At 64.6% G+C, this 53,926-nt stretch carries 62 protein-coding genes (2 of these 62 running past the window's edge); 39 read left to right on the plus strand and 23 right to left on the minus strand.

Annotated elements, in window-relative coordinates; genetic code table 11:
• The 10 genes from LDO54_RS04700 to LDO54_RS04745 all read left to right on the plus strand — a co-directional run.
• Positions 1–96: the final stretch of a phage tail tube protein gene (locus LDO54_RS04700; RefSeq protein ID WP_224007134.1), read on the plus strand. The gene continues 252 nt to the left of window position 1, outside the view; only the last 96 of its 348 coding nucleotides appear in the window; its start codon lies beyond the left edge, outside the window; its stop codon occupies positions 94–96.
• Positions 93–392, plus strand: a complete 300-nt coding sequence (locus LDO54_RS04705; RefSeq protein ID WP_224007137.1) for a phage tail assembly protein — start codon at positions 93–95, stop codon at positions 390–392. Before LDO54_RS04700 ends, LDO54_RS04705 begins: the two co-directional genes overlap by 4 nt.
• A 123-nt stretch (positions 393–515) precedes the next feature.
• Positions 516–2,348: a phage tail tape measure protein gene (locus tag LDO54_RS04710; RefSeq protein WP_224007140.1), complete on the plus strand. Its 1,833-nt coding sequence runs from the start codon at positions 516–518 to the stop codon at positions 2,346–2,348.
• The gene (locus LDO54_RS04715) at positions 2,348–3,634 is read left to right on the plus strand and encodes a DNA circularization protein (protein WP_224007143.1); all 1,287 of its coding nucleotides are present in this window, start codon (positions 2,348–2,350) and stop codon (positions 3,632–3,634) included. Before LDO54_RS04710 ends, LDO54_RS04715 begins: the two co-directional genes overlap by 1 nt.
• 3 nt (positions 3,635–3,637) lie before the next feature.
• Complete coding sequence (locus LDO54_RS04720; RefSeq protein ID WP_224007146.1) at positions 3,638–4,750, plus strand: phage baseplate assembly protein; 1,113 nt, start codon at positions 3,638–3,640, stop codon at positions 4,748–4,750.
• Positions 4,750–5,301 (plus strand): phage baseplate assembly protein V, encoded by a 552-nt coding sequence (locus tag LDO54_RS04725; RefSeq protein ID WP_224007149.1) that lies wholly within the window; start codon positions 4,750–4,752, stop codon positions 5,299–5,301. The genes LDO54_RS04720 and LDO54_RS04725 overlap by 1 nt, the downstream gene beginning before the upstream one ends.
• Positions 5,298–5,702 (plus strand): phage GP46 family protein, encoded by a 405-nt coding sequence (locus LDO54_RS04730; protein ID WP_224007152.1) that lies wholly within the window; start codon positions 5,298–5,300, stop codon positions 5,700–5,702. The genes LDO54_RS04725 and LDO54_RS04730 overlap by 4 nt, the downstream gene beginning before the upstream one ends.
• Positions 5,692–6,741: a baseplate J/gp47 family protein gene (locus LDO54_RS04735; RefSeq protein WP_224007155.1), complete on the plus strand. Its 1,050-nt coding sequence runs from the start codon at positions 5,692–5,694 to the stop codon at positions 6,739–6,741. Before LDO54_RS04730 ends, LDO54_RS04735 begins: the two co-directional genes overlap by 11 nt.
• Entirely contained in the window at positions 6,732–7,328 is a 597-nt protein-coding gene (locus tag LDO54_RS04740; protein ID WP_224007158.1) for a YmfQ family protein, read from the plus strand. The genes LDO54_RS04735 and LDO54_RS04740 overlap by 10 nt, the downstream gene beginning before the upstream one ends.
• Before the next feature lie 60 nt (positions 7,329–7,388).
• The gene (locus LDO54_RS04745) at positions 7,389–8,372 is read left to right on the plus strand and encodes a hypothetical protein (protein WP_224007161.1); all 984 of its coding nucleotides are present in this window, start codon (positions 7,389–7,391) and stop codon (positions 8,370–8,372) included.
• Positions 8,373–8,560: 188 nt separating this feature from the next.
• On the opposite strand, the gene LDO54_RS04750 is transcribed toward LDO54_RS04745, so the two are convergent.
• Positions 8,561–9,613: an acyltransferase family protein gene (locus tag LDO54_RS04750; protein ID WP_224007164.1), complete on the minus strand. Its 1,053-nt coding sequence runs from the start codon at positions 9,611–9,613 to the stop codon at positions 8,561–8,563.
• Between the two features lie 183 nt (positions 9,614–9,796).
• Between LDO54_RS04750 and LDO54_RS04755 the strand changes: the two genes are divergently transcribed.
• The 6 genes from LDO54_RS04755 to LDO54_RS04780 are packed head-to-tail and all read left to right on the plus strand — an operon-like array spanning position 9,797 to position 12,655.
• Positions 9,797–10,093, plus strand: coding sequence for a phage holin family protein (locus tag LDO54_RS04755; RefSeq protein WP_183038824.1), 297 nt, complete (start codon positions 9,797–9,799; stop codon positions 10,091–10,093).
• A gap of 3 nt (positions 10,094–10,096) precedes the next feature.
• The gene (locus tag LDO54_RS04760) at positions 10,097–10,615 is read left to right on the plus strand and encodes a glycoside hydrolase family 24 protein (RefSeq protein ID WP_224007171.1); all 519 of its coding nucleotides are present in this window, start codon (positions 10,097–10,099) and stop codon (positions 10,613–10,615) included.
• Positions 10,616–10,673: 58 nt separating this feature from the next.
• Positions 10,674–11,012, plus strand: a complete 339-nt coding sequence (locus LDO54_RS04765; protein WP_436975502.1) for a hypothetical protein — start codon at positions 10,674–10,676, stop codon at positions 11,010–11,012.
• On the plus strand, positions 11,009–11,335 hold the full coding sequence (locus tag LDO54_RS04770; RefSeq protein WP_224007177.1) for a hypothetical protein: 327 nt from the start codon (positions 11,009–11,011) through the stop codon (positions 11,333–11,335). Before LDO54_RS04765 ends, LDO54_RS04770 begins: the two co-directional genes overlap by 4 nt.
• A gap of 10 nt (positions 11,336–11,345) precedes the next feature.
• Positions 11,346–11,816, plus strand: a complete 471-nt coding sequence (locus tag LDO54_RS04775) for a hypothetical protein (protein ID WP_224007180.1) — start codon at positions 11,346–11,348, stop codon at positions 11,814–11,816.
• Positions 11,813–12,655 (plus strand): patatin-like phospholipase family protein, encoded by an 843-nt coding sequence (locus LDO54_RS04780; protein WP_224007617.1) that lies wholly within the window; start codon positions 11,813–11,815, stop codon positions 12,653–12,655. The genes LDO54_RS04775 and LDO54_RS04780 overlap by 4 nt, the downstream gene beginning before the upstream one ends.
• Here LDO54_RS04780 and LDO54_RS04785 read toward each other — a convergent pair.
• Positions 12,645–12,941 (minus strand): hypothetical protein, encoded by a 297-nt coding sequence (locus LDO54_RS04785; RefSeq protein WP_224007183.1) that lies wholly within the window; start codon positions 12,939–12,941, stop codon positions 12,645–12,647. The two genes, LDO54_RS04780 and LDO54_RS04785, sit on opposite strands and share 11 nt — an antisense overlap.
• Positions 12,942–13,162: 221 nt before the next feature.
• Between LDO54_RS04785 and LDO54_RS04790 the strand changes: the two genes are divergently transcribed.
• On the plus strand, positions 13,163–13,954 hold the full coding sequence (locus LDO54_RS04790; protein WP_224007186.1) for a DNA adenine methylase: 792 nt from the start codon (positions 13,163–13,165) through the stop codon (positions 13,952–13,954).
• Here LDO54_RS04790 and LDO54_RS04795 read toward each other — a convergent pair.
• Entirely contained in the window at positions 13,951–14,322 is a 372-nt protein-coding gene (locus LDO54_RS04795) for a hypothetical protein (RefSeq protein ID WP_224007187.1), read from the minus strand. The two genes, LDO54_RS04790 and LDO54_RS04795, sit on opposite strands and share 4 nt — an antisense overlap.
• Before the next feature lie 337 nt (positions 14,323–14,659).
• The gene (locus LDO54_RS04800) at positions 14,660–15,190 is read right to left on the minus strand and encodes a hypothetical protein (RefSeq protein ID WP_224007189.1); all 531 of its coding nucleotides are present in this window, start codon (positions 15,188–15,190) and stop codon (positions 14,660–14,662) included.
• A gap of 683 nt (positions 15,191–15,873) precedes the next feature.
• On the opposite strand from LDO54_RS04800, the gene LDO54_RS04805 reads away from it, so the two are divergent.
• Positions 15,874–16,131 (plus strand): hypothetical protein, encoded by a 258-nt coding sequence (locus tag LDO54_RS04805; protein WP_224007192.1) that lies wholly within the window; start codon positions 15,874–15,876, stop codon positions 16,129–16,131.
• Between the two features lie 182 nt (positions 16,132–16,313).
• Here the strand turns inward: LDO54_RS04805 and LDO54_RS04810 are convergent, their stop codons facing one another.
• Positions 16,314–16,556 (minus strand): hypothetical protein, encoded by a 243-nt coding sequence (locus LDO54_RS04810; protein ID WP_224007195.1) that lies wholly within the window; start codon positions 16,554–16,556, stop codon positions 16,314–16,316.
• 235 nt (positions 16,557–16,791) lie between these two features.
• Between LDO54_RS04810 and LDO54_RS04815 the strand changes: the two genes are divergently transcribed.
• The 4 genes from LDO54_RS04815 (at position 16,792) to LDO54_RS04830 (ending at position 20,383) form a co-directional block, all read left to right on the plus strand.
• A complete protein-coding gene (locus LDO54_RS04815; protein WP_224007198.1) occupies positions 16,792–17,127 on the plus strand; it encodes an RcnB family protein in 336 nt (111 codons plus the stop codon).
• A 163-nt stretch (positions 17,128–17,290) separates the two neighbouring features.
• On the plus strand, positions 17,291–18,343 hold the full coding sequence (locus tag LDO54_RS04820) for an NADP(H)-dependent aldo-keto reductase (protein ID WP_224007201.1): 1,053 nt from the start codon (positions 17,291–17,293) through the stop codon (positions 18,341–18,343).
• 279 nt (positions 18,344–18,622) lie between these two features.
• Positions 18,623–19,711 carry a permease gene (locus tag LDO54_RS04825; protein WP_224007204.1) on the plus strand — a complete coding sequence of 363 codons (1,089 nt, stop codon included), beginning with the start codon at positions 18,623–18,625 and terminating at the stop codon, positions 19,709–19,711.
• A 249-nt stretch (positions 19,712–19,960) separates the two neighbouring features.
• Entirely contained in the window at positions 19,961–20,383 is a 423-nt protein-coding gene (locus LDO54_RS04830; RefSeq protein ID WP_224007207.1) for a hypothetical protein, read from the plus strand.
• Positions 20,384–20,451: 68 nt separating this feature from the next.
• Here the strand turns inward: LDO54_RS04830 and LDO54_RS04835 are convergent, their stop codons facing one another.
• Entirely contained in the window at positions 20,452–21,288 is an 837-nt protein-coding gene (locus tag LDO54_RS04835; protein WP_224007210.1) for an ABC transporter permease, read from the minus strand.
• Positions 21,289–21,307: 19 nt separating this feature from the next.
• Positions 21,308–22,216: a nodulation factor ABC transporter ATP-binding protein NodI gene (gene nodI / locus LDO54_RS04840; RefSeq protein ID WP_253074375.1), complete on the minus strand. Its 909-nt coding sequence runs from the start codon at positions 22,214–22,216 to the stop codon at positions 21,308–21,310.
• A gap of 407 nt (positions 22,217–22,623) precedes the next feature.
• Between nodI and LDO54_RS04845 the strand changes: the two genes are divergently transcribed.
• Positions 22,624–23,094, plus strand: a complete 471-nt coding sequence (locus LDO54_RS04845) for a universal stress protein (RefSeq protein WP_224007213.1) — start codon at positions 22,624–22,626, stop codon at positions 23,092–23,094.
• A gap of 163 nt (positions 23,095–23,257) precedes the next feature.
• Here the strand turns inward: LDO54_RS04845 and LDO54_RS04850 are convergent, their stop codons facing one another.
• The 3 genes from LDO54_RS04850 to lexA all read right to left on the minus strand — a co-directional run bounded on the left by LDO54_RS04850 (position 23,258) and on the right by lexA (position 25,207).
• On the minus strand, positions 23,258–23,986 hold the full coding sequence (locus tag LDO54_RS04850) for a DUF2939 domain-containing protein (protein WP_224007216.1): 729 nt from the start codon (positions 23,984–23,986) through the stop codon (positions 23,258–23,260).
• 142 nt (positions 23,987–24,128) lie between these two features.
• Positions 24,129–24,491: a hypothetical protein gene (locus LDO54_RS04855; RefSeq protein WP_224007219.1), complete on the minus strand. Its 363-nt coding sequence runs from the start codon at positions 24,489–24,491 to the stop codon at positions 24,129–24,131.
• A 65-nt stretch (positions 24,492–24,556) separates the two neighbouring features.
• Positions 24,557–25,207, minus strand: a complete 651-nt coding sequence (gene lexA / locus LDO54_RS04860; protein ID WP_224007222.1) for a transcriptional repressor LexA — start codon at positions 25,205–25,207, stop codon at positions 24,557–24,559.
• A gap of 268 nt (positions 25,208–25,475) precedes the next feature.
• Here lexA and LDO54_RS04865 point away from each other — a divergent pair, with 268 nt between their 5' ends.
• The 6 genes from LDO54_RS04865 (at position 25,476) to LDO54_RS04890 (ending at position 31,792) form a co-directional block, all read left to right on the plus strand.
• Positions 25,476–26,522 carry a sulfate ABC transporter substrate-binding protein gene (locus tag LDO54_RS04865; protein WP_224007225.1) on the plus strand — a complete coding sequence of 349 codons (1,047 nt, stop codon included), beginning with the start codon at positions 25,476–25,478 and terminating at the stop codon, positions 26,520–26,522.
• Between the two features lie 114 nt (positions 26,523–26,636).
• Positions 26,637–27,557, plus strand: coding sequence for a sulfate ABC transporter permease subunit CysT (cysT, locus tag LDO54_RS04870; RefSeq protein ID WP_224007228.1), 921 nt, complete (start codon positions 26,637–26,639; stop codon positions 27,555–27,557).
• A complete protein-coding gene (gene cysW, locus LDO54_RS04875) occupies positions 27,554–28,525 on the plus strand; it encodes a sulfate ABC transporter permease subunit CysW (RefSeq protein ID WP_224007231.1) in 972 nt (323 codons plus the stop codon). Before cysT ends, cysW begins: the two co-directional genes overlap by 4 nt.
• Positions 28,526–28,527: 2 nt before the next feature.
• A complete protein-coding gene (locus LDO54_RS04880) occupies positions 28,528–29,586 on the plus strand; it encodes a sulfate/molybdate ABC transporter ATP-binding protein (protein ID WP_224007234.1) in 1,059 nt (352 codons plus the stop codon).
• 108 nt (positions 29,587–29,694) lie between these two features.
• Positions 29,695–30,621 (plus strand): CysB family HTH-type transcriptional regulator, encoded by a 927-nt coding sequence (locus LDO54_RS04885; RefSeq protein ID WP_224007237.1) that lies wholly within the window; start codon positions 29,695–29,697, stop codon positions 30,619–30,621.
• Positions 30,622–30,748: 127 nt separating this feature from the next.
• Entirely contained in the window at positions 30,749–31,792 is a 1,044-nt protein-coding gene (locus LDO54_RS04890) for an asparaginase (RefSeq protein ID WP_253074376.1), read from the plus strand.
• 96 nt (positions 31,793–31,888) lie between these two features.
• Here LDO54_RS04890 and lysM read toward each other — a convergent pair whose 3' ends face one another.
• The 4 genes from lysM to gcl form a co-directional block, all read right to left on the minus strand.
• Positions 31,889–32,389 (minus strand): peptidoglycan-binding protein LysM, encoded by a 501-nt coding sequence (gene lysM / locus LDO54_RS04895; protein WP_224007243.1) that lies wholly within the window; start codon positions 32,387–32,389, stop codon positions 31,889–31,891.
• A gap of 605 nt (positions 32,390–32,994) precedes the next feature.
• On the minus strand, positions 32,995–33,918 hold the full coding sequence (locus LDO54_RS04900; protein WP_356788760.1) for a 2-hydroxy-3-oxopropionate reductase: 924 nt from the start codon (positions 33,916–33,918) through the stop codon (positions 32,995–32,997).
• 66 nt (positions 33,919–33,984) lie between these two features.
• Complete coding sequence (gene hyi / locus LDO54_RS04905) at positions 33,985–34,782, minus strand: hydroxypyruvate isomerase (protein ID WP_224007245.1); 798 nt, start codon at positions 34,780–34,782, stop codon at positions 33,985–33,987.
• Positions 34,783–34,896: 114 nt separating this feature from the next.
• On the minus strand, positions 34,897–36,672 hold the full coding sequence (gcl, locus tag LDO54_RS04910) for a glyoxylate carboligase (RefSeq protein WP_224007246.1): 1,776 nt from the start codon (positions 36,670–36,672) through the stop codon (positions 34,897–34,899).
• 178 nt (positions 36,673–36,850) lie between these two features.
• Between gcl and LDO54_RS04915 the strand changes: the two genes are divergently transcribed.
• Positions 36,851–37,762: a substrate binding domain-containing protein gene (locus tag LDO54_RS04915; RefSeq protein ID WP_224007247.1), complete on the plus strand. Its 912-nt coding sequence runs from the start codon at positions 36,851–36,853 to the stop codon at positions 37,760–37,762.
• A 26-nt stretch (positions 37,763–37,788) separates the two neighbouring features.
• On the opposite strand, the gene LDO54_RS04920 is transcribed toward LDO54_RS04915, so the two are convergent.
• Entirely contained in the window at positions 37,789–38,181 is a 393-nt protein-coding gene (locus LDO54_RS04920; protein ID WP_224007248.1) for a cupredoxin domain-containing protein, read from the minus strand.
• 64 nt (positions 38,182–38,245) lie between these two features.
• Complete coding sequence (locus LDO54_RS04925) at positions 38,246–39,154, minus strand: metallophosphoesterase family protein (protein ID WP_224007249.1); 909 nt, start codon at positions 39,152–39,154, stop codon at positions 38,246–38,248.
• 338 nt (positions 39,155–39,492) lie between these two features.
• Between LDO54_RS04925 and LDO54_RS04930 the strand changes: the two genes are divergently transcribed.
• The 9 genes from LDO54_RS04930 to LDO54_RS04970 all read left to right on the plus strand — a co-directional run bounded on the left by LDO54_RS04930 (position 39,493) and on the right by LDO54_RS04970 (position 46,395).
• A complete protein-coding gene (locus LDO54_RS04930) occupies positions 39,493–40,374 on the plus strand; it encodes an RNA polymerase sigma factor (RefSeq protein ID WP_436975503.1) in 882 nt (293 codons plus the stop codon).
• The gene (locus LDO54_RS04935; RefSeq protein WP_224007251.1) at positions 40,364–41,311 is read left to right on the plus strand and encodes a zf-HC2 domain-containing protein; all 948 of its coding nucleotides are present in this window, start codon (positions 40,364–40,366) and stop codon (positions 41,309–41,311) included. The genes LDO54_RS04930 and LDO54_RS04935 overlap by 11 nt, the downstream gene beginning before the upstream one ends.
• 213 nt (positions 41,312–41,524) lie before the next feature.
• Positions 41,525–41,896 (plus strand): 30S ribosomal protein S6, encoded by a 372-nt coding sequence (gene rpsF, locus LDO54_RS04940; protein WP_224007253.1) that lies wholly within the window; start codon positions 41,525–41,527, stop codon positions 41,894–41,896.
• Positions 41,897–41,941: 45 nt separating this feature from the next.
• Positions 41,942–42,241 (plus strand): primosomal replication protein N, encoded by a 300-nt coding sequence (gene priB, locus LDO54_RS04945; protein ID WP_028204898.1) that lies wholly within the window; start codon positions 41,942–41,944, stop codon positions 42,239–42,241.
• A 2-nt stretch (positions 42,242–42,243) separates the two neighbouring features.
• The gene (gene rpsR / locus LDO54_RS04950) at positions 42,244–42,519 is read left to right on the plus strand and encodes a 30S ribosomal protein S18 (RefSeq protein WP_028216787.1); all 276 of its coding nucleotides are present in this window, start codon (positions 42,244–42,246) and stop codon (positions 42,517–42,519) included.
• Positions 42,520–42,546: 27 nt separating this feature from the next.
• Entirely contained in the window at positions 42,547–42,999 is a 453-nt protein-coding gene (gene rplI / locus LDO54_RS04955) for a 50S ribosomal protein L9 (protein ID WP_224007255.1), read from the plus strand.
• A 183-nt stretch (positions 43,000–43,182) separates the two neighbouring features.
• On the plus strand, positions 43,183–44,568 hold the full coding sequence (locus LDO54_RS04960) for a replicative DNA helicase (RefSeq protein ID WP_224007257.1): 1,386 nt from the start codon (positions 43,183–43,185) through the stop codon (positions 44,566–44,568).
• Positions 44,569–44,747: 179 nt separating this feature from the next.
• Positions 44,748–45,374 carry a DUF47 domain-containing protein gene (locus LDO54_RS04965; protein ID WP_065060081.1) on the plus strand — a complete coding sequence of 209 codons (627 nt, stop codon included), beginning with the start codon at positions 44,748–44,750 and terminating at the stop codon, positions 45,372–45,374.
• Between the two features lie 10 nt (positions 45,375–45,384).
• Positions 45,385–46,395 carry an inorganic phosphate transporter gene (locus LDO54_RS04970; RefSeq protein ID WP_224007259.1) on the plus strand — a complete coding sequence of 337 codons (1,011 nt, stop codon included), beginning with the start codon at positions 45,385–45,387 and terminating at the stop codon, positions 46,393–46,395.
• 80 nt (positions 46,396–46,475) lie between these two features.
• On the opposite strand, the gene LDO54_RS04975 is transcribed toward LDO54_RS04970, so the two are convergent.
• From LDO54_RS04975 to LDO54_RS05005, 7 genes are all read right to left on the minus strand, one after another.
• Positions 46,476–47,282: an SDR family NAD(P)-dependent oxidoreductase gene (locus tag LDO54_RS04975; RefSeq protein ID WP_224007261.1), complete on the minus strand. Its 807-nt coding sequence runs from the start codon at positions 47,280–47,282 to the stop codon at positions 46,476–46,478.
• A 141-nt stretch (positions 47,283–47,423) separates the two neighbouring features.
• Positions 47,424–48,494, minus strand: coding sequence for a C40 family peptidase (locus LDO54_RS04980; protein ID WP_224007263.1), 1,071 nt, complete (start codon positions 48,492–48,494; stop codon positions 47,424–47,426).
• Between the two features lie 277 nt (positions 48,495–48,771).
• Positions 48,772–50,625 carry a PhoH family protein gene (locus LDO54_RS04985; protein ID WP_224007265.1) on the minus strand — a complete coding sequence of 618 codons (1,854 nt, stop codon included), beginning with the start codon at positions 50,623–50,625 and terminating at the stop codon, positions 48,772–48,774.
• A 396-nt stretch (positions 50,626–51,021) separates the two neighbouring features.
• A complete protein-coding gene (locus LDO54_RS04990) occupies positions 51,022–51,483 on the minus strand; it encodes a peroxiredoxin (RefSeq protein ID WP_065060077.1) in 462 nt (153 codons plus the stop codon).
• 148 nt (positions 51,484–51,631) lie between these two features.
• Positions 51,632–52,528, minus strand: coding sequence for a polysaccharide deacetylase family protein (locus tag LDO54_RS04995; RefSeq protein WP_224007267.1), 897 nt, complete (start codon positions 52,526–52,528; stop codon positions 51,632–51,634).
• Positions 52,529–52,546: 18 nt separating this feature from the next.
• Positions 52,547–53,599, minus strand: coding sequence for a bifunctional UDP-4-keto-pentose/UDP-xylose synthase (locus tag LDO54_RS05000; protein WP_224007269.1), 1,053 nt, complete (start codon positions 53,597–53,599; stop codon positions 52,547–52,549).
• Positions 53,596–53,926 carry the 3' portion of a formyltransferase gene (locus LDO54_RS05005; protein ID WP_224007271.1) on the minus strand. The gene runs 638 nt beyond the window's last position, so 331 of the gene's 969 nt are visible here — the last part of the coding sequence; the start codon falls outside the window, past its right edge; its stop codon occupies positions 53,596–53,598. Before LDO54_RS05005 ends, LDO54_RS05000 begins: the two co-directional genes overlap by 4 nt.

The following is a 53,926-nucleotide window of genomic DNA, read 5'->3' on the forward strand; positions in this document are numbered from 1 at the left end:
CTCAGCGGCGCGTACATCGTGGGTGACGCCTCGACGACTGGCGACGACGGCAAAACGTCGTTGACGTTTGAAGGCCGTAAGGGGAGCTGGCAATGAGCGACGTTACTTTCACCCTGTCCGAGCCGATTGAGGCGCACGGCGACACGCTCAAGGCGCTGAAGCTGCGCAAGCCCACACCGGCCGACGCGCGTGCGGTCAAGGCACTCCCGTACCAGATCGCGCAGGACGAATCGGTCCAGATCAACCCGGACGCCGCTGCGAAGTACATCGAGCGCCTGGCGGGCATCCCTGGTTCGTCGGTCGCTTCGATCGATATCGTCGACTTCAACAACCTTTGCTGGACGGTCGCCGGTTTTTTCATGAACTCGGGGTCCGCAAAGTCGAGCAGCTAATCGACCGGGCTTACGACGCCGCGTGGTTCTGGCGTCTTGATCCCGAGGTGGTGATGGCGCGGCCGATCGAACGGTTGCTGGAGTCGATCGGTCACGCCGACCGGATCATCGAGGAGAGCCGCGATGGCGGATAAGTTTCAGCTGAAGGCGCTTATCACCGGCGTCGACAAACTGTCGCCAGCCCTGACCGGGATTCGCAAGAACATTGCGAAATTCCGTAAAGGTCTGAAAGAGGATGGCCTCGGCGACATCGGTTTCAAGGACATCCTCGCGGGTGGCGCTATCGCGGCGCCGATGATCGCCGCGACGAAGGCGGCGATCGATTTCGAGTCGTCGATGGCGGATGTTCGCAAGGTGGTGAACTTCGACACGCCCAAGCAGTTTGCGGAGATGTCGACGGACATCCTCGATCTGTCGAAGCGTCTGCCGATGGCGGCTGCGGACATCGCGAAAATCGCGGCGGCCGGCGGTCAGGCGGGCATCGATCGCAGCGAGCTGCCGCGCTTCGCCGAGGACGCCGTCAAGATGGGCGTGGCGTTCGATCAGACCGCGGAGGAAGCGGGGCAGATGATGGCCACGTGGCGCACGGCGTTCAAGATGGGTGAGGACGACGTCGTGTCGCTCGCCGACAAGATCAACTACCTCGGCAACACCGGGCCCGCGACGGCGGCGAAGATTTCCGATGTGGTAACGCGCGTCGGCCCGCTTGGCAAGGTGGCAGGCCTCGCGTCCGGCCAGATCGCCGCGCTCGGTGCGACGTTGATCGGCGTCGGTGTGCAGCAGGACATCGCGTCAACAGGCATCAAGACCTTCATGTTGACGCTCGCGTCGGGCTCGGCGGCGACAAAGCAGCAACAGCAGATGTTCAAGGCGCTGCGGCTGAATTCGAAATCGATCGCTGCCGGCCTGCAAAAAGATGCGCAGGGAACGATGCTCAAGGTGCTCACGGCGATCAGCAAGGTGAAGCCCGAGAAGCAGGCCTCTGTGCTGCAGGAACTGTTCGGGCGAGAGTCGATCGAGGCGATTGCGCCGCTGCTCACGAATCTCGATCTGCTGCAAAAAAACCTGACCAAGGTCGGCGACAAGACGCAGTACGCCGGCTCGATGAATCAGGAATACGCGTCGCGCGCGGCGACGACCGCGAACAACATGCAGTTGCTCGAGAACCGCATCACCGCGGTCGGCATCAGCGTGGGTGCGGTGTTGCTGCCGCCGCTGAACCAGTTTCTCGGATTCGTCGCGCCGCTGATTGAGAACGTGCAGCAGCTGGCGCAGGCGCATCCGGGGTTGATCAAGGGCGTGCTCGGCGCAGCGCTGGCATTCGCGGCGGTGCGCCTCGCTGTGTGGGGCGTGACTGCCGCATTCAAGGCGTTCATCGCTGTGTCGAACCTCACGCCGCTCGGCATTGCCGTACGGGTGCTCGCGCTGACCGCCGGGTTCCTGATGGCGAACTGGGAGACGGTGGGCCCGTTCTTCGCGAAGCTGTGGGACGGCATCGTCGGCGTGGCGAAAGCCGGGTTCAAGTGGCTTGAGTTTGCATTCCTAAACTTCTCGCCGCTGGGTCTGATCATCAAGAACTGGGAGCCGATCGTCGACTGGTTTAGCAAGCTGTGGGATCGCATCAAACCGTACGTGCAGCCGCTGATCGACGCGGCGCAGTGGTTTGGGCACGGCCTCGGCTTTGGCAGTGGCGCGCCCGCCCCGCCGGAGGCACCTGCGCCGGGCGGCGCGGGTGTCGCGGGCTGGACGACGTCGATTCCCGGGCAGCCGGGAGCCGTTGGGGCACGCGACTGGGGCGCCTCGGTGCCGCAGCAGGCGGCGCAGCAGCGCGTCAACGGCGAGCTGCGCGTCGTGTTCGACAATCCGCCGCCCGGTCTGCGGTTCGATCAGCCCGCGCCTGGCAACGGGTTCTCGATCACGCCGCAGGTTGGGCGTCGCTCGCTGGGAGGTGGGTAATGGCGACGTGGCGTGACAGGTTGCAGCCGGCGTCATTCCGCGGCGTGCCGTTCGATGTCGATGCTGATTCGATCGGCGTCGGGCGGCGCACGCAGACGCATGAGTACGTGAATCGCGATGAGCCGTATGTCGAGGATCTGGGCCGCGCGACGCGCGAGCCCGGCCTCACGGGTTTCCTCGTGGGTGACGACTGTTTCGAGCAGGCCGACAAACTGATCGAGGCATTCGAGGCAGAAGGGCCGGGCGAACTGGTGCACCCGTGGCTCGGCCGCATGAAGGTGAGCATCGTTGGCAAGGCGACGTTCAAGCGCGATCGGCGCGAGGGCGGCGTAATCCGGTTCGACGCGTCGTACGTCGAGGCAGGTGAGCTGAAGTTTCCGGCGACGACGGTCAATACGTCGCAGCAGGTGGGCACGGCGGCGGACTCGCTGGCGACGGCGTCGAAAAGCAACTTCGCGACGCTGCTCGACAAGGTCAACGCCGCGCGCGTGAGTGTCGCTGCGTACTCGCAGACGGCGTCGAAACTGTACACCGCCGTGAGTAACCAGTTCGAGCCGTTCGCGAGTCTCTTCACGGATGCCGCGGACTTTGCAAGTCAAGTTGTTAACGCGCCGTCCTACGTCGTCGACGAGCTGTTCAGTACGCTCGACGCCATGACGTATTCGTTCTCTGGCACCGGCTCGGCGCTCTCGGCGATTACGAGCGTGTTTTCGAGCCTGCGTGACTCGGGCTCGGCGTCGACGGCACAGGGCACTGACGCTGCCGGGCTCCAGTCGGCAACCGTGCAGGTGGTGCAGGACGCGCTGCTCGTCAGCGCGATGCGCACCATCGCTGCGGTGACGGTGCCGGTGGTGAGCGATACGTCGCAGTCAGGGCCGACCGATCCGGTCTCCGTGCCTGCTGTTGGATCGCAGACCGGGACGAGTGACGTCGAGTATGACGAGGCGGGCGATGTGATTGTGCCGATCGACACGCCGGTCGTCGACGACGTGCTTGCGGCGCGTGACGACGCGAACGAAACGATCTGGGACATGGGGCTGGACGCTTCCTACGATCGCTTCCAGGCGCTCACGACCGCGCGTCAGGCGATCGTGCGGCATCTGAATGAAATTGCGCGCAGCGGCGTGCGAATCGTGACGATCGAACCGGTCGAGCCGATCGCGGCGCTGGTGCTCGCCTACCAGCGCTACGGCGACGCGACACGCGCCGACGAGGTCGTGACGCGCAACCGCGTTTCGAATCCCGGCTTCGTGCCCGCCGGGGAAATCAGGGTTGCGGAGAGGTGAGGTATGGCAGACGCAAAGGAGACGGTCACGCTGAGCGTGAACGGGGAAAACCACGGCGGCTGGAAATCGGTGTCGATCGGGGTAGGGATCGAGCGCTGCTCGCGCGACTTCAATCTCGCGTTGACGTGGAAGTGGCCGGGCTCACCTTCGGCTCGGCGCGTGAAGCAGGGCGACCGCGCCGAGCTGCGCATCGGTAACGATCTGGTGATGACGGGTTGGGTATACGCCACGCCCGTGCGGCACGACAGTACCAACGTCGCGCTCACCGTCTCGGGGCGCTCGCTGACTTCGGACCTCGTCGACTGCGGCGCGGACAACAAGCCGAGCCAGTGGCGCAACCAGACGGTCGCGCAGATTGTTCGCGCACTGGTGAGTAGTTACGGGATCACGGTGATCGATCAGACCGGCGAAAGCTCGACGCTTGCCGATCACACGATCCAGCCCGGCGAAACGATTTTCGAGTCGATCGACCGGCTGCTGACGCTCTCGCATCTGTTCGCGACGGACGATGGACGCGGCCGGCTGGTGATCGCCAATCCGGGCAGCGCGGGCCATGCGGTGGATCGCCTCGTTGTTGGCGAGAACGTGCTGGGCGCCGACGCGCCGCTCGACTTCTCCGGCGTGTTCTCGGTCTACGAGTGCAAGGGGCAGCACGTCGGCAGCGACGACATGTACGGGTCTTCCGCGAGCGAGATTTCGGCCTCGGTCACTGACTCGCGCGTCGCGCGGCGGCGCGTGAAGGTGATCCAGGAGTCGGGGAACATCACGAAGGCGATGGCGCAGGGGCGAGTGCAGTGGGAGCGCGATAACCGGATCAGCAAGGCGCTGGCAACGACATACGACGTGCAGGGCTGGCGCCAGTCGAACGGGCGGTTGTGGATTCCGAACCAGATGGTGCGCGTGGTCGATCCGATCATCGGCTTCGACCGCGACATGCTGATCGTCGAAGCGACGTATACGAAGGGTGAGCAGGGGACGACGACGGCGCTGAAGGTGGCGCCGCCGGACGGCTACATGCCCGAGCCTGACGATCCGCACAAGCGGCGGAAGATCAAGAAAGCAAAGAAGGGCGACAACTTCGAATATCTGTTGCCCGCTGACTGGGAGTCGAATTGATGAGTCCGCACGAGTTCCGGGCGCGCCTGATGGGCGTGCTCGTGCGTTGCACAGTGAAGCTGGTGAATGCAGGCACGAAGATGCAGACGCTTCAGGCGGGCCTGTTCGCGGACGAGACGAAGGATGGCCTGGAGCATTTCGAGCCGTACGGATTCACGTCCCGGCCGAAGGCTGGCGCCGAAGGCATTGCGGGATTCTTCGGTGGCGACCGCTCGCACGGCGTCGTGCTCGTCGTCGCCGACCGGCGGTACAGGCTTCAGGGGCTGGAGGAGGGCGACGTCGCGATCTACACCGATGAAGGGGCAAAGATCGTGCTCACGCGTGGGCGCGTCGTGAGCGTGGAGTGCGACGAATACCGCGTCGTCACGAAGCACTACAACGTGACGGCCGATGCGTACGACGTGACGGCGCAGGCCGCTTCGATCGACGCAGACACGGCATCGTCCACGTGCGCGATCAAGGCGCCGGACGTCGTGCTCGACGACATCAGCATGGTTTCGCACTATCACGTCGAGCACGACGGGCCGCAGACGGGAGGGCCGAAGGCATGACCACGCTCACCGCAGACGAGCGCGAGGTGCTGATCCGGCGCGCCGTGACGATCAGCCTCCTGACCTGGCGCCGCGCCGAGCCGTCCGACGAGCTCGACGACGACAACCGCGAGGGCTGGTGGGGAGATAGTTTCCCGCCAGTCGATAACGATCGTATCGGCTCGCGCTTGTGGTTGCTGCGCCGGCGCTCGTTGACGGCGCAGACGCTTCTCGACGCGCAGGCCTATGCGACCGAAGCGCTGCAATGGATCGTTGACGACAAGTGGGCGAAGTCGGTCTCGGTCACGGCGACGAAAACGGACCTGAATTCCATGCGGCTGGTGACGGTGTTCGACGAGGCGTCGAGCTCGCCGCTGCGGTTCACTTTTGACAACATCTGGCAGGTGATCAATGCCGTTTGATATTCCGACTCTACCGACGCTTATCCAGCGCGCGGTGTCCGATCTCGCCGGGTCCGCGTCCGATGTGATGCGGCGCACCGACGCACAGGTGCTGGCACGCGTGCACTCGGGCGCGGCGCATATCGCCTATGGCTATCAGCAGTGGGCGTCGAAGCAACTCCTGCCCGACGAGTGTGACGAGGACATGCTCATTCGCCAGGCCAATCTGCGGTTGAGCGGTGGTCGCAAGGCGGCCGTGTCGTCGACCGGCAATGTCGACGTGACGGGGCAGGCGAATGCACCGGTCGACGCCGGCGAACTGTTGCAGACGACGGACCTGATCCAGTACGAAACGACGGCTGCCGTTGTGCTTGACAGCGCGGGCACCGGCACCGTGCCGGTGAAGGCGGTTGTTGCGGGCAAGGCGGGCGACCTCGATGCGGGCACGGCGCTCACATTTGTGTCTCCCGTCGATAACGTGTCGAGCGACGCGGCTGTCTCAACGGGCGGGATCACGGGCGGCAGCGACATCGAGACGATTGACCAGCTGCGCACGCGCGTGAAAGCGTCGTACAAACGCACGCCGATGGGTGGGAATGCGGACGACTACGTCGACTGGGCAACCGAGGTGGCAGGTGTCACGCGGGCGTGGGCAAAGCGGCGCTACCTCGGCGCAGGCACCGTGGGCCTGTTCTTCGTTCGTGACGATGATGACGACCCGTTTCCGGGCGATGCGGAAATCGCGACCGTGAAGGAATACGTCGAATCGAAGCGGCCGTTGGGTGCTGAGCTGTACGTGATGTCGCCAGTCGACAAGCCGCTGCAGTTCAAGATCAAGCTGTCGCCGGATACCGCCGCGACGCGCGCGGCGACGATCGTCTCGCTCAAGAATCTGATTGCGAGCGAGGGAGACCTCGGCGTGACCGTGATCAAAAGCCATATCGACGAAGCAATCAGCGAGACGGCTGGCGAAAACGATCACCTGCTGGTCGAGCCCACGGAGGACGTTGTGCTCGCGGTTAACGAATTGCCGACATTCGGAGGTGTGGAATGGCAGTGAGAACGCAGGCCGACTACGTCGCGATGCTGCGCCAGCTGCTGCCGCCCGGCCCGGCGTGGGATCAGGACCTGGAGCCGGATATCGATGCCGTGCTGCAAGGGCTGGCGCCTGAGTTCGCGCGCATCGATGCGCGAACGAACGATCTCCTGAACGAGATGGACCCGGCGACCATGCGCGAGATGTTGCCGGATTTCGAGGCGGCGATGGACCTGCCGGACGAATGCCTCGGCACGGAGCAGACGTTCGACGCGAGGCGCAAGGCTGTCATTCGCAGGTTGATCGGTAGCGGTGGCCAGAACGCGGCGTTCTTTATCGCGGTTGCCGCCGAGCTCGGCTATCCGAATGCGCACGTGATCGAGTACCGCGCGCCGCGGTTCGGGCGTTCTCGCTTCGGGAATGCGCATTTTGGTACGTGGGCAGCCCAGTTCTTTTGGGTGCTGAACCTCGGTGAGCGGTTGACCGGCGGCGCGCGTTTTGGCGTGGCGCACTTCGGCGAGCGATTCGGCACGAATCCGAACAACGGAATCGAGTGTCTGGTGCAGCGCTGGATGCCAGCGCATACCGTTGTCGATTTTATCTACGCGTAGCAGTCTCGATTTCAGATGCAGGGCGGCCGCGTGCCGCCCTTAATTTTTTGCGGGGAGTGTATGGATTATCCACAGGACGCAAGCGTGGGGCTTGTCGACGGCAAGTTTATCGACGAGAACGAGGCGACGGCGCAGGTCGGTTCGTTGATCCCGTCGACCTGGGCCAATGCGCTGACGGACGAGGTTCTCGCGGTTCAAAGCGATGCAGGGCTCGAGGCCGACGAATCGAACCACGCGCAGCTGCTCGCTGCGATCAAGTTGATCGTCGCGCGCATGGGGCAGGCCAGCTATTCGTCGCCTGTCGGGACGGCGCGCAATGCGCGGATGTCGGTGACCGCTGCAGCGAAAACGGCCTCGTTCACGGCAGACGAAATCATCCTTTCGGCAGCGTTGGGAGGGCAGACCTATCGACTCGCGGCATTTAACAAGACGGTCGACCTCACGGTGGTCGGCGTAGGTGGTATGGATGTTGGGGCGGCGCCTGCCTCGGGCTTCGTGGCCGTGTATGCGATCTACAACCCGACGACGGGAGCGTCCGCACTGATCGCGATGAACGCAACCGCAGCGAAAGCGCCAGAAGTTTACGGTGGCGGTTATATGCCTGCCGGGTACGTCGCGAGCGCACTGGTGAGTGTTTGGCCGACGAACGCTAGCTCACAGTTTGTCGCTGGATACCAGGAGGACCGCCATTTTCGCTACATGACTCAGGTTTCGGTGCTCACCACCGCTACGAACTCGGCGAATACGGCGCTTTCGATTGCCGGTGCAGTTCCCAAAAACGCCAAGTCAATTTACGGCAACGCGGGATTCTATGGGACGGCTTCCGCAGTCGGGGCGGCAATGCAAATCCAGGTGTACCCGTTTTCCGGGGCGAGCTGGAACTCTGTTGCGTACTACGTTGCTCAGTCAGCCACGCTGTTTCAAATCAGCGGCACGTTTTGGGATCTTGCTTTGCCGACGTCGCAGACGATGTATTACACGACGACTTCTTCGAACGTGTCGAGCATCACGTTCTCCATCACGATCTATTCGTATCGCTTTTGATTGGGAGGCTTCATGTTTGTGCAATTCTCGGACGCTACCAGCGTGAAGATCGTTGCGTGCTTCAGTTGTGCTCAGGACGCTGCTGTATTCCCGAATCAGGGGGAGGTTGATGAGGGTGACGAGCGCTGGGCCACCTACTACGCGTCGCTTCCTGAAATGGCGCAGGCATCACTGCCTGCGCCGCAGAGTTAATGAGCCGTGGCCGTACTGACGCTCCCGATTTCGCTACCGCGATTGATGAAAAGTCGTTGAAGCGTTCGCAACATCGGCTTTTCGATCAGCAGCCACGCGCCGATCCCGACTGCGATTGAGAGGACGGTTAGCCCGATCGACGAAAGCCAGAAGTGGCTTTTGACCTGCACGCCGTGGCGGGCGAGGCGATCCGAAGTGAAGTTCACGACGGTGATGTGGCACAGGTAAATCGCATAGCTTGCGTTGCCGCCGAGCATGGCGAATCGTGTCCGGAAAATGCGTGCGCCTTCAAAGGAAAGGAGGCCGAGTGCAGCCAGACAGCTAGGTATGCCGAGCCCCAATGGCCGTGCGAAATGTGAGACGGCTGGTGTTTCGCTGATGAGCAGAACAGCGGACTGGTAGCGCCAGAACAGCAGCGCGGCGGCGAAAAGCATGCAGATCCCCACCGAACGCTGCGGACGCCATCCTGACCTGATCACCACTGCGAGCAGCATGCCACCGCAAAACTCAAGACTTACTGCGGTGGAGAAAAACGCGCCGTCGCTTGAGCTTGGGACGGGGATCCTGAACAGGCCGATTAGAGTCATGACTGTTGCGCATGCAATCAGCGCGTGTCGACGGGCCGCCACGAGCGATAAAAATGCCACGAAATAGAACAACATTTCGTAGCAGAGGGTCCACGCAGGGAAATAGATGAGTTGCCAGTTCGTTCCGAATTCTGGCCAGAAGAAAAGCGAGCGCGCGATGCGAGACACGCTGAACGTTGCTCCCCAAACCGAATATTGAAAGAGCATGACGGCTATCGTCGCAATCCAGTAGGGCGGTATGACACGAACAAGGCGGCGCGCGGCAAAGCGGTATGGCGTCTCCCGATCAATAAGCGCCATGCCGATCACGATGCCACTGATCACAAAGAACACATCGACGCCAGCTGCGCCGACGAGCACTGACTTCTGACCAAGGCCGGTGGTGATGTGGTGCATGACGACGGCCGCAGCAGCGACAAATCGCAGGGAATGGATTGAGTACAGCCTCTGGCCGCTGGTCATTGTTGCGGACTCATCTTGTATTGGATTAGGGCGAGATTTTACTCGCCTCAGTTTCAGGGATGAAGCAATAAGCACGAGCTCGATATTCAAATCAGATAAAGAGCCACGCAACAAACCTTTTCGGCCGCTACCTAGCGGCTTTTTTTATGCGCCGAGCAAGTCGGCCCTTAAGCGGGGGTGTGAATGCAGGAACACGAACGAACCTTTCTTGCCTTGGTGGTAACTGGGGCATTGATCGGAATTGCGAAGCTGCTGGTGAGTAGTGAGGTGCTGACGTTCCGCCTGATTCTCGGGCGGGCGCTGCTGGGGTCGGCTACCTCGATGGTGGCGGGCGTGGTGCTCGTACAGATCCCGGATCTGAGTCCGATCGCGCTGCTTGGGATCGGCAGCGCGCTGGGCATCGTCGGTTCGCAATACATCGAACTGCTACTGCGCCGCCGCGCCCGCGCGCTGGTAGGTGGCATCAACGAAAAGGGGTAATCCATGCCGCGCATCTCTATTGCAGACGCGGGCGGCGCGAACGTCGTCGCCTTTCTGCGCATGCTCACGCAAAGCGAAATCGAAGCTTGGGTGCTCGCGAACAGCGATGACGGCTACAACGTGCTGGTCGGCTCGCACGGGCCGGGCAAGCGCAATGGCGTGCCGTACGCCGGGCAGGTGCTGAAGTTCGACACCTACGCGGCACATCCGAACGTACTGAACCGGGCACTCAACTCGAGCGCGGCGGGCGCCTATCAACTGCTCGGCCGCTACTACGAACCGTATCGCAAGCTGCTCGGGCTGCGCGACTTCAGCCCGGAATCGCAAGACCGTATCGCGATCCAGCAGATTCGCGAAAAGCGCGCGCTGCCGCTGATTCAGGCGGGCAACTTCGCGGGCGCGGTCGCAGCATGCAACCGGATCTGGGCGAGCCTCACCGGTTCGCCCTATGGGCAGCGCACGAATCCGATTGAGCTTTTGCAGGGCTATTACGTGGCGGCCGGCGGCGTCGTGCGCAGCTGATCGCCCGCCTGTGTTTCTGACCGGCCGCCACGCGCGGCCTTTTTTATTGGAGGTTCGATTGAGCATCAAGGAAAAAATCATCGTGGGCGCGCTCGCCGCGCTTTTCGTGCTCGCACTGATGGCGCTGTGGGCGTATTTCGTCACGATCGGCCGCGCGGATAGCCAGGCATTTATCGCGCAGATCGGCGTGCTCATCACGGGCGCGGTGAGCCTGGTGACGATCTGGTGCGGGCATCAGACGGCGAGCTCGCGCTCGACGGCGGGCGACTCGACGTCGGCGAGCGCGGTTCCGGGCGCTCCGCTGCGCGGCGCGCCCGCGGCCGACGTGACTCTCGGAATCAACGCGCCGGCCGCGGCGGTTGGCGTGACAGCTCCGCCGGCGGGGACGCTGCAATGAAGGGCGTCGCGCTAATCGGCGCTCTCGCACTTTCGGGCTGCACGTCGCTGCAATACGCCGGTGTCGCCCGATACGAAATCTCGCCGATCACGGATGCGTCCGGCGCGGCGACGGGCTGCTGCGTGCTGCGCGTCTGGAACGGAAAGGAGATGGCGACTGTCGATGCGCAGTTTTCGCGCGCGGCTGACGGAAGCTACAGCATCAACCTGAAGGAAACCGATGTGAAGGCCTTTACAGGCCAGGCCACGGCCGCTTCGGCCGCCTCTGACGCCGCTGCTGCAGCCACTTCGGCAGTGGCGACGGCAATCAAAACCATCCAGTAAGGAACCCCGTATGAAACGCTCTCTCATGCTGCTTGCGGCAGGCATTGCCGCGCTCGCGATCGCCGGCTGCGCAACGGTCTCCAGCGCCGACAAACTCGCGAAACAGGTCTGCACGCCGGTGCAGCAGACCGTTACCAGCCTGCAATCGTTGCAGGGCTTCAACGACAACGCTGCGGAAAAGCTCGACAAGGCGGCCGACATCGTGAACACGACATGCGACGCGGTGTCGGCGGTCGACGTGTCGAGTCTGGAGAAGTTCTCGTCGACGGCGTTCCCGGCGCTGATCGACGTGGTGAACGCGACGTCGTGGACCGACGAAAAGAAACAGCAGATCGGTTTGACGCTCACCGCCGCCCAGCTCGTGCTGAACAGCATCATCAGTTCGATGCCGACTCAGACCGAGACTGCTGTGGCGACGACCGATGCCGCCTCGGCGGTATCGGCGGCGGCCGTGGCCTCCGACGCGGTGGCCACGCAATGAAGCGCGTCCGGGTCGCATTCAGTGGCTCGGGCTTTCGCCTTGGCGCCCACCTCGGGGCGCTACAGGCGATTGTCGACGCCGGTTACGCCGTAGCTGAAGTCGCGGGAACATCGGGCGGCGCGATCGTGGCCGCGTTGTACGCGAGCGGAATGCCGCTCGCCGACATGCGCGCGTTGTGCATGTCGATGGACTGGTCGCCCATGATGCGCTTCACGCCCTGGGCGGTGCTCACGCGCCGCGCGCTGTGCACGGGCGATGCGCTGGAGAAGTTTCTGCTGCGCGCGACCGGTAGCCGTACGTTCGGTGAACTCGACTTCGATCTCAAGATCATCGCCGCCGACCTTCTGACGGAGCGCGAGTTCGTGTTCAGCCGGGCGACGACGCCGGATGTGCCGATCGGCGTGGCCGCGCGCGCGAGCGCGTCGATACCGTTCGTGTTTCCGCCTGTGGATAACTCCGGCGCGCTGCTCGTCGATGGCGGAACGTGCAACAACGTGCCGGTGAGCCATTTGACTGTCGACGACGTGCCGCGGATTGGCGTGTATCTGGTCTCGGATGATGCGCCGCTGCCGGCGGGCCGCAAGTATCGGCTGCCGACGATCGCCTCGCGCGTGATCGACCTGATGCTTGCGGCGAATGAGGCGTCGCACATTGACCTCGCGCAGCAGGGCGGGGCGACGATCGTGCGGGTGCCGACCGGCTACGCGAGCAGCTTCGACAGGAACATGGCGCGCGCGGTTCGGCAGCGGCTCTATAACGACGGCTATGCGACGACGTCCGTCGCCGCTGCGCTGCTCGATACGCCCGCGCGCCTGGTCGGGGCGTGCGCTATCGCTTGACCTTGCCGGACCCGCTTAACCCGTCGTCGATCTGTTTTCTTTGGCGGGGCGTCGGCGGGTCCGTCAGCAGCGGCTCTACGTCGAGCTCGTTGTTGAAGCACTCCCAAACGGACGTCGGAATGACGCCGTGCCCGTTCGGCGCGAGAAAAGCGCGGATCTGATTCGCGCGCGAGATCGTCGCGCGCAGGCGGTGGATTTCCCAGAGCAGCTCGAGGACAACCGGCGTGGGGTGCTGGTCGTAAATCTCGGCGAGGCGGGCGGCAGTTAAGGGGACGCGATGGCGCATGAGAACGAATCCGGAAAATACTGTGTAAACGTACAGTATTTTCCGGATCGTTTCCAATACTTCCGCTCGATCGGTGGGCGGGAGAGACAGGGCGACTGCGTGCATGTTGGAGCATGCGCGCAGCCACCTTTCCACTGGTGCCAGTGAATCAGCCTAGGCCCTGCTACCTACCGGTAGGCGGGCCGGATTTTAACAAACTCTAAACAAAGGCCAAATCACATATGGCAAATCCCATCATCCCCTGGATGGGCGGCAAGCGTCGTCTAGCCGATCACCTGATTCCGCGATTCCCCCGGCACGATTGCTACGTCGAGGTTTTCGCGGGCGGTGCTGCGCTGTTTTTCATGCGACCGCCGGCGGCGGTCGAAGTCATCAATGATGTGAACGGCGAGCTCGTGAATCTCTACCGGGTGGTCCAGCATCACTTGGAGGAATTTGTACGGCAGTTCAAGTGGGCGCTGACCAGCCGGCAGGTGTTCAAGTGGCTCCAGGATACTCGGCCGGAAACGTTGACCGATATTCAGAGAGCGGCCCGATTCTATTATTTGCAGCAGAATTGTTTTGGCGCCAAGGTCGAGGGGCAAACCTTTGGGACTGCGACGACCACGCCGCCAGGGCTGAATCTGTTGCGGCTGGAGGAGAATCTGTCGGCGGCGCACCTGCGGCTCGCGCAGGCCTATGTCGAGCAGTTGGACTGGAAAGCGTGTGTAGATCGATACGACCGCGCGCACACACTGTTCTATCTGGATCCGCCGTACTGGGAAACGGAGGGGTATGGCGTAGCGTTTCCGTTTGAAGAGTATGAGGCTATGGCGCGTCGGCTGAAATCAATCAAGGGCAGAGCGATTGTCAGTCTGAACGATCACCCGGCGATCCGCAAAGCGTTCGCGGGCTTTCACATCGAGACGGTGGACATCAAGTACACCGTTGGCGGTGGCGGGCGAGAGGCTGCGCGGAAGGAAGTGATTATTTTCAGCTGGGACGACGCCGCACAGCCGGCGGGGCTGTTCTAGTCGTCGCGCTTCAACGCTGCGCGCCTAACAGCCTTCGTCCGAATTTTCGTGGCACGTACTTCGCGCCAAAGCTGGAGGGAGAGTTTGAGGGGCGGCCGCGCGCGGAACTTGCGCGTGGTCGTGTAGACGTCAACGCGAAGCGATCGAAACTGAAGGAGGTTGTTGACTCGTTTCCAAGGTTCGTCGAGTGGCTCTATGAAATAACTCGAACTCCAGGATTGCCCGTGGGTGAGCTCCTTTGGTAGATCGTATTTCCACTCCACCGCGTCATGGTTCGCAAGTATCACAGACGGCCGGTTCTTGCCGACGCGCACAGTCAATATGACGTTTTGAACATTAACTGGAAGCGAGCCGGTATTGACGATCACGATCGCCATTCCATCCCTACGGCCGATAGGACCAGCTCCCAACTGAATGCTTCGTGCGATCCGAACGCGGAGGCGGGCGCGCTCAGCTCGAACAGAAAAGAAGAGAGAAAGGATTACTGCTCCTGCGGTCGCCACGGCCGAAACCACCTGAGACCAGTCCTGGAGTGTTTGTGGGTAGAAGGGGACGGCGGCCATCTTCTGAGTGATTTGCGTAAGTTCTAGCGTAGGTTGCTTATCAAACCTTTACTGGATACGGCAGCTAACACTGCTGCATCATCAGCGGCCGCGTTGGCACCCCCTTGCCGTGGCCGGGTAGCGGGGCGCCCCGTGACACTGGTTATTTGTAGTGCTCGAGCAGCACGTCGCGCAGCGATGCGTAATTCTTCACGGCCCGCGCATTTGACCCATTTACCGAGGCTTCGATTTGAAAATCGAACTCAATGCCCGGGCCGTCCAAAGCTTCCTGGGCTTCAGCAAGGCGCGCTTCCGCGTCTGCAATGGGATCCGGACGGCCGATTCGAGTTGTAACCCGGGGTCCTTTTGATCCCTTCCTCACCAGCGCCACTTTGGTTTCCGGTTTCTTCGGATTTGTCTGCTGAAGCTTCAGGATTGCCCAATAGTAAGCGCGCTCCTGTTCATCGAATTCCAGCACGAACTCCAAATGCTGATACTTCGCCGTCATGCGCGCGGGATATCCTCCCACGACGAGAAATCCTTCCTTTTCAAAATGCGCTTTGAATTCGCTTGCGGCTGCGCGGAGCGCCGATGCTTTGGCAGTTTCGTTACGCACCCTTAACTGCTGCAGTATCGGGGTTGCGGCGGCCTGTATATCTGCCAGTTTCTTTTGTGTCGCGAGGTCGAGATCCATGATGTTCCTTACATATGGTGAGGAATTCATCATACCCAGGATCTATCGGTGGTTTGCGCTCAAAATTCGTATTCGTGCTACAGCAGTGCTACATAAAATTCTTTCGCCCGCTGTACGCTTTATTTGACGGTACGAATCAGGGATCAGTTGTTCCCATCCATCATCGGCGCGACGGAGACGCGGCGGGGGCTGGCAATGGGGGTGGCGGACATGGCAGATGAGGGCGCGACGGGGCGCGGCAGGCGTGAATCAACCTTCTATTTTATCGCATGCCATGAGCCGTGCTGGCGCCGATTTTGCGGTGCGGCAGCCGAGGTTCAAGCGGAAAAATCAGGGCCGCAGTGACGTCTTCTTGTCATATAGCAAGCATATTGCATGGATGGAAGCGCTTCCATCGCTCCCTTTAGTCTGAAAGACCCTTTGCACGTTATGTAATCCGATCGCCTAATGTTGCGTCGCAGAAATTTTTTTGGGACGGCTTTTTAGGGTCTGTTCGTCGCTCAGCCAAGCCTGGTTTGGCTCACAGCATTGTTTCCAGAAGCGGAATAGTCAATTCGGTTTATCGCGATTATTTTCTGATAGTAGGTGTATACACTGAGTCTCACTGACGCGGCTCATGGGTCTGACCTCCCAGGCGCGGCGCCATCCCCGAACCGCAATTGAACCTGATTCTGGAGTCCACCATGAAGACCAAACTCATCGCAGCGCTGCTGGTCGCAGCTTCCGCTTCTGTTGCCGCTCCGGCGTTCGCCAGCGGCTACGGCCCGGCACCTTTCTATCGCCCGAACGTCGGCGCACCGGCTTCGCAGCAAGGCCAGAGCGCGCAGACCGTCGCGGCCGAGCGCGCGCAGCAGCAAGGCGTCGACGCTGCCTACGGCGGCGTGACCGGTTCGGCGTCGCAGTCGGGCGCTCACGGCTCGCAAGCTTCGCAAGCGCAATAAGGGCTGTCCGGCCTGTCAGCTTTACGCTCAGGTCGATTTGTTCCGGTCGCCCGCCTGACGGGCGGCACGAACGCCGGGTGTCTTCACGACGCCCGGCGTTTTGTTTTTTGGGCGTTGGAAAGCGTGTCGGAAAAAGCGTCGAAACGCGGGTCAGAAAGCCCGCTTCGATCGGAAAGGCGGCGTCAGGACGCGGCGCGCACGCGCTGGTCGATGGCTTCGCGGATGCGGTCGAAGGCGGCGTCGAACGCGTTGTCCTGGGTGGGGAAGCGACCGGATGCGATGCCGTCGACCGGCACGTCGGCGTGATTGTCGTCGGTGAGGCTGTGGATCTTCTGGGTCGTGACGAGAAAGCCCACGTCGTGATCGCCGTCCACGCCGGCGGTCATGTCGAAGCCCATGTACTCGTAGCTGCGTCGGTTTTCCATGCCGTGTCCTCCTCGGGCGCACGCGTCGATTCTGGCACGTCCGCGCCATTCGAGCGCCCAGCGAGGCAAGGCGGGGCAGGCGCGCGACGTGCGGACGTGCTCGGGCCGGCCTCGCCGGGCGCTGTACTACTATGAATCGCGAGGTGTGCGCGCCTGGCGGATTCGCGCGCGGCCGAGGCCGGGCCATCCTCGACGGTATTCGACAGGATTCGACAGGCTAACCAGGAGGTGAACAATGCAGAAACGCTTCGTGCTTCTCGCTGCGCTGGCTTTGCCGGCCATGCTGGCTTCGGTATCGACGTTCGCGCAGCAGCCGCCGCCCCGTCCGGGCCCGAACGAGTATCACGGCGGCCCGCCGCCGAACCGTCCACCGCCCGATGCGCCGCCGCCGCACGAGTGGCGCAAGGGCGACCGCCTGCCGCCCGAGTATCGCGATCGCCAATATGTGATCGACGACTGGCGCCAGTACCAGCTCAAACCGCCGCCGCGCGGCTATCACTGGGTCGGCGTGAGCGGCCAGTACTATCTGGTGCGCAACTCGAGCTGGGCTGTGGAGCGCGTCGGGCCATAACGGCGACAGGCCTTTGCGGCCCGCGCGATCCGAGCCGGACCGGTTCTGCCGATCCGGCTTTTTCGTTGGGTCGACCGCCACACGAATTCAGCGCTTCCTGAAAAATTTCGGCCGGCGTGATAGTTTCGCCGTTCTCCCGCAACCTGATGATGGAAACGCTTCGATGGAATACCGCACACTCGGCGATACGAACGTCAAGGTGAGCCTGATTGGCCTCGGCACGATGACGTGGGGCGAACAGAACACCGAGCAAGACGCGCACGAACAGATCGACTACGCGCTCGACCAGGGCGTCACGCTGATCGACGCCGCGGAGATGTATCCGGTCCCGCCGCGTCCCGAAACGCAAGGGCAGACCGAACGCTTCATCGGCACCTGGCTCGCGCAGCACCGCGCGCGCCGCGAGAACATCGTGCTCGCGACCAAGATGGCGGGGCCGGCGCGCCAGCCGCACAATCCGCGTCATATTCGTGGCGAAGGCAATCAGTTCGACCGCAAGAATCTGACCGAAGCGCTCGACGGCAGCCTCCAGCGCCTGCAGACCGATTACGTCGATCTGTACCAGCTGCACTGGCCCGACCGCAGCACGATGACCTTCGGCCGCCCCAACTATCCGTGGATCGACGACGCCTACACGGTGCCGATCGAGGAAACGCTCGCGGTGCTCGCCGATTTCGTGAAAGCGGGCAAGGTGCGCCATATCGGCGTGTCGAACGAGACGCCCTGGGGCGTCGCCCAGTTTCTGCGCGCCGCCGAAAAGCTCGGCCTGCCGCGCATCGTCAGCATCCAGAATCCGTATAGCCTCGTGAATCGCACGTTCGAAGGCGGGCTGTCGGAGTTCACGCATCGCGACGGCATCGGCCTGCTCGCGTATTCGCCGCTCGCGTTCGGCTGGCTCTCGGGCAAGTACGAGGGCGGGGCGCGGCCCGAGGGCGCGCGCATCACGAAGTTCGAGCGCTTCCAGCGTTACAGCAAGCCGCACGCGATCGCGGCCACCTCGCGCTATGTCGCGCTCGCGAAGGAGCACGGGCTGTCGCCCGCGCAGTTCGCGCTCGCGTTCGTGAACAGCCGCCCGTTCGTGACGAGCAATCTGATCGGCGCGACGTCGATGGCGCAGCTCAAGGAGAACATCGGCAGCGTCGATGTGAAGCTCTCGGCGGACGTGCTCGCGCAGATCGACGCCCTGCACGAGCTTCAGCCGAATCCGGCGCCTTGATCGCTCGCCGACTCCGTCGCTAACTTCAGGCGGGCCACGCGTTCATCCCGCAAACGCGGGCGCAACCCGCCGACCTCGCGCCTCCTGACCCGCGAATCGTCCAACGCCAACATTGGCGATTCGCGAGTCATGCACTACGATGCTGCGCACGCCCGCCGCGCCCCGAGATCGGGGCTGCGGGGACCGATCAGGGCAGGGATCGTCCGATCCGCTCCGAGCCGGTTTCAGCTGCTTTTTCCCGTTTCACTATCCACACGCCCTTCGCGGAGTCACACCATAATGACCAGCGCACCCGACGCGCCTTCGCCACGTCCGCCCCAACTGCCGTCCGCGGCGCCTGGCTGGGGCTGGCCCGTTTTCCTTCTGCTGGCGGTCGCCGGTCTGTTTTACGTGAAGTGGTTCCCGTACTACCACCGCGCGTTCACGGCCGAGGCCACGCACTCGATCGGCAAGTCGATCCTGATGGGCGGCGAGGCCAGCGCGCCGGTGCCGTCGCTGGCCGCCGCGCTCGACTACGCTTTCGCCTACGGCAAGGCGATCTGGCAGGCGATGGTGCTGGGCCTGCTGCTCGGCTCCGGCGTGCAGGCGCTGCTGCCGGTGCAGTGGGTCGCGCGCGTGCTCGGCCGGCGCGGCTTCGGCAGCGTGGCGGCGGGCGGTCTGCTCGCGGTTCCCGGCATGATGTGCACGTGCTGCGCGGCGCCCGTCGTGGCGGGCCTGCGCGCGCGTAACGCGTCGACGGGTGGCGCGATCGCCTTCTGGCTCGGCAATTCGGTGCTCAATCCGGCGACGCTTGTGTTCATGGGTTTCGTGCTCGGCTGGCAGTGGAGCGCGCTGCGTCTCGCGCTGGGTCTGCTGATGGTGTTCGGCCTCGGCTGGCTTGCCAACCGCCTGGTCACGCCCGACGAGGCGCGCGCCGCCGACGACAACCTCACGCAGCTCGCGCGTCAGCAGGCCGAAGGCGGCAACGCGCTGGTGCGCTGGGCGCGGATTTTCCTGCGCATGGCCGTGCGGCTCGTGCCCGAATACATCGTGCTGGTGCTGCTGCTGGGCGCGGCGCGCGCGTGGCTGTTTCCGCACATCGGCCCCGATGTCACGAGCAGTCTCGGCTGGATTGTCGCCTTCGCGCTGGCGGGCATGCTGTTCGTGATCCCGACTGCGGGCGAAGTGCCGATCATTCAGGCGATGCTCGCGCTCGGCATGGGCGTGGGTCCGGCCGGCGCGCTGCTGATGACGCTGCCGCCCGTGAGCGTGCCGTCGTTCGCGATGCTCGCGCGCTCGTTCCGCCCGCGCGTGCTTGCGCTGGTCGGCACGGTGGTCGTGCTGTTCGGCATCGTGGCGGGTCTCGCGGCGGTCGCGCTGGGTTTCTGAGGCGCTAGCAGGCGGTAGCAGGCGGCGCTGCGGCATGCAATGACGCGCGCCGCGCCGACGTATCGACGCCGAACTCGCGACACCGAACTCGCGACACCGAACTCGCGACGCCGTGCCCGAAAAATCGGGGTCGGCTGCGGTCAAAACGTCGCGGGCGCAATGCTACGATGTCGTCATAAGGATCACGCATCAACGACGGGCGGCGGCGGCGCCGTCCGCACAGACGAGGGCTTCGGCCCGGGAACCGGCATGGCACAGCAAAAAACCAATCCCAAACTCGAACAGGCGCTGACGCGCGGCGACCTCGCCATCCGTCAGGCCAATTCGGCGCGCGCGACGGCCGTGTTGCGCGCGCTCGGCAAGATGATCATCGAGGCATCCGCGACCATCGGGGTCGAGGCGAACGCCACGATCCCCGACGGCGATCGCATTTACGATCCCGCCGACGGTCTCTGGCCGCAGCAGCTGCTGATCTCGCTCGACGGTCCGGTCGAGGACTCCGATCCCGAGGAAATCCGCACGGTGCGCCTGCTCGCGCAGACGCAGGCGACGATGTTCCGCGTGGAATGGCATCGCGCCGACGGCAAGATCGGGCGTCAGGAAGGCGGCCCGTTCGCGACGGTCGCGTTTATTTCCGACGTCGACATTCCCTGGGGCGACGACGAAGAGTGATGCCGCCGCGTGCGCCCGAGCGCACGCGAACGTGACTGGGAAGACGCGCGCAGCACGCCGCGCGTTGCTCAGCGCATCATGCGTCGACGGAACAGGATCGACGCGACCCCGAACGGCACCAGCACGTAGAACACCAGCACGGCCAGATGCAGCGCCGCGTGCTCGACGGGACGCCCGAGCATGGCCGGGCGAATCAGTTCGACGGCGTGCGCGAGCGGCAGCATCAGCGTGATGTGCTGCGCGGCCGCGGGCAGTTGCGCGATCGGGAAGAACACGCCCGAGAGCAGCAGCATCGGCGTGAGCACGAGCGTCTGATAGAACATGAAGAAGTCGTAGGACGGCGCGAGCGCGGTGACGATCATCGCGCAGCTCGCGAACGCGAGGCCCGCGAGCGCGATCACGGGCAGCGCGAGCAGCATCGACGGAAAGCTCGCATAGCCGAGCAGACCCGCCACGATCATGATGGCCGCGCCCGAGAGCATCGACTTGCTGGCGGCCCACATCACCTCACCGAGCACCACGTCGCCGAGCGAGAGCGGCGTGTGCATGATCGCCTCCCACGTGCGCTGCACGTGCATGCGCGAAAAGCCCGAGTACATCGACTCGAAGCTCGCCGACATCATCACCGACGACGACACCGTGCCCGCCGCGAGAAAGGCGATGTACGAGACGCCGTCGACGTGACCGACCATCAGCCCGAGACCGAAGCCCAGACCGAACAGATAGATCATCGGATCGGCGAGATTGCCGAACATCGACGCGAGCGCGAGCTTGCGCCACACGAGATAGTTGCGGCGCCACACGGCGATCCAGTGCGTCGCGTTCGAGGGCAGGGCCGCGCGCGGCTCGCGCAGGGGCGGCTGGGCGCGTTGCGTGTCGGGCGGGTTGTGCGTGCGTGTCTGCATGGTGTCGGTCGTGAGCGGCTCAGTCCTGCATCTCGCGGCCCGTGAGCCGCAGGAAAACGTCTTCGAGATTCGCGGGCCGGTGCAGATAGCGCAGGTCCGAACGGTGGCGCAGCCGCGCATGCACGGGCGCCGGGTCGTCGACATAGCAGAACAGCGTTTCGCCGCTGATTTCGGTGCGCTTCGCGAAGGGCGCGAGTTCGTCGCGCAGCACGCCCGGTTCCGGGCCGTAGACTTCGATCACGTCGCAGCCGATTTCGGTTTCGATCAGCGATTTCGGCGCGCCCTCGGCGATCTTGCGGCCTTCCTCGATCACGCAAACGCGATTGCACAATCGTTCGGCCTCCTCCATGAAATGCGTCGTGAGGAGAATGGTCTTGCCGCGCGCGAGCAGCGAGCGCAGCCGCTCCCAGATCAGATGGCGCGCCTGCGGGTCGAGGCCCGTGGTGGGTTCGTCCATCACGAGCACGTCGGGATCGTTGACGAGCGCGCGCGCGAGCGTGAGGCGCCGGCGCATGCCGCCGGACAGTTCGCCGACGCGCGCGTCGGCCTTGCTTTCGAGGCGCGCGAATTCGAGCAGCGGCGCAACGAGATCCTGCGTCTGGCGCGACGAGAGCCCGAAGTAGCGGCCGAACACGAGCAGGTTCTCGCGCACGGTGAAATCGGGATCGAGATTGTCGAACTGCGGCACGACGCCGACGCGGGCCCGCGCATGACGCGCGCGAGCGGGGACGGGTTCGCCGCACAGGCTGATGCGGCCCGCATCCGGCGACACGATGCCGAGCAGCATGCGCAGCGTGGTGGTTTTGCCCGCGCCGTTCGGACCGAGCAGTCCGAAACATTCGCCGGGGACGACGTCGAACGACAGGCCGTTCACGACCGTCCTGTCTCCATAGTGTTTGATGACCTGCTCGAATTCGATGGCGGGCATGGTTGAGCGATGTCGGTGAGCGCGCAGGTGGTGCACGCGCAAGGCGGCCTATTCTACTAGAGCATGGCGCGCGCGCAGGGCGGGCACATTGCTGACGCATCGCGGCGCGCGCGGCTGGTGCATGCCGCACTCATGCGCGGGCGCGATGCATCACGCAAGGGACGTCCGGTGTGTTTTGCGTGCACGCGCGCATGCCGTGTCAATCGCTGACGCGGCAATCATTGCCATCGTGCGCAAATCCGGTGCCAGCGTGTGTTGTAGGCCAATGTGGTGCCGATGTGGTGCGGATGTGCGCTGCTGCGCACCTGTCGCTAACCTGGCGTTTTCCAGGCCTTGCATGTCGAATTGCGGCGCACCATGATGCAGGTACGACCTGCGTTTTCGCGTGGGTTTTGGGGGAATCGATCATGGCGAGCTACAAGAAAATCCTGCTCTGTTACGACGGCTCGCGCGAAGGCCGCAAGGCGCTGCGTTGCGGGGCCGATCTGGCCTTGGATCTGCAAGCCGAGACGCATCTGCTCTCGGTGGTGGACATGCGCTCGACCATCGCCCAGAGCGCGGGCCTGTTGACCGATGTGGCGTGCGGCCGCTTCGAAGAAACGGCGCGCGAGATTCTCCAGGAAGGCGTCGACTGGCTCACCGAGCGCGGCGTGCGCGCGCAGGGCCATTTTGCATTCGGTCATCCGATCGACGAGATCGCGAATCTCGCCAACGAACTGAATGCCGATCTCGTGGTGGTGGGGCATCGCTGCCGCACGGGTCTGTCGCGCTGGTGGATGGGCGCGGGCAATACGCCGCTGCTCGATCGCGTGTCGTGCAGCATTCTCGTGGCGTGTTCGTCGCCTGCTGAAGACAAGCAGCAGCAAGCGGCCGCGTAGCGGCGCGCGCGTTTGCGAGTTTTTTGCTTCGTTTTTTGCGTCGCTTGTCTGCTAGTCGTGCTCAACCCGCGCCGGACCGGCCTGCGCTTCGCGCGTGGCCTGTCCGGCGCGTGGTGATTTCAATGCCGACGATCACGCTGATCCCGCCGGGACGCGCGATCGATCAATCCGGCGCGTCCGCGCCGCTTCCCGAATCGGGCTCGTTCAATTCCACCGCCGCGAGCTTCCACGAGAACAGGCCATGCCGTTGCAAGATCGCGGCATAGCGCTCGCTGTGCGCGCTGCGTTGCAATGTCACCGCGAATTCGTTGAGGCTGCGATAACCCGCGGCGGCTTGCGCGCGCGGTTGAGGTTGCGCGGACTCGGCCGGTGCGTTCGGATTCGCGGGCGTTGCGTTTTGCGGCGTATTTTGCGGCGCGCCCTGTGACGGCGACGCAGGCGAAGAAGCCGGCGGCGGCGCGGCAGGCTGCTCGCCGGGCTTGCCGGTGGGCGGCATGCCGTTGAGCAGCGCGGCTACGCCTTCGGGCGTGGCGTAGGCGTCGACGAGCGGCCCGATCAACGCCGAACCGATCACTGCGCCAAACAGCAGCAGCGGATTACTGCTGTGCTCGGCCTGAATGCGCCGCTGCAGCATTTCCCCGGCTTGTTGTTTGAGACTCGCGCGCAACGCCGGGTAATCGACGTATTCGCTCAAGGCGGCCGCGTCGCGCGCGTCGGCGGCCTGTTTGAGGTGGTTGAGCGCGATATACGGCGAGGCGTAGCCGTACCCGAGCGCGGCCACGACGGCCACCGCCGCAACGGCGATGGTGACGGGCTTCTTCCAGTTCGAGGGTTGGCTGGCGGTATTGCGTGCGGAGTTGCGTGAAGCGTTGGGCGTTTTCGTGTCGGTCATCGGGGGCAGGTGCGCCGCGCGAGCGGTGCGATCATGGAATCAGAGCTTCGATCTGAATGTTGACCGCGCTCGCGCCAAAACGATCCCCACACCTGCAAGAACCTCCGCCGACACGTCATTTCCCATTGCCTGACTTCGTGCCTTACTTCGCGAGCGCCGCCGCAGGCAGATCGCTTTGCTGCTCGGCGATGCAGCGGTCGAGTGCGCGGCACACCGCGTCCATCGTGCCGACCATGATGAGGCGCGACGGGCCGTGATAGACACGCACCGGCGCGCGGCGGTCCGGCTGTTCCGTATTCAGCGTGCTGTTGAGCGACACACGCGCGAAAGCCGGCTGCGCCGAGGGCAGGGGCGGCAGTTCGGGCGTTTCCAGCTTCTCGAAAAGCGAGCCATTGAGCGCGGCCGCCGAGGCGCGCGCGTCACGCATTGCGCACGAGGCGATTCCGCGCAGATGGCGCAGACGGCCGAATTGACGGAAGGGCAGCAGGCGGGCAAGGCGTTCCATGACTCTCTCCAGAGAAGTGCGCTAACAGGCGCAAAACCGGCGCTTAACGGCGCGCGGATGGATTCTTAGAATTCGGTGGGACGGATCAGACCCACGGCAATGCCTTCGAGCGCGAAGTCGGCGCTGCCGGCCTCGACGAAGATGTTGTCGTAGTCGGGGTTCTCCGCGATCAGCTCGATGCCGTTGGGCTGGCGCTTCAGACGCTTCACGGTCACGTCGTCGCCGAGACGCGCGACGATGATCTGGCCGTCTTTCGCTTCCGCCTTCTTCTGCACGGCGAGCAGGTCGCCGTCGAGGATGCCGGCGTCGCGCATCGAGAGGCCGCGCACCTTCAGCAGATAGTCGGGGCGGCTCGAGAACAGCGCCGGGTCGCAGGCGTAGTTCTGGGAGATATGTTCCTGCGCGAGGATCGGGCTGCCTGCCGCGACGCGGCCGACCAGCGGCAGCGAGAGCTGCATGATGCTGGCGTGCGGCAGCGTGAACTGGTGCGGCAGGTCGTCGGGGCCGGGCATCAGACGGATGCCGCGCGAGGCGCCCGCCGCCAGCTCGATCACACCCTTGCGCGCCAGCGCGCGCAGATGTTCTTCCGCCGAGTTGGCCGAGCTGAAGCCCAGTTCGGCGGCAATCTCGGCGCGCGTGGGCGGAAAGCCGGTGCGCTCGATCGCGCGGCGGATCAGATCGAAAACCTGCTGCTGTCGTGCGGTGAGTTTGGTCATGTCGACACTGTATGTTTGAACAGGTAACTGTATTTTTATACAGTATTCGCCGCTTTTCAAGTGTTACTTGAACTTTGTCGTTTGGGTGCCGCCACAGCAGCGTTTCCGGGCGATCCGACGGACGAAAACTCGCTCCAACGTCCGATTCCTCCGCCCTTACCACTTTTGCGTATTAAAGAATGAAAAAACATCATTTTTAATAATGTAAGCGGATCGCTAGACTGGCCTCCATCGATCGCAGCACCACACGACAAAACGGAGAAAGTGGATGAATCAAGGCAATACGGGGCGCGCAGGCTGGCTGACAACGCTGGCGGCAAAACTGGTCATCGGCGTTGCACCGCTCGTCGGCATGGTGGCGATGGCGCCGGCTGCGCACGCAGATACGTCGCTGCTGAACGTTTCCTACGATCCGACGCGCGAGCTGTATCAGGAGATCAACGAAGCCTTCATCAAGCAGTGGAAGGGCAAGACGGGCGAGACGCTCACCATCAAGCAGTCGCACGGTGGCTCGGGCGCGCAGGCGCGCTCGGTGCTCGACGGTCTGCAAGCCGACGTCGTGACGCTGGCGCTGGCCTGGGACATCGACGCGCTCGCCAACAAGGGCATCGTCGCCAAGGACTGGCAAAAGCGCCTGCCCGACAACGCGTCGCCGTACACCTCGACCATCGTGTTTCTGGTGCGCAAGGGCAATCCCAAGCACATCAAGGACTGGGATGACCTGACGAAGCCGGGCGTGTCGATCGTCACGCCGAATCCGAAGACCTCGGGCGGCGCGCGCTGGAACTACCTCGCGGCCTGGGCCTACGCCGAACATCAGCCGGGCGGCAACGACCAGAAGGCCAAGGAGTTCGTGACGAAGCTCTACAAGAATGCGGGCGTGCTCGATTCGGGCGCGCGCGGCGCGACCACGAGCTTCGTGCAGCGCGGCATCGGCGACGTGCTGATCGCCTGGGAAAACGAGGCCTTCCTGTCGCTCAAGGAATTCGGTCCGGACAAGTTCGAGATCGTGGTGCCGTCGGTGAGCATTCTGGCCGAGCCGCCCGTCGCCGTGGTCGACAAGGTCGTGGACAAGAAGGGCACGCGCAAGCAGGCCGAGGCGTATCTGCAGTTCCTCTATAGCGAGGAAGGCCAGGAAATCGCCGCGAAGAACTTCTACCGTCCGCGTTCGGACAAGGTGCCGGCGGCGCTCACGGCGAAGTTCCCGAAGCTCAAGCTCTACACGGTGGACGACACCTTCGGCGGCTGGACCAATGCGCAGAAGACGCATTTCGCGGATGGCGGCGTGTTCGACTCGATCTACCAGCCGCAATAAGCGAAGCCGCAGTTTAGTAACAGCAGCACCGACGTAACGATAAAAACAAGGCGCGCCCAACGAGGCGCGCCTTTCGGCGCAAGACAACGCGCAACCCATGTGAAGAGATACAGCATGACGACGTTCCGATTACGCAAGCCAGGCGCGCTGCCGGGATTCGGCGTGACGCTCGGCATCACCGTGGCTTATCTGAGCCTCGTGGTGCTGATCCCGCTCGCCGCCACCTTTCTGAAGACCGCCACGCTCGACTGGGCGCAGTTCGTGCGCGCCGTGTGGTCGCCGCGCGTGATCGCGTCGTACCGCCTGACGTTTACCGCCGCGCTCGGTGGCGCGCTCATCAACGCGGTGTTCGGCTTTCTGCTCGCGTGGGTGCTGGTGCGCTACCCGTTCCCGTTCAAGCGCGTGATCGATGCGCTCGTCGATCTGCCGTTCGCGCTGCCGACTTCCGTGGCGGGCATTTCGCTCGCGGCCGTGTACGCGGGCAACGGCTGGATCGGTCAATATCTTCAGCCGCTCGGCCTCAAGATCGCGTTCACGCCGCTCGGCGTGCTGGTCGCGCTGACCTTTATCGGCTTGCCCTTTGTGGTGCGCACGGTGCAGCCCGTGCTCGAAGAGTTCGAGCGCGAGCAGGAAGAGGCGGCCGCGTGCCTCGGCGCGTCGCGCTGGCTGACGTTCCGCCGCGTCGTGCTGCCCGCTGCGTTTCCCGCGCTGCTGACCGGTTTCGCGCTCTCGTTCGCGCGCGCGCTGGGCGAGTACGGTTCGGTCATCTTCATCGCGGGCAACGTGCCGATGAAGTCGGAAATCACCTCGCTGCTGATCATCACGAAGCTCGAGCAATACGACTACGCAGGCGCGACGGCGCTGGCCGTGGTGATGCTCTGCGTGTCGTTCGTGATGCTGCTGCTGATCAATACGTTGCAGTGGTACCTGCAACGCCGCACGAGCCGCGGTGGCGGCGCGCCGCGTGCGCCGAATGCGCCGAATGCCACCGCCACCACGCAAACTACGCAAGCCGTCGCCGGAGGTGCGCAATGAGCACGAATGCACGCCGTATTCCGGCAGGCCGTCCGAACCCCGTGACCGAAGCGCCGTGGGTGCGCTGGCTGCTCACGGGCATCGCGCTGGCCTTTCTCGCGCTGTTTCTCGTGGTGCCGCTCGTCGCGGTGTTCTGGCAGGCGCTCTCGAAGGGCATCGGCTTCTATTTCGAATCGCTCGCCGATCCCGACGCGCTCGCCGCCATCAAGCTCACGCTGATCACGGCCGCGATCGCGGTGCCGCTCAATCTGGGCTTCGGTCTCGCCGCGTCGTGGGCGATCGCGAAGTTCGATTTTCGCGGCAAGGCGCTGCTGACCACGCTGATCGACTTGCCGTTCTCGGTCTCGCCGGTGATCTCGGGTCTCGTCTACGTGCTGATGTTCGGTGCGCAAGGCTGGTTCGGTCCGTGGCTCGAAGACCATAACGTGCAGATCATTTTCGCGGTGCCGGGCATCGTGCTCGCGACGATTTTCGTGACGTTCCCGTTCGTCGCGCGCGAACTGATTCCGCTGATGCAGGCGCAAGGCACCGACGAAGAAGAAGCCGCGCATGTGCTGGGCGCGTCGGGCTGGCAGATGTTCCGCCGCGTGACGCTGCCGAATATCCGCTGGGGCCTGCTGTACGGCGTGATTCTCTGCAACGCGCGCGCGATGGGCGAGTTCGGCGCGGTTTCGGTGGTCTCGGGCCACATTCGCGGCCAGACCGACACCATGCCGCTGCACGTCGAGATTCTCTACAACGAATACAACTTCGCGGCGGCTTTTGCCGTGGCGTCGCTGCTCGCGCTGCTCGCGCTCGTGACGCTGGGCCTCAAGCTGCTCGCGGAACGCCATATGTCCGCCGAACTGCGCGACGACGACGTGCCGGCCTTCGCCGGTCCGCCGCCCGCATCGACGGCCACTCATACGCATTCGCAACCCGCGCCCCGCACCGGCGCCGCGCGTCAATCGCTGCAACAGGAGCTGTAATCATGGGCATCACCGTCAGCAATCTGCACAAGCGCTTCGGCGACTTCACCGCACTCGACAACGTCTCGCTCGACTTTCCGGCCGGCGAACTGGTCGCCTTGCTCGGACCGTCGGGCTGCGGCAAGACCACGCTGCTGCGCGTGATCGCGGGCCTCGAATACGCCGATGAAGGCCAGGTCGTGCTGCAAGGCCAGGACGTGGGCGAGGTGGGCGCGCGCGAGCGTCAGGTGGGCTTCGTGTTCCAGCATTACGCGCTGTTCCGTCACATGACGGTGTTCGAGAACGTGGCGTTCGGCCTGCGCGTGAAGCCGCGCAACGAGCGTCCGTCGGAAGCCGTTATTCGCGAGAAGGTGCATGAACTGCTCAAGCTCGTGCAGCTCGACTGGCTCGCGCAGCGCTATCCGTCCGAGCTGTCGGGCGGCCAGCGTCAGCGTATCGCGCTGGCGCGCGCGCTCGCCGTGGAGCCGAAGGTGCTGCTGCTCGACGAGCCGTTCGGCGCGCTCGACGCGAAGGTGCGCAAGGAACTGCGCGGCTGGCTGCGCCGTCTGCACGACGATCTGCATATCTCGACCATCTTCGTCACGCACGATCAGGAAGAGGCGCTCGAAGTGGCCGATCGCATCGTCGTGATGAATCACGGTCACGTGGAGCAGGTGGGCAGCCCGCAGGACGTCTACGATCATCCGCAGACGGCGTTCGTCTACGAGTTCCTCGGCGCGGCGAACCGTCTGCGCGGCAGCGTGAACGCAAGCGGTTTCGTCGCCGATGGCGCGGCGCAGCCGATCTCGGTGCAGGCGGGCTTCGAAGGTCCGGCGCTCGCCTATGTGCGTCCGCACGATCTGGTGCTGCATCGCGACGCGGCGCAGCATCGCGACGGCATCGTCGTCGACGTGCGGCGCGTGGTGACGCTGGGCGGTTCGGTGCGCGTGGAGCTTGAAAGCCGCACGGGCGGCGCGCTCGAAGCGCAGCTCGACCGCGAGGCCTGGCGCGCGCTCGATCTTTCGGTCGGCGACGGCGTGACGGCGGTGCCGCGCGGTTTGCGCGTATTCCCGGCGCAATGAGCGGCGCAATCAGCTCAATCAGCATAATCGGCGCAACGATGCGCGGCGTGCCGCGCATCCACTACACTAAAAAACGTCAATAAACGGTCGGCAGTCGGAGAGAAGAACATGAATTTTCAGCAGTTGCGTTTCGTGCGCGAGGCCGTGCGGCAGAACATGAACCTGACCGAAGTGGCGAACGTGCTCTACACGTCGCAGTCGGGCGTCTCGAAGCAGATCAAGGATCTGGAGGACGAGCTGGGCGTCGACATCTTCATTCGACGCGGCAAGCGCCTCACGGGTCTCACGGAGCCGGGCAAGGCCGTGCATCAGCTGATCGAGCGCATGCTGCTCGACGCGGAGAACCTGCGCCGCGTGGCGCGCCAGTTCGCCGATCAGGACAGCGGCCACCTCGTCGTGGCGACGACCCACACGCAGGCGCGTTATGCGCTGCCGAAGGTCGTGCACCAGTTCCGCGAAGTGTTTCCGAAGGTGCATCTGGCGCTGCGTCAGGGCAATCCGCAGCAGATCGCGCAGATGATCATCAACGGCGAGGCCGATATCGGCATCTCGACCGAGGCGCTCGACCGCTTCCCCGATATCGTGACGTTCCCGTGCTATTCGTGGCATCACGTGGTGGTCGTGCCGAAGACGCACCCGCTCGTGGGCCGCGAGAATTTCACGCTCGAAGACGTCTCCGAATATCCGATCATCACCTATGACCAGGACTTCACGGGCCGCTCGCACATCGACCAGGCGTTCGCGAAAGCGGGCGTGGTGCCCGACGTGGTGCTGACCGCCATCGATGCGGACGTGATCAAGACCTATGTCGAACTCGGCATGGGCGTGGGCGTGGTGGCGGCGATGGCCTACGATCCGAAGCGCGACAGCGAACTCGTGGCGCTCGACACCCAGCATCTGTTCGAGGCGAGCACGACGCGCGTGGGTCTGCGCAAGGGCGCGTTCCTGCGTCAGTACGCGTACAGGCTGATCGAGATGTTCGCGCCGCAACTGACCGAGCAGCAGATCGCGAGCCAGTTGCGCGAAGTGGTGTGAGGATCGGAATCGCGCGCGTTCGCCGATCATGAACGGGCGTGCGCGAAGTCCGGCCATCGGGTCCGGCTATTAGACCCGGCTATTGGACCCGATGGCGGCGCCGGGCGGATCGCTTAAAATCGCCGCCATGACTACCTCCTCTTCCTCCCAGAACGCGGCCGGCGCTTCGGCGCTGCCGCGCATCGCGGTGCTCGCCACGGGCGGCACCATCGCCGGTTCCGCGCCCGACGCGGCCAACACGGCGGGCTATCAGGCCGGCGTGATCGGCGTCGCGCAGCTGCTGGCCGCCGTGCCGGGCCTCGACGCCGTCGCGCAGATCCATGCCGAGGAGGTCGCGAGCGTCGACAGCAAGGACATGTCCTTCGCGCTCTGGGCCACGCTCGCGCAGCGCGTGAACGCCTTGCTCGCCAGCGACGACATCGACGGCGTGGTGATCACGCACGGCACCGACACGCTCGAAGAAACCGCGTATCTGCTGCATCTGACCGTGAAAAGCGCCAAGCCGGTGATTCTCACGGCGGCGATGCGGCCGGCGTCCGCGCTCTCGGCGGACGGTCCGCTCAATCTGCTCAACGCCGTGACGGTCGCCGCGAGCGGTCAGGCGGGCGGGCAGGGCGTGCTCGTCGCGTTCAACAACCGCATGCATTGCGCGCGCGATGTCGCGAAGATCAGCACCTATGCCGTCGATGCGTTCCAGTCGCCCGAGATCGGCGCGCTGGGCTGGGTGCAGGACGGTCGTGTGGACTTTCAGCGCCGCGCGCTGCGTCCGCATACGCTCGATACGCCGTTCGCGGTTGTCGACGAAACAGCCGCGCAGTGGCCGCAGGTCGAAATCGTCACGAGCTATGCCGGCGTGTCGCGCATCGCCGTGGACGCGCTCGTGAGCGCGGGCGTGCGCGGCATCGTCGTGGCGGGCACGGGCAACGGCTCGATTCACGCGACGCTCCAGCAGGCGCTCGCCGACGCGGCGGCGCAAGGCGTGGCCGTGGTGCGCGCGTCGCGCGTGGGCTCGGGGCACGTGATGCACAACGGCGCGGCGAAGGACGACGCGCTCGGCTTCATTTCGGCGGGCACGCTGAGCCCGTACAAGGCGCGTGTGCTGCTGATGCTCGCGCTCGCGACGGGCAGCACGCAGAAGGACGCCTTGCAGCGCGTGTTCGATACGTACTGATCACAGCGGATGGCGGCGCTGCGCTGACTCGCGCACCATGAAAAACGGGCCTTGCGGATCGCTCCGCAAGGCCCGTTTCTTTTCCGGCCGCGTGGCTTATTGCAGCGGCGGAATCACGAGCACCTGGCCCGGATAGATCTTGTCCGGGCTCTTGAGCATCGGCGTGTTCGCCTGGAAGATGACGTCGTTCTTCGCGCCGCTGCCGTAGTACTTTTCGGCGATCTTCCAGAGGTTGTCGCCCGAGACCACCGTGTGGTGCTGCGCTTCGGGCGCGGGATTCGTGACGGTCAACTGGTCGTCGACCTTGTCGACGTTCTGCACGTTGCCCGCGGCCACGAGAATCTTTTCCTTGGTGGGCTGATCGGCGGCGTTGCCCGTGACGGTCACGGTGTGCGAGACGCCGTCGTAGGTCACGCCGAGATTGTCGGCGTCGAGGCCCTGCGAGCGGATATAGGCCGCGATCGCGTCGCCGGCCTTCTGGTTCAGGTCCGCGAGATTCGCTGCCGGAGCGGCGGCGGGTTCGGCGGCTTGCGCCGGTGCGGAGGCCGAGCCGAACAGTTTTTCGCCGGCTTCCTTGATGAAATTGATAATGCCCATCGATCAGACTCCTCACGTGCTGGGGGTTGATTGAGTGACCACGCAGCCAGTTGCGCGTTGACCTGCGCGTTCACCTTGCGCTGCCGGCGTGACACACGAATGAAAGCACGATTCTAGAAACGCGGATGCGAAAGCGTCCAGCGCGAGGAGGTAAAAGATTGTGAAACGCGGCGCGGGCGTTGCGCGCGCGCAGGGGCAAGGGCCGCGTGCAAGGGCAGGGCGCGGCCATCCGACAGGCGGACACCCGGTGACGACGTCTGACCGACCAAGGCTTCCCCGTCGTCGCCGAGTGCCGCTTTCGGACCCCACTGGCCGCCCTCAGCCCAGAGCGGCCCCGATTTGCCCCGCAGCGGTTGCCGCCGCCACGAAGCGCCCCACCGATGGCTGTCGCGTGCGATGTTGTTGCGTTGACGTTGTCGCGTCGTTATCGCGTCTTTCGCGCCAGCCTGAATGCGTATGCGTGGTTCTGCAGGTGTTTCTTATCGTTCTTGCTCGTTCTTTTTTGTTCGACGGGCGATGCGCACGTCTGCTCCGCACGCATCGCCTGCCGGTTCACGTCGACTTCATCGTTCCCCTGTTGCGGAACCTGTGCCGTCAGGCGTCGCTCAGGCCGCCTTCGCCTGCGCTTCCGGTGCCTGCGCGATTTCGAAGTTCGCCATGATTTCGAGCGCACGGATCATCGCCGAGTGATCCCAGGCCTTGCCGCCGTTTGCCGCACACACGCTGAACAGTTGCTGCGCGCTCGCCGTGTGCGGCAGGGCGATGCCCAGCTTGCGCGCGCCGTCGATCGCGAGGTTCAGATCCTTCTGGTGCAGCTCGATGCGGAAGCCCGGATTGAACGTGCGCTTCGTCATGCGCTCGCCGTGCACTTCGAGAATGCGCGACGACGCGAAACCGCCCATCAGCGCCTTGCGCACGCGCTCGGGATCGGCGCCCGAACGCGCGGCGAACAGCAGCGCCTCGGCCACGGCCTCGATGTTCAGCGCGACGATGATCTGGTTCGCGACCTTGGTCGTCTGGCCCGCGCCGTTGTCGCCGACGAGCGAGATGTTCTTGCCCATGATCTCGAACAGCGGCTTGGCCTGGTTGAAGGCCTTCTCCGGGCCGCCGACCATGATCGACAGCGTGGCGTCGCGCGCGCCGACTTCGCCGCCCGAGACCGGCGCGTCGAGATAATCGCAGCCGAGCGCGTTGATCTGCTTCGCGAACTGCTGCGTTTCGAGCGGCGAGATCGAGCTCATGTCGATCACGAGCTTGCCGGCCGAGAGACCCTTGGCCACGCCGTCGTCGGCGAACAGGACGTTCTGCACGTCGGGCGTGTCCGGCACCATCACGATGATCACGTCCGAAACCTGCGCGACGGCGGTCGAGTCGGCGACCACGGTCGTCTGCGTGCGCAGATCGTCGGGCACCGGATACTTGCCGTTGACGGCGAGCGTGTGGCCGCCCTTCAGAAGGTTGCGCGCCATGTGCGCGCCCATGATGCCGAGGCCGATAAAACCAATCTTTGCCATCTGTGTTGTCTCCAGTTGAGTCGAATGCGGTTCGATGTGTCGATGTATGTGCGGTGCGCGATCAGGCGCAATCGGGCGAAATCAGGCCAGTTCGGCGGCGCGTTGCTGCGCGCTGCGCAGCCAGCCGAGGCCGTCGACGGTGGCCGCTTTCGGCTTGTATTCGCAGCCGACGTAGCCCTCGTAGCCGAGCGTATCGAGCAGATCGAACAGGAACGGATAGTGGATCTCGCCCGTGCCCGGCTCGTTGCGGCCCGGGTTGTCGGCGAGCTGGATGTGGGCGATCTTCGCGAACTGCTTCTTGATGGTCGCGGCGAGTTCGCCTTCCATGCGCTGCATGTGATAGATGTCGTACTGCAGGAACAGATTGTCCGAGCCGACTTGCTCGATCACGTCCAGACCTTCGGCCGAGCGGTTCAGCGCGAAGCCCGGAATGTCGTAGCTGTTGCACGGCTCGACCAGCAGACGAATGCCTTCGCGCTTGAGTTCGCCCGCTGCGTAGCGCAGGTTCTCGACGATGGTCGCGAGCGCGGTGTCGCGGTCGATGCCCGCCGTCGGAATACCGACGAGGCAGTTCAGCTGCGGCACGCGCAGCGCCTTGGCGTATTCGATCGCGCGTCCTACGCCTTCCTTGAATTCGCCCTTGCGATCGGGCAGGCAGGCGATGCCGCGCTCGCCGGCTTCCCAGTTGCCGGCCGGCAGGTTGTGCAGCACGAGCTTGAGATCGTGCTCGTTCAGGCGCTCGACCAGTTCGGCGGCCTTGTACGGATACGGAAACAGGAATTCCACGGCGTCGAAGCCCGCCTCGGCGGCCGCGGCAAAGCGGTCGAGAAACGGCACTTCGTTGAACAGCATGGTGAGGTTCGCGGCGAATTTCGGCATGTGTGTCTCGCGGGTCGGTCAGGGTGGGAGCGTCCGCTTTTCGCGCATCAGGGCTGAGCGCGAAAAGCGGGTGGAAGCACTACGGAAGCACAGCGAAAGTCAAACGTCCATTCATCAGGATTGCAGAGCAACGGCCGTCGGCGCGTGTTCCGGCTTCTCGGCGAGTTCCTCGAACTCGTTGATCGCGTCGATCTCGGTGCCCATTGCAATATTGGTCACGCGTTCGAGAATCACTTCGACGACCACCGGCACGCTGAACTCCGCGGCCATCGATTGCGCCTGCTTGAGCGCCGGAGCGATCTCCTCGGGCTTGAACACGCGCAGCGCCTTGCAGCCGAGGCCTTCGACCACGGTCTTGTGATCGACGCCATAGCCGTTCACTTCCGGCGCGTTGATGTTCTCGAACGCAAGCTGCACGCAGAAGTCCATGTCGAACTGGCGCTGCGCCTGGCGGATCAGGCCCAGATACGAGTTGTTCACCAGCACGTGCACGTAGGGCAGCTTGAACTGCGCGCCCACGGCCAGTTCCTCGATCATGAACTGGAAGTCGTAGTCGCCCGAGAGCGCCACGATGGGGCGCGTCGGATCGGCCGCGCGCACGCCCAGCGCCGCCGGAATCGTCCAGCCGAGCGGGCCCGCCTGGCCGCAGTTGATCCAGTTGCGCGCCTTGTAGACGTGCAGGAACTGCGCGCCCGCGATCTGCGAGAGACCGATCGTGCTCACGTAGCAGGTATCGCGGCCGAACGCCTTGTTCATTTCCTCGTAGACGCGCTGCGGCTTGATCGGCGCGTTGTCGAAGTGCGTCTTGCGATGCATCGTGGCCTTGCGCTGCTGGCAGTCGGCCACCCATGCGCTGCGGTCCTTGAGCTTGCCCGCGGCCTTCCATTCCTTGGCGACTTCGACGAACAGTTCGAGCGCGGCCTTCGCGTCCGAGACGATGCCGAGATCCGGGCCGAACACGCGGCCGATCTGCGTCGGTTCGATGTCGACGTGCACGAACTTGCGGCCCTTCGTGTAGACCTCGACGCTGCCCGTATGACGGTTGGCCCAGCGGTTGCCGATGCCGAGCACGAAGTCGGAGGCGAGCATCGTCGCGTTGCCGTAGCGATGCGAGGTTTGCAGGCCGACCATGCCTGCCATGAGCGGATGGTCGTCGGCGATGGCGCCCCACGACATCAGCGTCGGAATCACGGGCACGCCCACGGTTTCGGCGAACTGCACGAGCAGGTCTTCGGCCGCCGCGTTGAGCACTCCGCCGCCCGAGACGATCAGCGGTTTCTCGCTCGCGTTGAGCAGTTCGAGCGCGGCTTCGATCTGCTTGCGCGACGCCTTCGGCTTGTAGACCGGCAGCGGCTCGTACAGGTCGATGTCGAATTCGATTTCGGCGAGCTGCACATCGATCGGCAGATCGACCAGCACCGGACCCGGACGGCCCGAGCGCATCAGATGGAAGGCCTGCTGGAACACGCGCGGCACCAGCGCCGGCTCGCGCACGGTCACGGCCCACTTGGTGACGGGCTTGGCGATCGACTCGATATCGACGGCCTGGAAGTCTTCCTTGTACAGACGCGCGCGCGGCGCCTGACCCGTGATCGCGAGGATCGGAATCGAGTCGGCCTGGGCGGAGTAGAGGCCCGTGATCATGTCGGTGCCCGCCGGACCCGAGGTGCCGATGCACACGCCGATATTGCCCGGCGCGGCGCGCGTGTAGCCTTCGGCCATGTGCGAGGCGCCCTCGACGTGGCGCGCCAGCACGTGCGTGATGCCGCCGGCTTTCTTGAGCGCCGAATAAAACGGATTGATGGCGGCGCCCGGCACGCCGAAAGCGGTGTCGATGCCTTCTTTTTCGAGCACCAGCACGGCGGCGTCGACGGCTCTCATTTTGGCCATGAAATGTCTCCTCAATGTTGCGATGACCTGAACAGGCCGATGAATACTGCGCTTGAGGATCACTGTAGGCTCGCAGGAAAGGTTTGATAAGATCAGTCCGGGTCGCTTATTCCGATACAAAAAGTATGGAATGAATCGGGAGTGGACCGGCGGCGCAGGCACAACGAGGAGACAGGCGATGGACCGCTTCAAGCAGATCGAGACTTTCGTGCGCGTCGCGGAGGCGGGCAGCCTCGCGGCGGCGGCGCTGGAGGAGGGCGTGTCGCCCGTGATTCTCGGACGCCGGATCGACGCGCTGGAAAAGCGCCTCGGCGTGAAGCTCATGTACCGCTCGACGCGGCGGCTCGTGGTCAGCGAGGAGGGCGCCGCGTTTCTGGAGCGCTGCCGCGGGCTGCTGGCGGAATGGGAGCAGGCGGAGAACGAGTTGTCGGCGGGGCGGCGCGTGGTCAACGGGCATCTGATCGTCTCGGCGCCCGCCGCGTTCGGGCGCAAGCACGTCGCGCCGCTCGCGCCCGCATTTCTCGCCGACAAGCCGGAGCTGCAGGTCTCGTTCAACCTGACCGACCGCGTGGTCGATCTGGTGCGCGAGGGTTACGACCTGTCGATTCGCATCGGCGGCTCGGTCGATCCGAATTTCGTCGCCGTGAAGCTGGCCTCGAACCGGCGCGTGGTGTGCGGCACGCCCGAGTATTTCCGCAAGCACGGCCGGCCGAAGGCGCTCGAAGATCTGCCGGGCCACAATTGCCTCGCGTTCAACCTGCAAGGCGGGCAAAACCGCGGCTGGTATTTCCGCCGCAACGGCAAGCTCGCGACCGTGCGTGTGGGCGGCAATCTCGACTGCAACGACGGCGAGCTGCTGCACCGCTGGGTCACGGAAGGCCTGGGGCTCGGCTGGCGCTCCACGTGGGAGATCGACGCCCAGCTCGCGCGCGGCGAACTGGAGACCGTGCTCGACGACTACGCGCTGCCCGATTACGACATCCTCGCCGTGTATCCGCAGCAGCGCTATGTGCCGGCCAAGGTGCGCTATTTCATCGATTATCTGAAGGCGGTGTATTCGCGGCCCGGTTACTGGACCGAGGACTTTTAAGCGGCCGCATCGCACCGGCCGCTTTTTCAGCCCACCACGATCACGCCGTTCATCGTCTCGTGGCCCGAGCCGCAGAAGATGTCGCAGAGAAACTGCACGGTGCCCGCATCGCCCGCCGTGGCCGCGAGCTTGACGACGCTGCCGGGCGGCACGTCGGCGCGCACGCCGTACTGCGGAATCGAGAAGCCCATCGTCGTGTCCTGCGACGTGATCTCGAACACCACGCTCTCGTGCGGCGCGAGCGCGATGTGATCGGGCGTGAACACGAAGCGGCGCGCGTGAACCTGGATGACGCGCGGCGCGGCCTGCGCGTCCACACGCAGCAGTGCCGTGGCGCCCACAGTCGCGGCGGCGAGCGCGAGCCAGCGGCGGCGCGCAAGGCGCGGCTCGCGCGCGCGCAAACGATGAAGTTTCAGCATGGTGGTCTCCTGGTTTCGTTCGCTTTCGTGCGATGTCGTGCGATGTCGTGCGATGTCGGGACGTTCAGCCGATCTCGCGGATCGGCACCTCGGTGAGCGCAAAGGCGCCCGGCGCGCCATTCACGTCGACGCTGCGCCAGCCGAGCCCCTTGTACGGCGCGGCCGCGTCCCACGGCACCGGCAGACGCTTGGGCTGCGACATCGGCGCGGGCAGCGCGAACATCAGCGAGCGCGCGGCGTGATGCGAGACCGAGCCCGTCATCGTGTGGTTCTCCTGATGAATGTGGCCATAGAACACCGTGACATTCGCGTGCTTCTGCAGCAGCGCGATGGCCTGCGCGCCGTCGCGCGTGGCCCAGTCCCATTGCGGCGCGAGATCGAACAGCGGCCGATGCGTGAAGACGACGATGCGCGCGTCCTCGCGCTGGCGGCCGAGATCGTCGGCGAGCCAGGCGAGTTGCGCGTCGCCGATGCGGCCCGCCGGGTCCGAGACGTTGTCGAGCACGATGAAATGCACGCCGCGATGGTCGAAGGTGTAGTGCGTCGCGCCGAAGATCTCGCGAAACGCCTCGCCGTTGTCGAGACTCGCATCGTGCTCGCCGGGCATCAGATAGAGCGGCTTCACGCGCAGGCCAGCGACGATCTGCTGGAACTCGCGCATGCGCGCGCGGCGCACGGCGGGGTCGTCGGTGGTGTGCGTGAGGTCGCCCGTGAAGACGACGAAATCGGGCGTGGCGGGCAGCGCGTTGACGGCGGCGATGGCCTTGGGCAGCGTGCCTTTCGCGTCCGGGTTGATGGCCGGGCCTTCGAAGCCCCAATGGGCGTCGGAGAGCTGGACGAAGAAGAAGTCGGCGTGGCCGGCCGCCTGGCCCGCGGCCCAGCCGGGCAGGGCCGAGGCGAACACGGCGCCGCCGCCGAGCGCGGCCAGCTTCAGGAAATGACGCCGCGAGAGCGGCGCGGGGGTGGTCGGCATGACGGTCTCCTCGTGGATGGGCGCGCGCGGGGTGGTCGGGCTGCAGGGCAATTGCGTTTGCGCGTGACTGTCTTACCGGTTTCAGCCCGCTTCCATTCCCGATTTATTTTTGATTTCGCGGCCGATTCGCGGGAATAAACTGCCTGTGGAGCCGGTAATGCCGATGTGAGGCGGACGTGTCGCGGACGGCGGAATGAACCTGCGGACACGGTGCAGTCGAGGTGTGGCGGGTTGTGGCGAGCGGTGTTCGAAGCGCACGGCCGATGCATGGCCGACGCATGGCCGACGCACGGCCGCAGTGCGGGCAAGACGATGAGCGTGGCGCACGAGGGGACGAGGTGGGCGAAACCGCGAACGGGCAGCACGACGAGGCGCAGCGCAGCAGCCAGGAAATGGCGGCGCGCAGCGGGCGTTTTCAGGCGCTCGCGCTGCCGCATCTCGATGCCGCGTACAACCTCGCGCGCTGGCTGTCGCGCAATCCCGGCGACGCCGAGGACATCGTGCAGGAAGCGTTTCTGCGCGCGTTCCGTTTCTTCGACACGTTTCGCGGCGAGCAGGCGCGCCCCTGGCTGCTCGCGATCGTGCGGCGGGTCTGGTACGACGAGTGGCGTCGGCGCGCGGGCGCCGAGGAAGTGGCGCCGTTCGACGAGTTGCGCGACGACACGCCACCCGACGGCTGGGACACCGGCAGCATCGACCCGGAAACGCTCGCGATCCGCGCCGAGGACACGCGCCGCGTGCAGGACGCGCTGCAGCGTCTGCCGGTCGAGTATCGCGAAGTGCTGGTGCTGCGCGAACTGGAGGAAATGGGCTATCGCGAGATCGCCACGGTCATCGACGTGCCGGTGGGCACGGTGATGTCGCGTCTCGCGCGCGGCCGCAAACGGCTCGCGGCGATGCTGGCGGCCCAGCAAGGGCGGGGCGCGTCGGTGGGCGCGCAGTCCGGCGCGCAGTGCGGGCCGAAGTGCGGGCCGAAATCCGCGTCGAAATCCGGGCCACAGCCCGACGCCGCCGCGCACGACCGCAAGACCGATTTCGGGGGCAGCAGCAAAGCGTCGGGACCATCCGGCCGGGGGCCAGACGGCCGGTTCCGCGAGGAGCCGGCCGTCGACGGCGGACATCCCGAGCCGTCGACTTCGCCCGTTGCGGGGCCTCTCATGGGCACCCGCGCGGCTTCTACTCATGTCACGCCGACGACGGAGGCGCCAGATGAACTGTGATGAAGCGCGCCCGCTGCTCGATGCGAGCGTCGACCGGGAACTGTCCGCCGCCGACGAATGGCGCGTGCGCGAGCATCTGAGCGGCTGTGCGCCATGCCGCGACGCGGCGGACGTCGTTCAGGCGATTTCGCGAACGGCGCGCGCCGCGCCTTACCATCGCGCGCCGCCGGATCTGGCCGCGCGCATCGTGGCGGCGTTGCCGCCGCTCGACGCGCCGAACCCGGAACCCGCGCCGCGCATGGTCGCCGACGATGACGCTCGCGTCGCGAAACCCACCCGCGCCGAGGACGGCAAAAAGGCAGGGTTCGCAGGATGGCGGTGGCCGTCTTTCGGCGGATTCGGTGGATTCGGTGCATTTGGCGGATCCGGCGCAGCGGGCGGCGCGCCGGCCACGGGCGCGCGCGCGCCGGCCTTCGCGTGGTCCGCGCTGGGCGTGCTCGCGCTGGGCGCATTGGGTCTGGTCGCGGCGCTGCATCTGCGTGAGCCCGCGGCAACCGGCGCCTTCGTCGACGAACTCGTGGCGAGCCACGTGCGCGCGCAGATCTCGGGCCGCGACCTCGACGTGATCTCGACCGACCGCCATACGGTGAAGCCGTGGTTCAACGGCCGCATCGACTATGCGCCGCCCGTCGAGGATCTCGACGCTCAGGGTTTTCCGCTCGTCGGCGGTCGGCTCGACTATGTGGGGCGCGAGCGCGTCGCGGTGCTCGTGTACCGGTTCCGCAAGCACGTGATCGATGTCTATGTGTTCCCGCCGGGCACGTCCGGGCCGCAGGCGGACGCCGCCGCGCCGCCGCGCGACGACGGCTACGCGCTCGCGCATTGGCAGGCGGGCGGCATGACGTGGTGGGCCGTGACCGATGCGGGGCCGGATGCGCTCGTCGGCCTGCGCGCCGCGCTCGACGCACGGCTCGCGGGCGGCGGAAGCGGGGGCTAGGGCGCGTTTTGCGGTGATCCGCGCGGCCCCCGCGTGGTCCGGCATGGTTCAACTCACCGCGCCAACCGCGCAAGTCCTTGAAAACACGCCCGAATCAGATCGCCGATGCATGATGGCGGTTGCGCACGTAGCCCGATCGCGCTACAATCTTCGGCTTCTCACTTGCCGCACCGGTTCCGACGCCCGGGTGGCTTTAATCCACAAGGAGTGAATATGCGTCATTACGAAATCGTCTTCATCGTGCACCCCGATCAAAGCGAGCAAGTGCCCGCAATGATCGAGCGTTACAAGAGCACGATCACGTCGCACGGTGGCCAGATCCACCGTATCGAAGACTGGGGCCGTCGCCAACTGGCCTACATGATCGAGAAACTCGCGAAGGCTCACTACGTCTGCATGAACATCGAATGCGACCAGACTACGCTCGACGAACTGGAACACGCGTTCAAGTTCAACGACGCTGTTCTGCGTCACCTCATCGTCAAGATGAAGAAGGCCGAAGCAGGCCCGTCGCCGATGATGAAGGAAGTGCAGCGCGAAGAAGCCAAGAAGGCGGCTGCTCAGCCGACCGAAGCGCAGGCTTAATACACAAGCCATCAGGATTCGAGCTCTCTTGCTTAAGCACACTGCGTGAACAGGCTGCAACTCACGGCTAGCGTCGTCGAACGCGAACCGGTGCGGTATACCCCCGCCGGCGTTCCGATTGCCAGCGTTACGTTGCAGCACCGCACGGAAGTCGTCGAAGCGGGTATTCCCCGATTCGTCGAACTCACGATGCCCGCGGTGGCGGCCGGCAAGGCCTGCGGTCTGGTCGAAAGCTGCGAGATGGGCGTGGAAGCGCTCTTCACCGGTTTTCTGGCGAAAAAGCACCGCAATGCGCGAACCCTGGTGTTTCACATCACCGAAATGCAAGGTACAGGAAAGGACTAATCATGCCCCGCCCGACTGGTAAGAAATTCGACAAGCGTCGTCAACAACAAAACCCGCTCTTCAAGCGCAAGAAGTTCTGCCGCTTCACGGCTGCTGGCGTCGATCAGATCGACTACAAGGACATCGAAACGCTGAAGGACTTCATCGGCGAAAACGGCAAGATCACGCCGGCTCGTCTGACGGGTACGAAGGCCCACTATCAGCGTCAGCTGGACACGGCTATCAAGCGCGCGCGTTTCCTCGCGCTGATGCCGTACACCGACCAGCACAAGGCCTAATAAGACGACGCTACAAGGAGCAATTGAATGCAGATCATTCTTCTGGAAAAAGTCGTCAACCTGGGCAACCTCGGCGACATCGTCAAGGTGAAGGACGGTTACGCACGTAACTTCCTGATCCCGAACAAGAAGGCTCGCCGCGCAACGAAGGACGCAATCGCTGAATTCGAAGTTCGCCGCGCTGAACTCGAAAAGGCCGCCGCTGAAAAGCTGGCAGCTGCACAAGGCGAAGGCGAAAAGCTGAGCGGCCTGACCGTTCAGATCGGCCAGAAGGCCGGCGTCGACGGCCGTCTGTTCGGTTCGGTCACGAACGCGGACATCGCCGAAGCGCTCACGAAGCAAGGCTTCGCAGTGGAAAAGATGCAAGTGCGTCTGCCGGAAGGCCCGCTGAAGATCGTTGGCGACCATTCGGTGCAAGTTGCACTGCACACGGACGTGCTCGTCGACATCACGGTGTCGGTGCAAGGCGAACACGCCTAAGCACGCATGCGGTCCTCACGGACCGCGTGTTCGCGCCGTTCTACGTCGCAAAGAACAAGAAAGGCAGGAGCCGCAGGGCTTCTGCCTTTTTTGTTGCGCGCTCATTGCCTTCGCTTGTTGCACACGCTTTTTGCACTTTTTGAAGCTTGTGAGCGCCCGCCCGCTGTCCGATAATTGCCCTCCATGAACGCTCCGAAAGATCCCCAACTCGAGTCGCTGAAAGTCCCGCCGCATTCGATCGAAGCCGAACAATCGGTGCTCGGCGGCCTGCTGCTGGATAACGGCGCCTGGGACCGGATTGCCGACTTCCTCTCGCAAAGCGACTTCTACCGCTACGATCACCGCCTGATCTTCGAGCATATCGGCCGTCTGATCTCGTCCGCGCGACCCGCCGACGTGGTGACCGTGTTCGAATCGCTCGGCACCTCGGGCAAGGCCGAGGATGTGGGCGGTCTCGCTTACCTCAACGCGCTCGCGCAGAACACGCCGAGCGCCGCGAACATCCGCCGCTACGCGGAAATCGTGCGCGATCGCGCGGTGCTGCGCCGCCTCGTGTCGGTCGCCGACGAAATTTCCTCCGACGCCTTCAACCCGCAGGGCAAGGAAGTGCGCCAGCTGCTCGACGAGGCCGAGGCCAAGGTGTTCTCGATCGCCGAAGACGGCGCGCGCGGCACGCAGGGCTTCCTCGAAATCGGGCCGCTGCTCACGCAGGTCGTGGAGCGCATCGACACGCTCTATCACACGGCCAATCCGAGCGACGTGACGGGCACGCCCACGGGCTTCATGGACCTCGACCGCATGACTTCGGGCATGCACGGCGGCGAGCTGATCATCGTGGCAGGCCGTCCGTCGATGGGTAAGACCGCGTTCTCGATGAACGTCGGTGAATACGTGGCCGTGGAATATGGCCTGCCGGTCGCGGTGTTCTCGATGGAAATGCCGGGCACGCAGCTCATCATGCGTATGCTCGGTTCGGTGGGGCGCCTCGACCAGCACCGCATGCGTACGGGCCGCCTGACCGACGAGGATTGGCCGAAGCTCACGCACGCCGTGCAGAAAATGAGCGAGGCGCAGATCTTCATCGACGAAACCGGCGGCCTGAACCCGATGGAACTGCGCTCGCGCGCGCGGCGCCTGTCGCGCCAGTGCGGCAAGCTCGGCCTCATCATCATCGACTACCTGCAGCTGATGAGCGGCTCGGGCAGCGGCGAAAACCGTGCGACCGAAATTTCGGAAATCTCGCGTTCGCTCAAGAGCCTGGCCAAGGAACTCGACGTGCCCGTGATCGCGCTCTCGCAGCTCAATCGCGGCCTCGAACAGCGTCCGAACAAGCGCCCGGTGATGTCGGACCTGCGTGAATCGGGCGCAATCGAACAGGATGCGGACGTGATCCTGTTCATCTACCGCGACGAAGTGTACAACCCGGACAGCCCCGACAAGGGCACCGCCGAGATCATTATCGGTAAGCAGCGTAACGGTCCGATTGGTCCCGTTCGGCTCACGTTCCATGGTCAATACACGAAGTTCGACAATTTTGCCGGCGCGCAAACCTTCTACGGCAGCGAGTAAGAGCGCAGTCTGAACTGTCAAGACGCGGCGGGCGGCTTATGCGCGATAGTGGCGCAAATGCCGCTGCCGTGTCCGTCGACAAGTGCGGCGCTTTCCTCCTGACGTTACAATATTGCCGTTTTATGACGGCTATCTTGCTGTTTTGTGACGGCAATCCGAGACCAATTACCGGGATCCCAATGTTCGGTCGATTCATGCCCACCGAGGGCAAGTTCTTCGAAATCTTCAATGCGCACGCGAAGTGCATCGTTTCCGCTGGCCGTGAGCTCGAGCTCCTGATCGACAATCTGGCGGACGCAGAAGTCCACAAACAGAACGTGCAGAGCGCCGAAAAGGCCGCCGACAAGCTCACGCACGAGTGCATCGACCTGTTGCACAAGACCTTCATCACGCCGCTCGACCGCGACGAGATCCACAAGCTCATCACGACGATGGACGACTGCCTCGACCTCATGGAAGACGTCGCCACCGCCATTTCGCTGTACGACGTGCAGGCCGTGACGGCCGAGGCGAGCGAGCTCGCGCACGTGGTCACGGCGTCGGCCGAGCGCGTGCAGGCAGCCGTGGCGCTGCTCTCCGACATGAAGCAGGCGCGCGATATCCTGAAGGCGTGCGAAGACATCGACCGCCTCGAGTCGGACGCCGACCGCCTGCTGCGCGGCGCGATCTCGAAACTCTTCCGCGAGGAAGACGACGTCAAGAACCTGATCAAGCTGAAGGCGATCTACGAATTGCTCGAGGCGATCACCGACAAGTGCGAGGATGTCGCGAACATCATCGAAGGCATCGTGCTAGAGAACGCCTGAGCAAATCACGATGCATTCGATACAACTCGCGCTATGGGTGGTCGCGACCCTCGTCGCCATCGCGCTCATTTTCGACTTCATGAATGGCTTTCACGATGCGGCGAATTCCATCGCCACCGTCGTGTCCACGGGCGTCCTCAAACCGCAGCAGGCGGTGGCGTTCGCAGCCATGTTCAACGTGATCGCCTATTTCGTCTTCCACCTGAAGGTGGCGCAGACAGTGGGCAAGGGCACCATCGACCCCGATATCGTCGACCACTACGTGGTGTTCGGCGCGCTGATAGGCGCGATCGGCTGGAACGTGCTGACGTGGTACTACGGCATTCCGTCGAGCTCGTCGCACGCGCTGATCGGCGGTCTCGTGGGCGCGGCGCTCGCCAAGTCGGGCTGGCACTCGCTGAACTTCGACGGCCTGATGAAGACCGTGGCGTTCATTTTCATTTCGCCGCTGCTCGGTTTCATTCTCGGCTCGTTGTTCATGCTGCTGGTGTCGTGGCTGTATTTCCGCACGCCACCAAGCAAGGTGGACCGGCGATTCCGGCGCTTCCAGCTGGTCTCGGCGGGCCTCTATAGCCTCGGCCACGGCGGTAACGACGCGCAGAAGACCATCGGCATCATCTGGATGCTGCTGATCGCGACCGGTTACTCGGCGATCGGCTCGGATGCGCCGCCCATCTGGGTGATCGGCGGCTGCTATCTGTCGATGGGTATCGGCACGCTGTTCGGCGGCTGGCGCATCGTGCGCACGATGGGCCAGAAGATCACCAAGCTCAAACCCGTGGGCGGTTTCTGCGCGGAAGCGGGCGGGGCGCTCACGCTGTTCACGGCTTCGTGGCTCGGCATTCCCGTGTCCACCACGCACACCATTACCGGCGCGATCGTTGGCGTGGGCGCGACGCAAAAGCTCAGCGCCGTGCGCTGGGGCGTGGCAGGCAACATCGTGTGGGCCTGGGTGCTGACCATTCCGGCTTCGGCCACGCTCGCCGCGGCGGGCTGGTGGATCGGCCATCGGCTGATGTAAGAGCCGACGTGAGAGGCTGCGGCCTCCGTGTTGCAAAACGGCGCCTTCGGGCGCCGTTTTTTTATGCGCGGCGCGCCGCCTCAGATCACGGGCGTGGTGCAGCCGTCCATCGGCACGATTGCGCCCGTGACGTAGCTCGCTCGGCGGCTGGCGAGAAAGAGCGCCACGTCGGCGATTTCCTCGGGTTTGGCGTAGCGCCCGAGCGGCACCTTGGCCTCGCCGCGTGCGAGGGTTTCCTCGGCGCTGACACCTTCGCGGCCCGCTTCGAGTTTCACTGCTTCCTGAAGCCGCTCCGTGAGCGTGGCGCCCGGATTGATCGCGTTGATGCGGATGCCGTATCGCGCGTGATAGTGCGCGAGGCCGACCGTCGCGAGCATGAGCGCCGCGTTGGCCGCGCCGCCCGCGATATGGATGTCGCTCGCGTATTTGCCGCCCATGCCGATGATATTGACGATCGCGCCCGGCTCCAGCGCCTTGCCCGCCTTGATCCGCTCCACCATGCGGCGCAGCACTTCCTGCTGCGGATAGATGTACGGAAAGTACTTGGCTTCCATGGTGGCCTTGAAGGCCTCGGCGTCGAGCAATTCGGGGTCGTAGCGGCGGGCGGCGCCCGCGCTGTTGATCAGGATGTCGATGGGGCCGACGGCCGTGGAGACTTCCTCGACCACGTCGGCGGCGCTGTGCGCCTCGTGCAGGTCGGCGCGCGTGAGATGCACGTGCAGGCCTTCGCTCGCCAGCTGCTCGCGGGCGCGCGCGAGATTGGCCGGCTCGCGCGAGACGATCGCGACTTTCGCGCCCTCCTGGGCGAACGCGCGGGCGCAGGCCAGCCCGATACCCTTGCTGCCGCCCGTGACCAGAACCACCTTGTTGCGGAGTCCGAGATCCATCGCTGCCTCGCTGCGGAAAAGTCCAAAAACAGTACCAAAACGATAGCAGACGCGGCGGGCGCACGGAACCGCCGGAAGCAGACGTTGGCCTTCCGGCCAGGGCGATTCGGGCTGAGGGCCGTGTCGGCCGGTGGCGTGCGCCTAGTACGCGCCGTTGGCGAAACGCGCGATCGGATCGTCGCTCGATTGCGTGGGGGCGGGTGAAGCGGCGCCCGCTGTCGAGGCGCGCATGATCTGGACCGGTGCCTGCGCGGGTTGCATGGGCTGCACCGGCTGGATGGCCGTGGAGCCGGCCTGCGCAGCCTGGCGTTCGGCGGCGGACGCCCGCGGCGGCGGGGGCTCGAAGGCATCCGCGGCGGCGTCGATGGCGTCCGGCGCATTGGCGCTCGGCGCAGCGGCGACCGCGCCCGCGTCGCGCGCCTGCATTTGGGCGGCGCCCATTGCGGCGGGCGGCGGCTCGAAGGCATCGGCGGAGGCAGCGGCTGGTTGCGGCGATGCCACGGGTATCGCTGCCGTGTTCGTGTAAGTGCCTGGCGGCGCGGTCGTCAGGCGTCGCTGATCCGCCGCCGCAGCGCTCACGCGCGCCGCAGGCGCGGCAATCGCCACGCTCGCGGTCGGCGTGACCGGCGCGGGCGCGGCGGCTTCATAGGTCGGCGTATCGAACGGCGTGCTCGGCGCACGTTTGGGCGGCGCCATGCGGCGGATGCCGTCGAAATGCTTCGCCCAGTACGGATTGGTCAGATAGTCGAGCCGCACCGTGCCGCCCGTCGACGGCGCATTCACGAAGCGCAGGTTGCCGACGTAAATGCCCACGTGCGAATGCGGTCGTCCGGTGGTGTTGAAGAACACGAGGTCGCCGGCCGCGATTTCGTCGGGTTCGATCGACTCGCCGCGCTGGCTCATGTCTGCCGTGGTGCGGGGCAGGTCCACCGACGCGGCGCGTGCGAACACATATTTCACAAGACCGCTGCAATCGAAGCCGCTATCGGGCGTATTGCCGCCCCAGCGGTAGGGAATGCCGACGAGACCCATCGCCTGGATCGAGATTTCCTCGCGGCCGATGCTGTGGTCGACGAAATTGGGGAAGCCGGGCGGCTTGGTGCGCCACTCGTAGCCGCCGCTCGATCCGCTGCCGCGCGACACCTTCTGCGGCGCGCTCGAACACGCCGCAAGGAACATCACGATCAGCAACGGAAGCCAGAGTCGACGCATTAAAAGCGGACGGCGAACGACGCGCGTCCGCCATTGGGGAAAACCGGTAATGGTCGGATGGTAGCCCGTCGCACAGGGCTTCGGCAAGAAATCTTGAGGAATTACTTGAAGTTCACGCGCGATCTGTTGCGGCTTCGGTACGCCGCGCTGCCCCGAAATCCGCGCGCCAGCGGGCATTGCGCAAGAAAAAAGGACCGTATCCGGTGATCCGAATACGGTCCTTTCAGGTACGGCGTGAAGCGTGCGGCGCGGGCGGGAACCCGTGCCGCAGGGCGTTTTACAGAATGTCCGACGCGTAATCGGCCAGGCGCGAACGCTCGCCGCGCGCCAGCGTCACGTGGCCGCTATGCGCCCAGCCCTTGAAGCGGTCGACCACGTAGGTCAGGCCCGAGCTGCCTTCGGTCAGATACGGCGTGTCGATCTGCGCGATGTTGCCGAGGCACACGATCTTCGTGCCGGGGCCCGCGCGCGTCACGAGCGTCTTCATCTGCTTCGGCGTGAGGTTCTGCGCCTCGTCGATGATCAGATACTTGTCGACGAAGGTGCGGCCGCGCATGAAGTTCATGCTCTTGACCTTCAGGCGCGAGCGGATCAGCTCCTGGGTCGCGGCGCGGCCCCATTCGCCGGCGGCGTCGTCGGTCTTCTGGAGCACTTCGAGGTTGTCGTCGAAGGCGCCCATCCACGGCTGCATCTTTTCCTCTTCCGTGCCCGGCAGGAAGCCGATGTCCTCGCCAACCGGCACCGTCGCGCGCGTCACGATGATCTCGTTGTAGCGCTTGTCGTCGAGCACCTGCGCGAGGCCCGCCGCGAGCGCGACGAGCGTCTTGCCGGTACCGGCCTGACCGAGCAGCGTGACGAAGTCGATCTCGGGATTCATCAGCAGGTTCAGCGCGAAATTCTGCTCGCGGTTGCGCGCCGTGATGCCCCACACGTTGTTCTTGTGGTGGCCGTAGTCACGCAGCGTTTGCAGCAGTGCCGTCTTGCCGTTGAGCTCGCGCACGATCGCGTGGAACGCGGGCTCGCCGTTCTGCGGCTCGAGATAGACGAACTCGTTGACGAGCATCGACGCGCACTCGGGGCCCGTCACGCGGTAGTACGTAGTGCCGGTCTTGGTGTCCTGCCAGGACTCCATGCCCTTGGCGTGCTTCGCCCAGAAGTCCTGCGACAGCGCGCGGATGCCCGAGTACAGCAGGTCCTTGTCTTCGAGAACCTGGTCGTTGAAATAGTCTTCGGCGGGCAGGCCGAGCGCGTGCGCCTTGATCCGCATGTTGATGTCTTTCGACACCAGCACGACGAGGCGATCCGGCCGGTCGCGTTGCAGCGCGCGCACCACGCCGAGGATCTGGTTGTCGGCCTTGCCTTCGGGCAGGCCGTCGACCGGATCGATGTGCGTGAGCGTGGTCTGGAAATACAGGCGGCCGAGCGCCTCGCGGCTGCCGAGGCGCGCGAGCGAAATGCCTTCCGAGATCGTGCCCGCGTTCGCCACGAGCTGATCGAGCGTGCGGCTGACCTGACGCGCGTTGCGCGCGACTTCCGACATGCCTTTCTTGTGGTTGTCGAGTTCTTCCAACGTCATCATCGGCAGATAGACGTCGTGCTCCTCGAAACGGAACAGGCAGGTCGGGTCGTGCATCAGCACGTTGGTGTCGAGCACGAACATCTTCTGTACTTCGACGGTTTCTTCCGGGTGCACGCGTTTTTTCGTGCTGCCGCGCGTGGCCGGCGCAGCCGTGCCGCCCGAAGCCTTGGCCGCGGGCTGTTTGCCGCTGCGCGCGACGGGTGCTTCGGCGGCCGGCGTGGCATTGGCCTGGAGCGGCTGCAGCAGCGCGGCGGTCTGTTTGCGTTTTCGTGCGGGGGCCGGCGCGACGGGTTCGAGCGCGGCGAGTTCGGCGCTGGCGGAAGGCAGCGGCACGGTACGCAGCGTGGTCGCGGCGTTCGCCGCTTCGGTCATCGGTTCGGCGACGCTTGCCGCACCATAGGCGGCGACGTCGTTGGCAAGTTCCGAGGCAACGTCGGCGGCGTCGTTTTCACCCGCTGCTTTGCGGGTGCTGCGCGAGGTCTTCGCGCGCGCCTTGTATTCCTCGGGCGGCAGCAGGTTGCCGAGCTTGCTGGGGGGAGTAGGCAAAGGCATGGTGTCCCTCGAAAAATTCGGGTCGAGTGGTCGCGGGGTTACCCAGTAAGGTGCGCTTTCGGGCGGCGCGTGCGGACAGCCGGGTAGGCCGCCGCCGTGACCGCGCTGGGTGCGCGCTCAGGTCTGAAAATGCCGGTTCGCCTGTTTTTCGATCGGCTCCTTGACGTTGACGCGCACCGGGTCGCTACGCCGGCACGGCGTGGAGGGAGTGAGATTCAACAGAAAGGCCAACAAAAAAGCCGCCGCCCCGACTGACGAGGCAAGCGGCTTGACTGCTGTGCTGACACGCTGCCCCGGAAGCGCATTTCCGGCCACGGCGTGACCGGTTGCGAGACCGCTGCAATGCATCAAAAAATGGGTTGGACAGGCACTCATTGCAGCCCAATATAACGCGCCTCAAAGCGCTTGTACAGCCTCCAGAACTTCCTCGACGTGGCCCGGAACCTTGAGGCCACGCCACTCGCGGCGCAGCACGCCGTCGGCGTCGATGAGGAAGGTGGAGCGCTCGATTCCACGCACTTCTTTGCCATACATTTTCTTCATTTTGATGACGCCGAAGAGCGAGCACAGCGCTTCGTCGCCATCCGATACCAAGGTAAACGGCAGTTCGAGCTTGGCCTTGAAGTTATCGTGCGAACGCACGCTGTCGCGCGAGACGCCCACGATGGTGGCGCCGGCCTTCTTGAACTTCGCGAACAGGTCGCGGAACTCCATGCCTTCGCGCGTGCAGCCCGGCGTGTTGTCTTTCGGATAGAAGTAGAGGACGACCTTCTTGCCCTTGAGGCTCGACAGCGTGAAGTCGCCGCCCGTGGCGGGCGCAGTGAAGTCGGGAACGGGTTGGTCGACAGCGATGGTCACGTCAGGCACGTGGCTCTCCCTTTTTTATTGGCTGGCGCGGGGGCGGCGCGGGCGCCGGTCGGCCGGGACGGTGTGTGCCGCTCGCGGCGCCGTGCTGGCGGCATGGGCTGCGTGCGCGAAGGAAGCGCGGTGGCGCGGGCGGCGGGGTTCAGTCGGGCTGGACGATCAGCTGGCCGGAACGGCCCGCGATCTCGCCCCAGGTGACAGGGTACGATGGCAGCGAATCCGGGTCCAGCGTCGCATGGTAGTCGCCCATCGTGGCAAACGTGTGGCCCTGCGCGCGCCAGCCCGCGAGCAGTTGTTCGAACACCGGCGCGAGCTTCTGGCCTTCGAGCTCGGCGTGCAGCGTGAACACCTGATCGCGCGGATTGTTTTCCGTGAGCTTGAGCATCCATGCGGCCACGGTGTCCGTGTCCACGCCGTCGACGCCCAGCACTTCGTCGAGCGTAGGCAGCGTGGTGGGCATCTGCACGTGGTTGAGCGTGCGGCCGTTCACGACCGGACGATAGGGCGAATGGCCGCGTCCGTCCGAGGCGTACTGCATGCCCCAGGCGTCGATCTGCTCGAACGCCGACTCGTTCATCTGCCAGCCTGCCGCGCCGTGCGTGACGGGCGGCGTGCCGAAGATGCGCGTGAAGCGGTCGTGACTCTTCTGCATCTGACGCGCGGTCCATTGCGCGTCGCGCGTACGCACGTTGTCCTGCCAGTACACGTGATCCCACGTGTGGATGCCGCACTCGAAACCGGCTTCGTGAATCGCGCGCATCTGCGCCGCCGCTTCCACGCCGATGTCGGGGCCGGGCAGCAGCACGCCGTACATCAGCTGCCTGATGCCGTAATGCTCGACCACCGAAGTGCGCGAGACCTTCTTCAGAAAGCCCGGGCGAAACACGCGGCGCAGCGCCCAGCCCGTATGGTCCGGGCCGAGGCTGAACAGGAAGGTCGCGCGCGCCTTGTAGCGGTCGAAGATGCGCGCGAGATTCGGCACGCCTTCACGCGTGCCGCGCAGCGTGTCGACGTCGATCTTGAGAACGATGCGGGCCAAGTGGCGTAGTCCCCGGCGTTACGCTTGCTGCTGTTCGACGAGCGCGCGCGCTTCGCCGACATGGCCGCGATACGCTTCGAAGATCTTGCGCAGCGCTTCGTCGAAGGTCGACGTCGGCGCCCAGCCGAGTTCCTGCATCGTGTTGTCGATCTTCGGCACGCGGTTCTGCACGTCCTGGTAGCCCGCGCCGTAGTACGCGCCCGACGAGGTCTCGACGAGCTGGACCTTCTTCGCCGTTTCCGCGTATTCCGGGAATTCGGCGGCGAGCGCCAGCATCTTGTGCGCGAGTTCGCGCACCGAGAAGTTGTTGGTCGGGTTGCCGATGTTGAAGATCTTGCCCGAGGCGACGCCGTCCTTGTTCTCGATGATCTTCATCAGCGCTGCGATGCCGTCGTCGATGTCGGTGAACGCACGCTTTTGCGCGCCGCCGTCGACGAGGCTGATGTTCTCGCCGCGCACGATGTGGCCGAGGAACTGCGTCACGACGCGCGACGAACCTTCCTTCGGCGTGTAGATCGAGTCGAGGCCCGGGCCGATCCAGTTGAACGGACGGAACAGCGTGAAGTTCAGGCCTTCCATGCCGTAGCCCCAGATCACGCGGTCCATGAGCTGCTTCGAGCACGCGTAGATCCAGCGCGGCTTGTTGATCGGGCCGTAGGTGAGGGCCGACGCGTCCGGATCGAACTGCTCGTCCGAGCACATGCCGTAGACCTCGGAGGTCGACGGGAAGACGAGGTGCTTGCGGTACTTGACCGCCGAACGCACGATCGGCAGGTTCGCCTCGAAGTCGAGTTCGAACACGCGCAGCGGCTGCTGCACGTAGGTGGCCGGCGTGGCGATGGCGACCAGCGGCAGGATCACGTCGCACTTCTTGACGTGATACTCGACCCACTCCTTGTTGATCGTGATGTCGCCTTCGAAGAAGTGCATGCGCTCATGCTTGACCAGATCGCCGAGGCGGTCCGTCTGCATGTCCATGCCGAACACTTCCCAGTCCGTGGTCTCGAGGATGCGCTTGGAGAGGTGATGGCCGATGAAGCCATTGACACCCAGGATCAGAACTTTTTTCATGGACGGGGGACAGATGAAATGAGGTCGGAGAACGCGGCGGACGTGACGACGGTCTCTTGACCGCCGTGTTCCAGATTCGGTGCGTGCCGCAGTTCGTGAATCGCGATGGCGCGGCCGTCGCCGCAAAGGGCGAAAAGCGCATTATCGCTTACGTGGATGCCGGCGGGCAATCCGGCGAGGGCGCGAGCCCGTTCGGCGTCTTGCGTGCCGGGGCGCACGAGCCGCGCGCGCGCGATCACGAAGCGATGCGCGCCGATGTCCGTGAACGCGCCCGGGTACGGCGGCGCGACCGCGCGGATCAGGTTGTAGACGTCCTGCGCGCTCTGC

The sequence above is a fragment of the Paraburkholderia tropica genome (genome assembly GCF_914484835.1).
GTDB lineage: Bacteria > Pseudomonadota > Gammaproteobacteria > Burkholderiales > Burkholderiaceae > Paraburkholderia > Paraburkholderia tropica_A.

Excerpts from the sequence above, each read along its gene's own strand:
- LDO54_RS04705 (WP_224007137.1), top strand. The coding sequence starts at position 93 with ATGAGCGACGTTACTTTCACCCTGTCCGAGCCGATTGAGGCGCACGGC.
- LDO54_RS04710 (WP_224007140.1), top strand. The coding sequence starts at position 516 with ATGGCGGATAAGTTTCAGCTGAAGGCGCTTATCACCGGCGTCGACAAA.
- LDO54_RS04715 (WP_224007143.1), top strand. The coding sequence starts at position 2,348 with ATGGCGACGTGGCGTGACAGGTTGCAGCCGGCGTCATTCCGCGGCGTG.
- LDO54_RS04720 (WP_224007146.1), top strand. The coding sequence starts at position 3,638 with ATGGCAGACGCAAAGGAGACGGTCACGCTGAGCGTGAACGGGGAAAAC.
- LDO54_RS04725 (WP_224007149.1), top strand. The coding sequence starts at position 4,750 with ATGAGTCCGCACGAGTTCCGGGCGCGCCTGATGGGCGTGCTCGTGCGT.
- LDO54_RS04730 (WP_224007152.1), top strand. The coding sequence starts at position 5,298 with ATGACCACGCTCACCGCAGACGAGCGCGAGGTGCTGATCCGGCGCGCC.
- LDO54_RS04735 (WP_224007155.1), top strand. The coding sequence starts at position 5,692 with ATGCCGTTTGATATTCCGACTCTACCGACGCTTATCCAGCGCGCGGTG.
- LDO54_RS04740 (WP_224007158.1), top strand. The coding sequence starts at position 6,732 with ATGGCAGTGAGAACGCAGGCCGACTACGTCGCGATGCTGCGCCAGCTG.
- LDO54_RS04745 (WP_224007161.1), top strand. The coding sequence starts at position 7,389 with ATGGATTATCCACAGGACGCAAGCGTGGGGCTTGTCGACGGCAAGTTT.
- LDO54_RS04750 (WP_224007164.1), bottom strand. The coding sequence starts at position 9,613 with ATGACCAGCGGCCAGAGGCTGTACTCAATCCATTCCCTGCGATTTGTC.
- LDO54_RS04755 (WP_183038824.1), top strand. The coding sequence starts at position 9,797 with ATGCAGGAACACGAACGAACCTTTCTTGCCTTGGTGGTAACTGGGGCA.
- LDO54_RS04760 (WP_224007171.1), top strand. The coding sequence starts at position 10,097 with ATGCCGCGCATCTCTATTGCAGACGCGGGCGGCGCGAACGTCGTCGCC.
- LDO54_RS04770 (WP_224007177.1), top strand. The coding sequence starts at position 11,009 with ATGAAGGGCGTCGCGCTAATCGGCGCTCTCGCACTTTCGGGCTGCACG.
- LDO54_RS04775 (WP_224007180.1), top strand. The coding sequence starts at position 11,346 with ATGAAACGCTCTCTCATGCTGCTTGCGGCAGGCATTGCCGCGCTCGCG.
- LDO54_RS04780 (WP_224007617.1), top strand. The coding sequence starts at position 11,813 with ATGAAGCGCGTCCGGGTCGCATTCAGTGGCTCGGGCTTTCGCCTTGGC.
- LDO54_RS04785 (WP_224007183.1), bottom strand. The coding sequence starts at position 12,941 with ATGCGCCATCGCGTCCCCTTAACTGCCGCCCGCCTCGCCGAGATTTAC.
- LDO54_RS04790 (WP_224007186.1), top strand. The coding sequence starts at position 13,163 with ATGGCAAATCCCATCATCCCCTGGATGGGCGGCAAGCGTCGTCTAGCC.
- LDO54_RS04800 (WP_224007189.1), bottom strand. The coding sequence starts at position 15,190 with ATGGATCTCGACCTCGCGACACAAAAGAAACTGGCAGATATACAGGCC.
- LDO54_RS04805 (WP_224007192.1), top strand. The coding sequence starts at position 15,874 with ATGAAGACCAAACTCATCGCAGCGCTGCTGGTCGCAGCTTCCGCTTCT.
- LDO54_RS04810 (WP_224007195.1), bottom strand. The coding sequence starts at position 16,556 with ATGGAAAACCGACGCAGCTACGAGTACATGGGCTTCGACATGACCGCC.
- LDO54_RS04815 (WP_224007198.1), top strand. The coding sequence starts at position 16,792 with ATGCAGAAACGCTTCGTGCTTCTCGCTGCGCTGGCTTTGCCGGCCATG.
- LDO54_RS04820 (WP_224007201.1), top strand. The coding sequence starts at position 17,291 with ATGGAATACCGCACACTCGGCGATACGAACGTCAAGGTGAGCCTGATT.
- LDO54_RS04825 (WP_224007204.1), top strand. The coding sequence starts at position 18,623 with ATGACCAGCGCACCCGACGCGCCTTCGCCACGTCCGCCCCAACTGCCG.
- LDO54_RS04830 (WP_224007207.1), top strand. The coding sequence starts at position 19,961 with ATGGCACAGCAAAAAACCAATCCCAAACTCGAACAGGCGCTGACGCGC.
- LDO54_RS04835 (WP_224007210.1), bottom strand. The coding sequence starts at position 21,288 with ATGCAGACACGCACGCACAACCCGCCCGACACGCAACGCGCCCAGCCG.
- nodI (WP_253074375.1), bottom strand. The coding sequence starts at position 22,216 with ATGCCCGCCATCGAATTCGAGCAGGTCATCAAACACTATGGAGACAGG.
- LDO54_RS04845 (WP_224007213.1), top strand. The coding sequence starts at position 22,624 with ATGGCGAGCTACAAGAAAATCCTGCTCTGTTACGACGGCTCGCGCGAA.
- LDO54_RS04850 (WP_224007216.1), bottom strand. The coding sequence starts at position 23,986 with ATGACCGACACGAAAACGCCCAACGCTTCACGCAACTCCGCACGCAAT.
- LDO54_RS04855 (WP_224007219.1), bottom strand. The coding sequence starts at position 24,491 with ATGGAACGCCTTGCCCGCCTGCTGCCCTTCCGTCAATTCGGCCGTCTG.
- lexA (WP_224007222.1), bottom strand. The coding sequence starts at position 25,207 with ATGACCAAACTCACCGCACGACAGCAGCAGGTTTTCGATCTGATCCGC.
- LDO54_RS04865 (WP_224007225.1), top strand. The coding sequence starts at position 25,476 with ATGAATCAAGGCAATACGGGGCGCGCAGGCTGGCTGACAACGCTGGCG.
- cysT (WP_224007228.1), top strand. The coding sequence starts at position 26,637 with ATGACGACGTTCCGATTACGCAAGCCAGGCGCGCTGCCGGGATTCGGC.
- cysW (WP_224007231.1), top strand. The coding sequence starts at position 27,554 with ATGAGCACGAATGCACGCCGTATTCCGGCAGGCCGTCCGAACCCCGTG.
- LDO54_RS04880 (WP_224007234.1), top strand. The coding sequence starts at position 28,528 with ATGGGCATCACCGTCAGCAATCTGCACAAGCGCTTCGGCGACTTCACC.
- LDO54_RS04885 (WP_224007237.1), top strand. The coding sequence starts at position 29,695 with ATGAATTTTCAGCAGTTGCGTTTCGTGCGCGAGGCCGTGCGGCAGAAC.
- LDO54_RS04890 (WP_253074376.1), top strand. The coding sequence starts at position 30,749 with ATGACTACCTCCTCTTCCTCCCAGAACGCGGCCGGCGCTTCGGCGCTG.
- lysM (WP_224007243.1), bottom strand. The coding sequence starts at position 32,389 with ATGGGCATTATCAATTTCATCAAGGAAGCCGGCGAAAAACTGTTCGGC.
- hyi (WP_224007245.1), bottom strand. The coding sequence starts at position 34,782 with ATGCCGAAATTCGCCGCGAACCTCACCATGCTGTTCAACGAAGTGCCG.
- gcl (WP_224007246.1), bottom strand. The coding sequence starts at position 36,672 with ATGGCCAAAATGAGAGCCGTCGACGCCGCCGTGCTGGTGCTCGAAAAA.
- LDO54_RS04915 (WP_224007247.1), top strand. The coding sequence starts at position 36,851 with ATGGACCGCTTCAAGCAGATCGAGACTTTCGTGCGCGTCGCGGAGGCG.
- LDO54_RS04920 (WP_224007248.1), bottom strand. The coding sequence starts at position 38,181 with ATGCTGAAACTTCATCGTTTGCGCGCGCGCGAGCCGCGCCTTGCGCGC.
- LDO54_RS04925 (WP_224007249.1), bottom strand. The coding sequence starts at position 39,154 with ATGCCGACCACCCCCGCGCCGCTCTCGCGGCGTCATTTCCTGAAGCTG.
- LDO54_RS04935 (WP_224007251.1), top strand. The coding sequence starts at position 40,364 with ATGAACTGTGATGAAGCGCGCCCGCTGCTCGATGCGAGCGTCGACCGG.
- rpsF (WP_224007253.1), top strand. The coding sequence starts at position 41,525 with ATGCGTCATTACGAAATCGTCTTCATCGTGCACCCCGATCAAAGCGAG.
- rpsR (WP_028216787.1), top strand. The coding sequence starts at position 42,244 with ATGCCCCGCCCGACTGGTAAGAAATTCGACAAGCGTCGTCAACAACAA.
- rplI (WP_224007255.1), top strand. The coding sequence starts at position 42,547 with ATGCAGATCATTCTTCTGGAAAAAGTCGTCAACCTGGGCAACCTCGGC.
- LDO54_RS04960 (WP_224007257.1), top strand. The coding sequence starts at position 43,183 with ATGAACGCTCCGAAAGATCCCCAACTCGAGTCGCTGAAAGTCCCGCCG.
- LDO54_RS04965 (WP_065060081.1), top strand. The coding sequence starts at position 44,748 with ATGTTCGGTCGATTCATGCCCACCGAGGGCAAGTTCTTCGAAATCTTC.
- LDO54_RS04970 (WP_224007259.1), top strand. The coding sequence starts at position 45,385 with ATGCATTCGATACAACTCGCGCTATGGGTGGTCGCGACCCTCGTCGCC.
- LDO54_RS04975 (WP_224007261.1), bottom strand. The coding sequence starts at position 47,282 with ATGGATCTCGGACTCCGCAACAAGGTGGTTCTGGTCACGGGCGGCAGC.
- LDO54_RS04980 (WP_224007263.1), bottom strand. The coding sequence starts at position 48,494 with ATGCGTCGACTCTGGCTTCCGTTGCTGATCGTGATGTTCCTTGCGGCG.
- LDO54_RS04985 (WP_224007265.1), bottom strand. The coding sequence starts at position 50,625 with ATGCCTTTGCCTACTCCCCCCAGCAAGCTCGGCAACCTGCTGCCGCCC.
- LDO54_RS05000 (WP_224007269.1), bottom strand. The coding sequence starts at position 53,599 with ATGAAAAAAGTTCTGATCCTGGGTGTCAATGGCTTCATCGGCCATCAC.